We start from the raw sequence: 54127 nt of genomic DNA, 5'->3' as shown, positions 1-54127 counted from the left end.
ACACCCAGCACGCCCGACCACGCGTGCTCGATCCCGACCGGTCCCGCGGCCGGGAAGAAGCGCAGCAGGATCGCGCGCAGCGCCTCGACCGTCTCCGGCCGGGTGCGCCCGTCGTTGTCGGTGCGCGACCCGAATCGGTACGGCACCCCCCGGCCGCCGAGGGCGATCCGGTCGTCGGCCGTGCGCTGCGCGTACATATAGGCGTGCGCCATGTCGCCCAGGGTCTCGCGGCCCTCCCAGCCGATGGTGTCCCACACCTCGGCGGGCAGCGGCTCGGTCACCACCATCGAGGAGTTCATCGGCAGCCAGGACCGCTTGTGGCCCTTGATCGCCGCCGTGAAGCCCTCCGTGCAGCGCAGCACATAGGGGGCGCGCACGCTGCCGTACGGGGTCAGCGCGTGTTTGGGCCTGATCTCCGTCACCGGGGTCGACTCGTGGATCACCACGCCGAGCGCCTCCACCGCCCGCGCCAGGCCCTGCACCAGCTTCGCCGGGTGGATCCGGGCGCCGTGCGGCGTCCATGTGCCGCCCGCCGTGCCCGCGACGCGCACGCGCCGGGCGGACTCGGCGGCGCCCAGCAGCAGCCGGTCCTTCTCGCCGTAGGCGGCCTCCGCCTCGTGGAAGGCCCGCAGGCGGGCGAGCTGGGCGGGGGAGCGGGCGACCTCCAGGACGCCTCCCTTGTGGACGTCGGCGTCGATGCCCTCCTCCGCGGCGACCCGGACCACCTCGTCCACCGTCTCGTTCATCGCCCGCTGCAGAGCGATCGCGGAGTCCCGCCCGTGCAGGGCGGCGTAGCGGTCGCGGCCGGCGATGCCGTTGTAGAGCCAGCCGCCGTTGCGCCCGGAGGCGCCGTAGCCGCAGAAGCGCTGCTCCAGGACGACGATCCGCAGGAAGGGCACGGCTTTCTTCAGGTAGTACGCGGTCCACAGGCCGGTGTATCCGCCGCCGACGATGCACACGTCGGCGGTCGCGTCGCCCGGCAGCGGCTCGCGCGGCACGGGGACGCCGGACTTCGCGTACCAGAAGGAGATGCCGCCGTTGACGGTGCTCATGGTGCCCCTGCAATTCGTGAGGGTGATCGGTCTGACGGTGTGCCGGGACGCTACTGTGCCCCGGGAGCGCGCGGCAACGCCCAACCTGTCAGGATCAGCGCCCGGAGGTGGCACGGATGTCGGTGCAGGACACGGTGGGCAAGGCCTGGTCGGAGCTCGTGGACACGGCCCGCCGCTCGGTCGCCGACGGGCTGGTGGTCGGTACGTCCGGCAATGTCTCGGTCCGGGTGGGCGGTGACCTCGTCCTCGTCACACCCAGCGGTGTGCCCTACCACCGGCTCGGCCCCGACGACACCGTCGGCGTCGACCTGGAGGGCCGGCAGGTGCTCGGCACCCTGCGGCCGACCAGCGAACTGAGCATGCATCTGGCGATCTACCGCAACACCGACGCCGGCGCCGTCGTCCACACCCACGCCGTGCACGCCACCGCCGTCTCCACCCTGCTCTACGAACTGCCCGCCATCCACTACATGGCCGCCGCGCTCGGCGGGCGCATCCGCGTCGCCGACTACGCCACCTACGGCAGCGAGGAACTGGCCGCCAACGTGCTGCGCGCCCTTCGCGACCGCACCGGCTGCCTGCTGCGCAACCACGGCACCATCGTGTACGGCGACGACCTGGAGCAGGCCTACGACCGCACCGCGCAGCTGGAGTGGATGTGCCAGGTCTGGCTCGCCGCCCGCTCCGTCGCGGGTTTCTCGCCCTCCCTGCTGTCGAAGATCGAGCTCGCCAGGGTCGCCGAGAAGCTGCGCCAGTACGGGCAGCCCGGCGCCGGGGACGAGCCGTCCGGCGTCGGGGACGGCGCGGAGTAGCTCCCCGGACGGAGCCCAGCGCTGGCCGCCCCGCGCACCCGCCCCGACACTGGAACGGATGCGCCTGACGACCGCCGCGGCCCTGGCCGCCACGACAGCGTTCGGTGCCGGCGCGGCCGCGGTGGCGGCCGGACGGCATGTATCGGAGCTTGCCCTGAAGCCGCGCACCGACGGCCCCGACCCGGAGTCGCTGACGGTGCACTCGGCGACCGACCGCGAGGTCACCCTCACCCGGACCCTCGGCGCCGGCCGGCGCGGGATCCACGGCATCACGGGCCCCGGCGTGCACGCCACCGTCGGGGACGTGCTGTCCACCGCCCCCGGCTCGGTGACCCGGCGCCTGCTGCGCGTCGGGCAGGGCACCCTGGCCGCCGGGCAGCGGGTCCGGCTCACCCCGCAGGTGTACGACGGCGACCCCGCCTCGGCGCTCGGCCTGGCCTACCGGGACGTCGAGATCCCCGGCGAACTAGGCCGGATGCCCGCGTGGTTCGTCGACGGCGCCCGCGACACCTGGGTCGTCCTCGCGCACGGTCTCGGCACCACCCGCGAGCACGCCATGGTCGTGCTGCCCGCGCTGCACGCGCTGCGGCTGCCCGCGCTGCTCCTCGCCTACCGCAACGACCAGGGGGCGCCGCGGTCCCCGGACGGCATCGGGCACCTCGGCGACTCCGAGTGGCGCGACCTGGACGCGGCCATGCGCTACGCGGTCCGGCACGGCGCGCGCCGCCTGGTGCTCTACGGCTGGTCCGCCGGCGCCACGATGGCGCTCCGGGCGGCGTGCGCCTCCCCGCTGCGCGCCCTGGTCGCGGGCATGGTGCTGGACTCCCCGGTGCTGAACTGGCAGCGCACGGTACGCGCCGCCGCGGCCGCCCGGGGCACGCCGCGCGTCCTGCTGCCGCTCGGCGTACGCGCCACGGAGGGCCGCACCGGCCTGCACGCGGAACGCATCGCCGAGGCCGCCGCACCCGGCCGGCTGGGCGTGCCGACGCTCATCTTCCACGGCCCGGGCGACACGCTCGCGCCCTGGGGCCCGTCCCGCGAACTCGCCCGTCTCCGGCCGGATCTGGTCATCCTGCACCCGGTGAAGGACGCCTCGCACGCGGCGATGTGGAACGCGGACCCGCAACCCTACGAGGAGGCCGTCCGGCGCTTCCTCACCCCCCTCCTCTGATCCCCCTCGCCTTCTCTCGCGTTCTCTCCTGCGGGAGTGGATAAACCGGTATATCTTCTGGCAAATCGCGTGCCACCGGGTGGCGGGGAGGGACGCTCGTTTGGGTTTCCGGGTGCTCACCCGCAAGACTGCTCCCGTGACGTCCCGTATCCCGCGAGACACTCCGCTGCGTCTCGTCCCGCGCAGGCCCCTGGCCGCCGCGCGCCGTGTCGCCGCGACGCGCCGAAACCGCCCGCCGAGGCCGCCGGAAGGAATCCCTGCGCTGCCGGAGCTGGCCAGGAAAGCACGTACCGAACTCGCCGACGCGGTCCGTCTGGCCCACTGGGCCGACCCCGCCGCCGGTGCCGCCCCCGGCACGGCCGGGATACTGCGGGACGCCGACGTCCGCCGGGCCGTCGCCGCACTCTCCTTGACGGCCCATCAGGTCCGTGCCGCCTGGGACAGGGCCCGGCTGGCCGGTCTCATCGAACTCCACAAGGGCGGCACCGCGCGCCCGGGTTGGCGGCTGCGCGCCTGGGACCGCGACGACACCGCCGTGCTGCGCGGCTGGGTCGCGCTCTTCGACGCCTGGTCGCTGGCGCATCCCGCGGCACTCGACCCGGCGTGCGCCGGCGCCGACCCCGCACTCGTCGCCGAAGTCGTCGAGGCCGCCCCCCAGTTGCTCTCCCTCCTGCACCTCTCCTCCGGGCCGGTCGCGGTGTCGGCCCTGCTCGATCTGCTCCGCCAGCGGGTCGACGAGCTACGCGCGGAGCGCCACGAGCCCCCGGCCGGCGGCGGCCGTGACGACCTGCCCCCTCTCCTGGACTGGACGCTGGACGCGCTGGCCCGCGTCGGCGCCCTGGAGCCCCGCGACCCGGCCCGCCCCGGCGAGGTCACCATCACCCCGCTCGGCAGCTGGGCGGTCTGGGTCAAGCTGGAGCAGATCTGCGTCGCCGCCCAGGGCCCGGCCGGGCACTTCGAGCACTCCGCCGAGGAGATGCTCAAGGCGTGCATCGGCATGGCCCCGGGCGCGGCCCGCGACGAGTACAAGGCGTGGCTCGCCGCCCGCCCGGTCGCCCAGGCCGTCGCGGAGTTCCTGGACGTGGCGCGCGGTGACGACGCCCTGCTGCGCGGGCTCGCCTTCGAGGCGCTGCGCGTCGTCGGCGGCGCCGCCGAGCCCGCCGTGCGGCATGTCGTGGACGAGCCGGGACTGCGCCCCTACGCCTTGATGTGGCTCGCCGAGCACGAGGGCGACGACCCCGAGGACGTCGCGGCCCTGCTCACCCGCGAGGAGGCCACCTGGCTGTGGGTGGACACCGCGGCGGCCGTCGCCGACCACGGCGAGAGCCACCTGCTGGTGGGGCACCTCGATTCCGCCCTCCAGGGCTCGGTGTCCCGTCTGCTCGACGAGCTCCGCGTGGCCGGGCACCCGCGCACCGTCCAAGTGCTCGTCGCCCTCGCCGCCGCCCACCCGGACCCCGCGCTCGCCAAGGCGATGCGCCGGGCCGCCTTCCAGGTGCACACCGGCGGGGAGTGACACCCGCCGCGCCGGCCCCGGTTACGCCTGGGCCGGTATCCGCGGCGCGTACGTGCCGAAGGACCAGAGGTTGCCCTCCGGGTCGCGGGCGGTGTAGTCCCGCGACCCGTAGTCCTGGTCGGTGAGCGGCAGCACGATCTCCGCGCCCGCCGCGACCGCCCGTGCGTGGTGGGCGTCGGTGTCGGTGACGACCACGTACACCGAGACGGCGCCGAGGTCCCCGGCGACCCGGCTGAACGGGGTGCCGGACTGCCGGCTGCCCAGCATCACCAGGCCGTTGCCGTAGGCGAGTTCGGCGTGCTGCACCGTGCCGTCGGCGCCCTCGTGGACGGCGACCTCCGTGAAGCCGAAGGCATCCTTCAGGAAGGCGATGGCGGCCTTCGCGTCCTTGTAGCGCAGCGTCGGGTAGACCGTGGGCGCGGCTCCGTTGCCTGCCATGGTGATCACCCTCCCCTTCCGGAGACGTTCGCACCGATGTGATGTGGATCTCAGTGTGGCAGGGGGGTCCGACAACGCCCCTCGCGCACGCGTCGCCGCAGGTCGGGCGGGTCGCCCCGGCGGAACGCCGGCCCACCACCCGCCGACAGCACCGGTCTCGCCGGTCGCCCGGCCCCGGAGGTGCCGAGCGGCGCGTCGTCGTCGTCGAACCGCGTGTCCCCCATTGCCTGCAGCGCTCCCGCGCGGCGCAGGGGTGCGCCCTCCGGCCCCGGCGGCCGAAAACCGTTTGCGGGGCCACCACGGCGCCCCCGGTAGACTGGACGCATGGCAGTACTCCACGCGCATTAGACGGCCGTCGCCGACCGCGACCCCTCCGCCCGCACGTCGCCCGCCACCCACCACCCACGACGCGCTGGCGCGGCAGTCCCGATAGCCGTCCGCCACGCCCAGGAGCCCTTTCCGTGATCACTGCCACTGGCATCGAGCTGCGCGCCGGTGCCCGCGTCCTCATCGAGTCCGCCTCCTTCCGCATCGCCCGCGGCGACCGCGTCGGCCTGGTCGGCCGCAACGGCGCCGGCAAGACCACCCTCACCAAGGTGCTCGCCGGCGAGGGCATGCCCGCCGGCGGCACCGTCACCCGCGCCGGTGAGGTCGGCTACCTGCCGCAGGACCCGCGCACCGGAGACCTGGACGTCCTCGCCCGCGACCGCATCCTGTCCGCCCGCGGCCTGGACTCGGTCCTGCGCAAGATGCGCGAGAACGAGGAGCGGATGGCCAGCGGCAAGGGCGCCACCCGCGACAACGCGATGAAGAAGTACGCGCGCCTGGAGACCGAGTTCCTCACCAAGGGCGGCTACGCCGCCGAAGCCGAGGCCGCCACCATCGCCGCCGCCCTGAGCCTGCCCGACCGGGTGCTCGCCCAGCCGCTGCACACCCTCTCCGGCGGTCAGCGGCGCCGCGTGGAGCTGGCCCGCATCCTCTTCTCCGACGCCGACACCCTGCTGCTCGACGAGCCGACCAACCACCTGGACGCCGACTCGATCCTGTGGCTGCGGGACTTCCTCAAGACCTACCGCGGCGGCTTCGTCGTGATCTCCCACGACATCAACCTGGTCGAGACGGTCGTCAACAAGGTCTTCTACCTGGACGCCAACCGCTCCCAGATCGACGTCTACAACATGGGCTGGAAGCAGTACCTCACCCAGCGCGAGGCCGACGAGAAGCGCCGCAAGCGCGAGCGCGCCAACGCCGAGAAGAAGGCCGCGACCCTCAACGCGCAGGCCGACAAGATGCGCGCCAAGGCGACCAAGACCGTCGCCGCCCAGAACATGGCGCGCCGCGCCGACAAGCTGCTGTCCGGGCTGGAGGCGGTCCGCCAGTCCGACAAGGTCGCCAAGCTGCGCTTCCCGGACCCCGCGCCCTGCGGCAAGACCCCGCTCACGGCCACCGGCCTGTCGAAGTCGTACGGCTCGCTGGAGATCTTCACCGACGTCGACCTGGCCATCGACAGGGGCTCCCGGGTCGTCATCCTCGGCCTCAACGGCGCCGGCAAGACCACCTTGCTGCGGCTGCTGGCGGGCACCGAGCAGCCCGACACCGGCGAGGTCGTCCCCGGCCACGGCCTGAAGCTCGGCTACTACGCCCAGGAGCACGAGACCCTCGACCCGGACCGGACCGTGCTGGAGAACATGCGCTCCGCCGCGCCCGACATGGACCTGGTCGCCGTCCGCAAGATCCTCGGCTCGTTCCTCTTCTCCGGCGACGACGCCGACAAGCCCGCGGGCGTCCTGTCCGGCGGCGAGAAGACCCGTCTCGCGCTCGCCACCCTCGTCGTCTCCAGCGCCAACGTGCTGCTGCTCGACGAGCCCACCAACAACCTCGACCCGGCCAGCCGCGAGGAGATCCTCGGCGCGCTGCGCACCTTCGCCGGTGCCGTCGTCCTCGTCACCCACGACGAGGGCGCGGTGGAGGCGCTCCAGCCGGAGCGGATCATCCTGCTGCCCGACGGCGTCGAGGACCTGTGGGGCAAGGACTACGTGGACCTCGTCTCGCTCGCCTGACCCTCCGGCGCGGCTCCAGGGGAGCCGTCCGGGGGCCCGTCGACCCGCGGCCGATCATCCGTGTGGATCAATCCCCTGGATCATTCGGCCGACGGGTGATCCTTCAATGGTGTGAGGCCGGCTCGTACTCCGGCGCGCCAACGTGCGATCCACCGAACGGCGGAGTCGATCAGCCGCGTCACATGGGGAAACTCCTTACCGACCTTGGTGACCTGCCCTTTCTCGGGCGGGTTCGGAAGGGTCGCGCGGACAGTGCGGCGGAATGCCCGATTTCGCCTCCAGCGGCGCCCGGCCTCCACGTCAACAGGGGTCCGAATGTTGTTGCACGGACCTTGCCGAATGGGTGGCCAGGAAGTCTCCTAGGGGTGATCATGAGAGTCACAGAGCGCACTTCCCTAGAGGAGGCACGGGTGGCCGAGACTCTGAAGAAGGGCAGCCGGGTGACCGGCGCCGCGCGCGAGAAGCTCGCGGCAGACCTCAAGAAGAAGTACGACGGCGGGGCAAGCATCCGGGCGCTGGCCGAGGAAACCGGTCGCTCCTATGGCTTCGTCCACCGCATGCTCAGTGAGTCCGGCGTGACCCTGCGTGGTCGCGGCGGAGCCACACGGGGCAAGAAGGTTTCCACGGCCTGACGGGTGTCGGCGCCTGGCACGGCGGTATGCAGTGGTCCGAAGACATGACAGGGCCACCCGGTCGCGGAAATGACCGACCGGGTGGTTACTCTTCGGTAATCAAGTCTGCGGATCGCTCGGAGGTGCCCGATGTCTGACCCCACAGTGCTGCTTGAGCGTGACGGTGTACGGCTCTCGGCGGACGACAGTGTCGCCACCGTGACGTTGTGCAACCCGGCCAAGCGGAACGCCCAGTCTCCCGCGTTGTGGCGGGCGCTGGAGGAAGCGGGCCGGCTTCTGCCGGGCAGTGTGCGGGTGGTCGTGCTCCGCGCGGAGGGCGTGTCCTTCTCCGCCGGACTCGACCGGCAGGCCTTCACACCGGAGGGATTCGACGGCGAGCCGTCGTTCATCGATCTCGCCCGCGGGTCCGAGGGCGAACTCGATGCCACGATCGCCGAGTACCAGTCGGCGTTCACCTGGTGGCGGCGCAATGACATCGTCACGATCGCCGTCGTCCAGGGGCATGCGATCGGTGCCGGCTTCCAGTTGGCTCTCGCGTGCGATCTGCGCGTCGTCGCCGACGACGTGCAGTTCGCGATGCGCGAGACCGGTCTGGGCCTGGTCCCCGACCTGGCCGGCACCAAGCCGCTGACCGAACTGGTCGGCTACGCGCGGGCGCTGGAGATCTGCGCCACCGGTCGCTTCGTCCATGCCGAGGAAGCCGTGCGCACCGGCCTGGCCAACATCGCCGTCCCGGCCGGCGCGCTCGACGCCACCGTCAAGGACCTCGCCGCCGCACTGCTGGCGGCGCCCCGCGACGCCGTGATCGAGACCAAGGCGCTGCTCCGCGAGGCCTCCGGCCGTACGTACGAGGAGCAGCGCACGGCCGAACGGGCCGCGCAGGGCCGCCGACTGCGCGACCTCGCGGGCGTCGGGGAGTAGCGGCCCGGCCGGTCGCGTCCACGCCCCGGCTGTCCTCAGCCGGGGGCGATGTCGGTGACCACGACGGTCGTGACGTTCCCTGTCACGGCCGTCACCGCCATGGCGACCGCGCGGGCGACGTCGTCTGCGCGGTGTCCCGCGTCGACCGCGATCTGCAGCCTGGCGGGGTGGGCGTGCCCGCCCAGCCGCGCGGTGAGCCGGGCGACCCCGGGCACCGCCACGGCCGCGGCTCGCGCCGTGGCGCTTCCCGGTGCGGTGCCGTCTGCGTCTTCTGCGACTTTCACGTCTTCCGCTTCGGCAGGGAACGCGGCAGGTAGCCCCGACAGCGCGTCCAGCGCGGGCGGTTCGGCGCCGTCGGTGTCCAGCAGTCCGGTGACGGCCAGGTCGACCGCCGCCGGTTCCAGCCCCACGCCGTACGCCGCGGCGTCCCACAGTGCGTCACGCAATCGCCGCGCCGAGTCCGGCAGCGGCAGCGCGGGCGTGGCCTCGAAGGCGGCCTCGATCCGCAGCGGCAGCCGGGCGAGCGCACCCGGGGGCGCCGACTCCGGTACGGGCGGGGCGGTTTGGGCCGGGACTCGATCCGGCCCCGCGGCACCGATGCGCAGCCGTCCGAGCCGTACCCCCGGCACCCGCGCGGCGGCCGCCCGCAGCACCGCCGTCGCCGCGCTCTCGGTGACCCACAGCGTGTCCCCTGCGTTCCCCAGCGGCAGGACCCGGCCGAGCCCGAGTTGCCTGCGTACCGCCTGCGTCAACCGGTCCGAGGTCATCGGCCCTCACCTCCCTCCACCCCAGGGCGTACGCACGTGCGCAGCCGTCCTCGCCCGGTCGCCGCATCCTCACGGCGCGAGCGGGCATGCCCACATAGTGTGGTGCACGGAGCAGCCCGAACAGCTCCCGCCATCGGAAGGTCGAAGGGACGAGGTGGGATGACCGAGACCGTGCAGCAGGGCGAGGGCAGGGGCCGGACGCTGGAGAAGGGCACCAGCCCGGGCACTCCGGCGAACGGCCGCAGGGTGCCGCTCGGCGACCCCGTGACCCGCGGCCGCACCACGATCGCCGACGGGGTGGTGGAGAAGATCGCCGGACTCGCGGCGCGCGACGTGGAGGGAGTGCACGCCCTCGGCGCGGGGATCCCACGTGGCTTCGGCGCGGTGCGCGACCGGGTGCCCGGCGGGAAATCGGGCACTCGCGGCGTGCGGGCCGAGGTCGGCGAGGTGCAGGCCGCGCTCGACCTCGACATCGTCGTCGACTACGGCGTGTCCATCGTGGCCGTCGCCCACGCCGTCCGGGAGAACGTGATCGTCGCCGTCGAGCGGATGACCGGCCTGGAGGTCGTCGAGGTCAACATCGCCGTCGGGGACGTCAAACTGCCCGACGACACGGACGACGAAGACCAGGAGCAGCGGGTCCAGTGACATCTGCACCGGACCCCGGGCGCAGGACAGGGAGCGGACCATGAGCATGGCCCTGATCGGACTGATCGTCGGGATGGCCCTCGGCTTCGCCGGGTACTTCGGCGGCTTCGCCGCCTTCCTGCTGGTGGCGGCGCTCGGTGCCGTCGGGTTCCTGGTCGGCCGGTACTTCGACGGCGACCTGGAGCCCGGGGAGTTCTTCCGCACCCGCGACCGGCGGCGGTGAGGCGGCCCGATGACGACCGCGGAGCCGGCCCGGAATTCCGCTGTTCCGCTCCTCGCCCCCGCCGAACGCGGCTCGCTGCGCATCGCCGACCGCGTCCCGGCGAAGATCGCCGCGCAGGCCGCGCGTGAGGCGCTGGCCGGCGCGCCCGGCCAGGAGCACGTGCCGCGCGGCGCGTTCCCGCGGGCAAGCGTCGCCGTCCACCGCGACCGGATGCACGTGCGGCTGTCCGTCGAACTCGGCTACCCGGTCGACATCGCGGTGGTGAGCCGTGTGGTGCGGCGGCATGTCGCCGAACGCGTGGAGGAGTTGACCGGGATCGTGGTGCAGGGGGTGATCGTGGAGGTGGAACGGCTGCACTCGCAGACCTCGCACGCGGCCGAGGAGGGGAGGGTGCGATGAGCGGCCCCCTGCGGACCCGCGAACCGGAGGCGGTCGTGGCGGCGGCCCCCCGGGTACGGCGCTTCTGGTCCCCGCGCCGCGTTCCCGCCGCCGTGACCGCGTTCGTGGTGCTGGCGCTCGCCGGTCCGCTGCTCTACGACGTCGCCGCGGTCCGCGCCGGACGGTCCGCCATGGCCTGGCGCGCATGGCTCGCGGACGACCTCGCCGCCCGCCCCGTCGACGATCCCTGGGTGCTCGCCGCGGGGTCGGTCGCCGTCCTGCTCGGACTCTGGCTGCTGGTGCTCGCGGCGACGCCCGGGATGCGCGACGTCCTGCCGATGCGGACCGGAACGGCAGGCGTCCGGGCCGGACTCGACCGGCACGCGGCCGAACTCGCCCTGCGGGACCGGGCGGTGGAAGTGCCCGGGGTGCGTTTCGCCCAGGTCGCCGTGGGCCGCCGGGCGGCCGTGGTCCGGGTTGAAGTGGCCTTCCGGGAGACCGCGGAGGTGCGGGCCGACCTCGAAACGGCCCTTGCCGCGGGCCTGGACGAGCTGGGGCTGCACCGGCCGCTCGCGCTGTCGCTGTACGTACGCCGCATGGAAACGGGGTGAGCGCGATGCGCTCCACGGTCAACCGCGTCCTGCTCGCCCTCGCGGGCCTGGTGCTGATCCTGGTGGGCGTCGCCGTGCTGTGCGCCGCGACGGGCCTGCTGCACCGGCCCTGGACGGGGCCTCACGACGTCCTGCTCGCCTCGGGCGACCGCACCCGGTACTCGGACACCTCCTGGTGGTGGCCGGCCGTCCTGACGGCCCTGGCGCTGATCGTGCTCGCCGCCCTGTGGTGGCTGCTGGCTCGGCCGCGGGAGCGACGGCTGCGCCGGTTCGCCGTCGACGCCGACGACAACGGCGGGGCGGTCCTGCGCGGCCGCGCCCTGGAGGAGGTCATCGCCGCGGACGCCGCCGGGCTGCCCGGTGTCGACCACGCCGCCGCCACTCTCGCCGGAACCCCCACCGCCCCGACGGCCCGTCTCCTTCTCGCGCTCGCCCCCCATGCCGTCCCCGGCACCGTGCTGGCCGAGCTCGACGGCGCGGTCCTGCGGCGGGCCCGCTCCTCGGCCGGGCTGCCGGCCCTTCCCGCCGAGGCCCGGCTGCGCGCGGTGAGCCACCGTGCCACGCGGGTGACCTGACGGCGCTGGGCCATGAGGTACCAGGCGGCGGCGCGGCTGCGAGCGAGCCGTCTCGCCATGTGTCGCGTCTGTCGGCCGAGGCCCGGCTGCGCGCCGTCAGCCACCGCGCCACCCGGGTGACCTGACGGCCCGGGGGCCGTGCCGTACGAGCGACGGTGCGGCCGGAGTTGTTGGGACCGTGGCGGCAAAGGGGCGTGGTCGTCTCAGCGAGCCGTCTCGCGGGGTGCCGGGCCTGCCTTCCGGAGCCCGGCTGCGGGCTGTGGCTCAGTACTCGCTGCGGGCACCTCCGTCGACCGGCACCATCAGCCCCGTGAGGTACGAGGCGGCGGGTGACAGCAGGAAGGCGGCCGTGCGGCCGAACTCCTCGGGGGCGCCGTAGCGGCGCAGGGGGATGCGCTCGACGTGGCGCGCGCGTGCGGCGTCGGGGTCGCCGGTGTGGGCGTCGAGTTCGCGGACCCGGTCGGTCTCGATGCGGGCGGGGAGCAGCCCGAGGACGCGGATGCCGCGCGGGCCGAGCTGGTTGGCGAGGTCCTTGACATGGCCCGCCAGGCCCGGCCGCAGGCCGTTGGAGATCGCCAGCCCCGGGATCGGCTCGTACACGGAACCGGAGAGCACGAAGCCGATCACCCCGCCCTCGCCCAATTCCTCCGCTGCGGCGCGCGACAGCCGCACCGCGCCCAGGAAGACCGACTCGAAGGCCGCCCGCCACTGGTCGTCGCCGATGACGTCCGCGGTGCCCACGGGCGGCCCGCCGACGCTGATCAGCATCCCGTCCAGCCGCCCGAAGTCGCGCCGCGCGGCCGCGATCAGCCGCTCCGGCGCCTGCGGGTCGGCGTTGTCGGCGACGACGCCGACAGCGCTCGCGGGGCCGCCCAGTTCCGCGACGGCATCGGCCACCGGCTTCTCACTGCGCCCGCTGACGACCACCTTGGCGCCGTCCGCCACCAGTTCGCGTGCCGCGGCGAAGCCCAGCCCGCGGGTGGCGCCGGTGGCGATGTACACCCGATCCCTCAATTTCAGGTCCATGACGTCATCGTGCACCTTCCGTGCCGGAGAGCGTGAGTGCGGTGTTGACGAGCCCGATGTGGCTGAAGGCCTGCGGGAAGTTCCCCAGTTGGCGCCGCTCCACCGGGTCCCACTCCTCCGCGAGCAGGCCGACGTCGCTGCGCAGCCCCAGCAGCCGCTCGAAGAGCGCACGGGCCTCGGTGCGGCGGCCCGTGCGATGCAGGGCGTCCGCGAGCCAGAACGAGCAGGCCAGGAAGGCACCTTCACTGCCGGGCAGACCGTCCACGCTGCTGTCCTCCAGGGTGTAGCGGCGGACGAAGCCGCCGTGGTCCAGCTCCGTACGCACGGCCTCGACGGTGCCGATCACCCGGTGGTCGGTCACCGGCAGGAAACCCACCTGGGGGATGAGCAGGGTCGCCGCGTCCAGCTCCTTGGAGCCGTAGTACTGGGTGAAGGTGTTGCGCTCCCTGTCGAAGCCCCTGCGGCACACCTCCCGGTGCACCTCGTCGCGCATCGCGCGCCAGGCCGCGACATCGCCGGACAGGTGCGGCCGGGCCTCCAGGGTGCGGACCGCACGGTCGGCGGCCACCCAGGCCATCACCTTGGAGTGCACGAAGTGCTGCCGCTCGCCCCGCACCTCCCACAGGCCCTCGTCGGGCCGGCGCCACGCCGACTCCAGGAAGTCCATCAGCGAACGCTGCACCGCCCAGGCGTGCGGCTCGTCCCGCATGCCGCGGGTGCGGGCGAGGAAGAGCGAGTCCAGGACCTCGCCGTACACGTCCAGTTGGAGCTGTGTCGCGGCGGCGTTGCCGACGCGCACCGGCAGCGACGCCTCGTAGCCCTCCAGCCACCCCAGCTCCTGCTCGGGCAGCCGTCGCTCGCCCGCGATCCCGTACATGATCTGGAGGTCGGCGGGGTCGCCGGCGACCGCGCGCAGCAGCCAGTCGCGCCAGCGGTACGCCTCCTTGAGGTAGCCGGTGGCGACCAGCACGTTGAGCGTCAGCGTCGCGTCGCGCAGCCAGCAGAAGCGGTAGTCCCAGTTGCGCACGCCCCGGATCTCCTCGGGCAGCGAGGTCGTGGCGGCCGCGACGATGCCGCCGCTGGGCGCGTACGTCAGCGCCTTGAGGGTGATCAGCGAGCGCAGTACGGCGTCCCGCCAGGGGCCGTCGTAGCGGCACTGGGCCGACCAGGTCTCCCAGTCCCGCACGCTCTGCCGCAGCGCCTCGTAGGGGTCGATCGCCCGGGGCCGCCGCTGGTGCGAGGGGTGCCAGGTGAGGGTGAAGGCGATCCGCTCGCCCTTGGCGACGGCGAAGTCCGCGTGGGTCGTCCAGTCCCTGCCGTACATGTGGACGGGCGGTTCGCTGCGCAGCCACACCGAGTCGGGCCCGGCGATGGCGACCCGGTGCCCTTCGCTGCGGCGCATCCACGGCACGACGTGCCCGTAGTCGAAGCGCAGTCGCAGCTCACTGGCCATGGGGACGCTGCCGGACACACCCTCGACGATGCGGATCACATCGGGCGCGTGGTCCCGCTGCGGCATGAAGTCGATCACCTTGGCGGTGCCGGAAGGGGTCTCCCAGACGCTTTCGAGCACCAAGGTGTCGCCTTGGTACGCGCGGCGCGTGCAGGGCTCACCGGAGGGCGCCGACGCGGGGGCGATGCGCCAGTTGCCGTTGTCGTGGCCGCCGAGGAGCGCGGCGAAGCAGGCGCCGGAGTCGAAGCGGGGCAGGCAGAGCCAGTCGATGGAGCCGTTCCTGCCGACCAGGGCGACGGTCTGCAGGTCGCCGATGATCGCGTAGTTCTCGATGGGTCCCGCCACGGTGCCGCCTCCGCGCTCGGCCCCCCTTAGAGGGTGCCCCGCGGCCTACGAGGACGCGACCGCAGCGACGGCCTGCCCGGGAGCGTCCCCTCCCGCGGAGCCGCTGCCGGACTCTCTGTCGGACTCCCCGGCGGAGTCACTGCCGGCGTCCCCGCCGGGCGTCTCCCCGGGCCCGCCCGCGGTCTCCTGGGCGGTCTCCTTGGCCGCGAGCCGCTCCTTGAGCTCCCGGCGCACCAGGATGACCCAGCCGACCGGCACCATGGCGGTGAACAGCCACCACTGGATGGCGTAGCCCATGTGCATGCCGATGCTGCTGTGGTCCGGCTCGGGGATCAGCTCCGGCTGGTGCCCCGCGGGCTTCGGCGAGGTGGCGGACAGCTCCATGTAGCCGCCGACCGGCTTCTCGCCGGCCGGCAGGTCCTTGGCGACCATTTCGCTGTTGATCAGCATGATCATGCGGTCGGGAAGTCCGCCCTTGTTCCTGATCCCGGTCTCGGCGGTGGTCTCGTCGGGGCGCAGCCGCCCGGTGACGGTGACCTCGCCGGAGGGCGCGGCCGGGACCTTCGGGAACTTCGTGAGGTTGTCGCCGGCCGCGATCCAGCCCCGGTTGACCAGCACCGCGCGGCCGTCGGCCATGACCAGGGGGGTGATGACGTGGTAGCCGATGCTGTCCCCGTCAGCGGCGGTGCGCTGGCGGGCGACGACCTCGTGTGCGGTGTCGTAGCGGCCGGTCGCGGTGACTGTCCGGTAGACCTCCTTGGCCGGGACGACCGCGCCCGGGCCGGTCAGCGACTCCACGGGGAGCGGCGTCGCCTTGAGGTTGTCCGAGATCAGGTGATTGTTCGCCACCCGGCGCTCGTGCCGGTGCAACTGCCAGAAGCCCAGCCGCACCATGGTGGGCATCATCAGCAGTCCGACGAGGGTGAGGATCACCCACTGGCGGGACAACAGGAAGCGGTACACCCCATGACCGTACAACTCGGTCGCTGGGCGCTTTCGGCAGGGGTCGGACGCGGTGGGGCCGGGGGCCGTCAGTTCCGGGACGCCGCGGACCCGACGCGATCGACGATGCCGGTGCGGCCCTCGGCCTTGGCGCAGTGCCCGCCGCAGTACCAGTGCCCGTCGACCTCGACGCCGTGGCCGACGATCCGGACACGGCAGTGCTCGCAGATGGGGGCCATCCGGTGGATGGCGCACTCGAAGCTGTCGAAGACGTGCACGGCCCCCTGGGCGTGCACCTCGAAGCTCATGACGTAGTCGTTGCCGCAGACTTCACATCGGGCCATGAAGCACAGCGTGCGGGCCGCGCGGGGGAGCGGCAATCGGACGGCGGGTGCGTCGCCCGCGCACCACCCGAACGGCTGCCGCGGGCCGCCTCAGCCGTGTACGTCGGGCGCCGGGGCGACGGCCTTGAGCAGCTCGGCGAAGCGCCGTTCGTCGATGACGGGGGTGCCCATCTGCCGGGCCCGCACCGTCTTGCCGGTGAGGGAGCCCGGGTCGTTGGTGACCAGCAGGCTGGTGAGCCGGCTGACGCCGGACGACACGTGCAGACCCGCTTCGGTCGCGCGGTCCTCCAGCAGTTCGCGGTCGACGTTCGTGTCGCCCGAAAAGGCGACCCGCATCCCCTGGATCAGCGGCCCGTCCTGCTCCAGCCGCCCGGGATTGGGGTAGGGGCAGGCGGGCCGCTTCCGGCTGGGCCGCCAGCTCATGGGCCGGTACGTGGAGCGGTAGCCGCCGGCCACCGACCGCGGTTCGGCGGCGGTGTCGATCCACTCCGTGAGCGGGCGGCAGGCGTGCAGCGGCAGCCGCATGCCCCCGGCCGCCGCCTGGTGGAGGCTGGGGCGGAAGACCTCCGCCAGGACGCGGGCGTCGTCCAGGGCGTGGTGGGCGCGTTGTTGCACGACGCCGTAGTGCGCGGCCAGCGACCCCAGTTTGTGGTTCGGCAGCGGCAGGCCCAGCTCCTTGGACAGCACAATGGTGCACAGCCGGTGCTCCACCGCCGTGATGGTCCGGGCCCGGGCGAACTCCCGTGACAGCATCGACCAGTCGAAGACCGCGTTGTGCGCGACGAAGACGCGCCCCGCCAGCCGCGCGGCCAGTTCCTCCGCGATCTCGCCGAACAGCGGGGCGTCGGCCAGCATGTCGGCGGTGAGGCCGTGGATCCAGACCGGTCCGGGGTCCCGTTGCGGGTTGACGGGGGAGTACCAGTGGTCCTGCACCTCGCCGTGCGCGTCCAGCCGGTACACGGCGGCGGACACTATCCGGTCGTCGCGGCCGAGCCCGGTGGTCTCGACGTCCACGACGGCGTACCCGTCGGGGTAGGCCTCGGGCCACGGTGGCTGCGGGAGCTGGGACGCGTGCATGGTGGAACACAATACGGGCGGCCACCGACAGTCCGGACCGGCCCCCGTCCGGCTCCGCCCCGGTCAATGCCGTTTAAGACGGGCCGGAAGCGGGCCCTCCGGCGAAGGCCGTCAGGGTGCCCGCCGCAGGGCCCGCGGCCGTGCGGGAGCGGCCCGCCCATGGCGCCGGCAATCCGTCAGATCGCCTGGGTCGGCCGGGTCCGCCGTCCCTGCCCGGCGGAACCGCCCCGGCCCGTGCGGGCACACAATCCCCGTACGTGGCGGGCCTGATGAGGCCCGTCGGCCTACCCAGAGGAAATACCGATCGGTAACGACATCTGTTCGCCGGGCTCCACGCGCCCTATGGTTCCGCCATGCCGCAACTGCCCGATGCCGTGATGTGGTCGATACCCGCATTCGTGCTGCTCACCGTTGTGGAGGTGATCAGCTACCGGATCCACCCGGACGAGGACTCCGCCGGGTACGGAGCCAAGGACACCGCGACCAGCCTGTCGATGGGACTCGGCAGTCTCTTCTTCGACTTCCTGTGGAAGTTCCCGATCGTCGCGATCTACACAGGGGTGTACGCCCTCACCCCGCTCCGCGTGCCCGTCACCTGGTGGACGATTCCGCTGATGCTGCTGGCGCAGGACTTCTTCTACTACTGGCAGCACCGCGGGCACCATGTGATCCGCGTCCTGTGGGCATGCCACGTCATCCACCACTCCAGCCGGAAGTTCAATCTCTCCACCGCGCTGCGCCAGCCCTGGACGAGCCTGACGTCATGGCCGTTCTACCTGCCGCTGATCGCCCTCGGCGTGCACCCGGCGGCGCTCGCCTTCTGCTCCTCCCTCAACCTCGTCTACCAGTTCGGCATCCACACCGAGCGCGTCGGGAAGCTGCCGCGCCCCGTCGAGTACGTCTTCAACACCCCGTCCCACCACCGGGTGCACCACGCCTCGCAGGGCGGCTACCTGGACCGCAACTTCGGCGGCATCCTCATCCTGTGGGACCGGTTCTTCGGGTCCTTCGCCGCCGAGGCCGAGCGGCCGGTGTACGGCCTGACGAAGAACATCGCCACCTTCAACCCGCTGCGCGTGGCCACCCACGAGTACGCCGCCATCGCCCGCGACGTCGCCGCCGCCCGCACCTGGCGCGACCGGGCCGGCCACCTGCTGCGCGGCCCCGGCTGGTCCCCGCGGCCCGAGGGCCCGGCGGCGTGAGCGCGCACCAGGAGGCCGTACGGGCCCCAGGGCCCGCCGTTCCGCCCGCGTGGCCCTCGCGTCGTTCGCGGCCGTCGCCGTCGCGCACCTGGCGACGCTGTCGGTGGTGCCGGCGCTGTCGGTGTCGGCGGTGTCCTCGGAGGGGGCGGGCACCGCGGAGGACGTCACCAAGGCGCCGCTGATGCCCACGCTGGCTGCCTGGGCGGCGCTGCGGGGCGGCCCCCCTGTGCTGCTCGCGGCGCTGCTGCTGGGCTGGGCCGGGGACGTACTCCTGCAGTTCGGCGGGGACGCGGCGTTCCTCGGCGGGACGCGGTGGGCCACGGCCGGATACGCCCTCGTGTGGCTTGCCGCGATCACCGTGCTGTGGCCCGGTCTGCCGTCCGGCCTGAGTGTCCCGGTCGCCCTCTACAGCCTGCTGCTGACGGCGGTCGCCGCCGGCGGGGCGGGACTCGGCACTCCGGCCACGGCGGTCGGCGGCGGGCTGTTCCTGCTCTCCGACACCCTCATCGCGACCCGGCCGGCCGGTCTGCCGCAGCTGCCCGCGGCCGGTTTCTGGATCATGCTCACGTACATCGCCGCCCAATTCCTTCTCGCGGCGGGGCTGTACGGTGGTACGTCCCCACTCGTACGAACAGCTAGGACGATTTCCGTATGCGCGCCACCGTGATCCACGCCCCCCACGACGTCCGGGTGGAGGAGGTGCCCGACCCGGTCGTCCGGCAGCCCACGGACGCCGTGGTGCGTGTGGTGCTGGCCTGCATCTGCGGCAGCGACCTGTGGGCGTACCGCGGCGTCGCGTCGCGGCAGCCGGGGCAGCGCATCGGGCACGAGTTCCTCGGCGTGGTGGAGGAGACCGGCTCCGAGGTGTCCGGGCTGAAGCGGGGCGACCTGGTCGTCTCCCCGTTCGTCTGGTCCGACGGCGTCTGCGCGTACTGCGCGGACGGCCTCACCACCTCGTGCACCGAGGGCGGCTTCTGGGGCCAGGTCGGCTCCGACGGCGGCCAGGGCGAGGCCGTGCGGGTGCCGTTCGCGGACGCCACCTTGGTTCGGCTGCCCGCGGAGGCGCTGTCCGACGAGCGCCTGCTGGCCGCTCTGCTGACCCTCTCCGACGTGCTGGGCACCGGGCACCACGCGGCGGTGGGCGCGGGCGTGCGGCCCGGCTCCACCGTCGCGGTCGTCGGCGACGGCGCGGTGGGCCTGTGCGGCGTGCTGGCCGCGCGGCGGCTCGGCGCCGAGCGGATCATCGCGCTCGGCCGGCACGAGGCGCGCACCGCCATAGCCCGCGCCTTCGGCGCCACCGATGTGGTCGCCGAGCGCGGCGAGGCGGCGGTCGCCGCGGTCCGCGAGCTGACCGGCGGTCAGGGCGCCCACGCGGTGATCGAGGCCGTCGGCACCGAGCAGTCCATGCGCACCGCGGTCGCCGTCACGCGCGACGGCGGCGCCATCGGCTACGTCGGCGTGCCCCACGGCAGCGGCACCGGCCTGGACCTGAGCGACATGTTCGACCGCAACATCGCCCTGCGCGGCGGGGTCGCCCCCGTCCGCACCTACATCCCCGAGCTGCTGCCGGACGTGCTGGACGGGACGATCGACCCGTCCCCGGTCTTCGACCTGACGATCGGTCTGGACGGCGTCCCCGGCGGCTACAAGGCCATGGACGAACGCACCGCCCTCAAGGCCCTTGTGAAGGCCTGAGAGCGGTGCGCCGCGCCTGGTGCGCCGTCGTCACCTGGTGACGGCGTCCAGGGCGTCCACGATGCCGTAGCCGTAGAAGCTGTTCACGTGCTGCCCGCCGGTGCAGGTGGCGTCCTGCACGCCGTTGCCGTCGGGGTCGTACAGGCCCGTCGGGCAACCGGGGTTGTCGGCCTGCGCCTTGAGCATCCACTGCAGCTGCTCGGGTGAGGCGTGCCGGTGGGTGCTCTTCAGGAGCGCGGCCACGCCGGCCACGTGCGGCGAGGCCATCGACGTGCCCTGCAGGTAGCCGTAGGTGTTGCCGGGCAGCGTCGACAGGATGCGGCCGTTCCCGGACGGGGTGCCCGGGATCTGGTAGCGGTCGCCACCGGGGGCGGCGACGTCGACCACACCGAGGCCGTAGCTGGAGTAGTACGACTTCAGCTTCTGCACGCCGGTCGCGGAGACGGTGACGACGCCCGGCAACTGGGTCGGGATGTCCCAGCAGACGTGCGGGTCGATGGTCCGGCTGACCGGGGTCGTGTCGTCGGGGCTGGTGGTGTCCACGATCGCGTCGGAGTCGAGGTCGTGGTTGGAGTTGCCCGCCGAGGCGATGTTCAGCACGCCCTTGTCGTGGGAGTACTGGGCGGCCCGGTCGACCGCGTCGACGATGGCCCGCTGGTCGGGGTCGTCGAGGCAGTTGTAGAGCCACGGGTCGATGTAATAGCTGTTGTTGGTGATCTCGACGCTGTTCTCGGCGGCGAAGACGAAGGCGCAGACCACGCTCTCCGGGAAGAAGAGCTGCGTGACGGGGTCGGCCACCTTGATGGAGGCGACCCGCACGCCCGGAGCCACGCCCGCGACGCCGACGCCGTTGCGCGCGGCCGCGATCTCGCCCGCCACGTGGGTGCCGTGGTAGGCGTCGGCGCTGTACGGCCGCCAGGCGCCGGGGCTGGTGTCGGCCACGCCGCCCACGCAGTTGGCGGACTGCTTGGCCGAGAAGTTGGCCGTCAGGTCGGGGTGGGTGTCATCGACGCCGGTGTCGATGACGGCGACGGTGACGTGCCGGTCGCCCGGGTCGATCTTCGCCGCCTTGTCGGCGCCGATGGCCGCCAGGTCCCACTGGTCCGCCTCCAGCGGCTCCTGACCGGGGGTGGCCTTGGACTTGGCCGCGGCGGCCTCGGCCGCCGTGATCTTCTCCGGGGCGCCCAGTTCGGTCGTGGAGGCGGTGGAGAGCGCCGCCGTGCGGGTGGCGCCCGCCGACTCCACGCCGCGCACCTCGCGCATCGCGGTGGCGAAGGCGGGGTTCGCCGAGTGGACGACGATCACGCCGATCTTCTTGTACGTCGCGACGATGTCACCGCCGTTGCGGTCCACCGCGCGCTGGACGTCCTTGATGGTTCCGCTGTTGGTCCGGGTGGTGTTGACCACGTACGACAGCAACGGGCCGTCGGCGGCGGCGGTGGTGGTGCCGTTGCCCGAGGCGGTGCCGGCCGTGGCGGCCGAGGCGGCGTTCGGCAGGAACGCGAGAGCACCCGCCAGCACCATGCCGATGGGTATCGCGAGAGCGCGGCGCCGTCTTGGCAGGGGAGCCATGGGATCTCCAATCGTCCAACTACTCGTCGTCACGGCAGGGTTGCCGTTGGACGGGTACATGACGATGGAACCTAGCGCCGCCGCGAGGGCCCCTTCAATGCGTTCGTGAAGAAAGCTCGGATTCCGGTTGGTAAGGACCTGACAATTTTCAATCACCGCCCCCTGTCGAAGCCCATGGCCACGCCTTTACCATGCGCGGGTCCGATCTTTGCGTGACGTAGCTCACGTTCGGCTCGCGTCGCGTGCTCGTGCCCGCTCAGCTCCGCCCCACAGGAGGCATCGTGGATTCCGCACGACAGTCGGCTACCTCCGGTCCGCCGTCACCGGCCTCGTACGCCGAGGTGCAGGCGAGCGCGGAGTTCGCCCAACTGCGCCGCTCCCACCGCTCGTTCGCCTTCCCGCTCACCGTCGCGTTCATCACCTGGTATCTGCTGTACGTCCTGCTGTCGAACTACGCCGGCGGCTTCATGGACACCAAGGTGGTGGGCCACATCAACGTCGCCCTCGTCTTCGGGCTCGCCCAGTTCGCCAGCACCTTCGGTATCGCCGTGTGGTACTCGCGCCACGCGAACGCCAAGCTCGACCCGCACTCCGACGCCATCAGGGCGCGTATGGAGGGCACCCAGCCGACCGGTGAGACCGAGAGCACGGAGGCCTCCGCATGACCGCGCCGCACACCATGGCAACCCAGGTCCTCGCGGCCGGGGCGAGTGACCACCGGACACTGATCATCAGCCTTTTCTCGGTGTTCGTCGCGGCGACCCTCGCCATCACCGTCTGGGCCGGCCGCCAGACCAAGGACGCCACCGACTTCTATGCCGGCGGCCGCTCCTTCAGCGGCTTCCAGAACGGCCTCGCCATCTCCGGCGACTACATGTCGGCCGCCTCGTTCCTCGGCATCGCCGGCTCCATAGCCCTCGTCGGCTACGACGGCTTCCTCTACTCGATCGGCTTCCTCGTCGCCTGGCTGGTGGCGCTGCTGCTGGTCGCCGAACCGCTGCGCAACTCCGGCCGGTTCACCATGGCCGACGCCCTGGCGTTCCGGCTCCGGCAGCGTCCCGTGCGCACCGCCGCGGGCATCTCGACCATCGTCGTCAGCATCTTCTACCTGCTGGCGCAGATGGTCGGCGCCGGCGCCCTGGTGGCCCTGCTGCTCGGCGTCACCGGTGAGGGCCCGCGGCGGCTGATCGTCGTCCTCGTCGGCGTCGTCATGGTGCTGTACGTGACGATCGGCGGCATGAAGGGCACCACCTGGGTGCAGATGGTCAAGGCCGTCCTCCTGATCGGCGGCACCCTGCTCATCACCATCCTGGTCTTCGCCAAGTTCCACTGGAACCTGTCCTCGCTCCTCGGCGCGGCCGCGGAGAAGAGCGGCAAGGGAGCGGCCTTCCTGGAACCGGGCCTGAAGTACGGCGTCAGCGCGACCTCGAAGATCGACTTCATCTCGCTGGGCCTGGCCCTCGTCCTCGGCACCGCCGGACTGCCGCACATACTGATCCGCTTCTACACCGTCCCCACGGCCCGGGCCGCCCGCACGTCGGTCAACTGGGCGATCGGCATCATCGGCTGCTTCTACCTGATGACGATCGCGCTGGGCTTCGGTGCCGCCGCCGTGCTCAGCCCGGAGACCATCACCACCTCCAACGCGGCGGGCAACACCGCGGCCCCGCTGCTGGCCCAGGAGATCGGCGGCGGCGCCGGCTCCACGGGCGGCGCCATCCTCCTCGCGGTGATCTCGGCGGTCGCCTTCGCCACCATCCTGGCCGTGGTCGCGGGACTCACGCTCGCCTCCTCGTCCTCCTTCGCGCACGACCTGTACGCCAACGTCATCCGCAAGGGGACGGCGAGCGAGAAGGAGGAGGTCGCCGCGGCCAAGATCGCGGCGGTCGCCATCGGAGCCGTCGCCATCCTGCTCGGCATCTTCGCGGGCAAGCTCAACATCGCCTTCCTGGTCGCCCTGGCCTTCGCCGTCGCGGCCTCCGCGAACCTGCCGACGCTGCTCTACAGCCTGTTCTGGAAGCGTTTCAACACCAGCGGCGCGCTGTGGAGCATCTACGGCGGCCTGATCACCTCCGTGGTCCTGGTGGTCTTCTCGCCGGTCGTGTCCGGCAAGGCGACCTCGATGTTCCCCGGTGAGGACTTCCACTGGTTCCCGCTGGAGAACCCGGGCATCGTCTCCATCCCCGTGGGTTTCCTGTTCGGCATCCTGGGCACGCTCCTGTCCAAGCCCGAACCTGACGCCGACCGCAAGTACGCGGAGCTGGAGGTCCGCTCCCTCACCGGAGCCGGAGCACACTAGACCCGGAGTGCGCAAGTCGGAGTGTCGAACGTCAGTGCCGTCCCGTAGGCTGCGAAGTAACGGGACGGCACTGTCGTGGTGCCGACGACCCGACCGCAGGAGGGAAAGCGCGCCGTGCTGCTCGACACGTATGGCCGGACCGCTACTGACTTGCGGGTTTCCCTGACCGACCGGTGCAATCTGCGCTGCACCTACTGCATGCCCGAGGAAGGGCTCCAGTGGCTCGGGAAGCCCGAGCTGCTCACCGACGACGAGATCGTCCGGCTGGTGCGCATCGCCGTCACGCAGCTGGGCGTCAAGGACGTCCGCTTCACCGGTGGCGAGCCACTGCTGCGCCCCGGGCTCGTCGGCATCGTGGAGCGCTGCGCGGCTCTGGAGCCCCGCCCCAGGCTCTCCCTCACGACCAACGGTGTCGGCCTGGAGCGCACGGCCGCCGCCCTGCACGCCGCCGGCCTGAACCGGGTCAACGTCTCCCTCGACACCCTGCGCCCCGAGGTCTTCCAGGCACTGACCCGCCGCAAGCGGCACCATGACGTCCTGCGCGGCCTGGAGGCCGCCCGGGACGCGGGGCTGGCGCCCGTCAAGATCAACACCGTGCTGATGCGGGGCGTCAACGACGACGAGGCCCCCGATCTCCTCGCCTGGGCTCTTGAGAACGACTACGAGCTGCGCTTCATCGAGCAGATGCCGCTCGACGCCCAGCACGGCTGGCAGCGCAGTGACATGATCACCGCCGAGGAGATCCTGGAGAGCCTGGCCACCCGCTTCACCCTCACCCCCGAGCCTGACGAGGCACGCGGGCACGCCCCCGCGGAACGGTGGCTGGTCGACGGCGGTCCCGCCCGGGTCGGCGTGATCGCCTCCGTCACCCGCCCCTTCTGCCGGGCCTGCGACCGCACCCGTCTCACCGCCGACGGCCAGATACGCAACTGCCTGTTCGCCCGCGAGGAGTCGGACCTGCGCGGCGCACTGCGCTCCGGCGGCTCCGACGAGGAGATCGCCGAGTTGTGGAAGGTCGCGATGTGGGGCAAGAAAGCCGGCTCCGGCCTCGACGACCCCTCGTTCCTGCAGCCGGAGCGCCCGATGTCAGCGATCGGCGGCTGAGTCCCGCCCGGCCGCTTCCTCCCACTCCTGCAAGCGCACGACGTCCTTGAGGAACCCCCGCACGCCCAGGAACGACGACAACTGCTCGCGGTGCTCCTCGCACGCCAGCCAGGTCTTGCGGCGTTCCGGAGTGTGGAGTTTGGGGTTGTTCCAGGCGAGCACCCAGACGGCGGGGGCGCGGCACCCCTTGGCGGAGCAGATCGGCGATTCGTTGGTCACGAACCCCATCCAAACATGGCGACGCCGGGCAGCCACGGGGGGAGCCGCCCGGCGTCGGTCCGTCGCTCCGACGGGGGATGCGGAGCGCGTACGCAGTATGCCACGCGGAAAGGCCCCCAGTGGAGTGGATCCCCGTGATTGATCTGAGCTTTTCCTGAGCTTCCGGGGGCTGTGAACGGCTCAGCCACGACCGGAGGAATGGCCTCCGTCGGCTTCCGTCTCGGCCTCCGCGGGAAGCCGCTCCCGCCCGGGCCCCAGAGCCGGCCGGACGACCGGCGGGAGGTGTGAGGAGGGCAGGTTGCGGGCGTTCTCACGGCCCGCGTTGGCGAGCACCACGGCGATGTACGGCAGCACCAGCCCGGCGGCGAGCGCCACCCACGCCAGCGGGGTCCACACGTGCCACAGCGCGACGGCCAGGATGAACGAAAGCGTGCGCACCGACATCGAGATGATGTAGCGGCGCTGCCGGCCCCGGACGTCCTCGGTGAGTCCCGCCGCCGTCCCGGTGATCCGGTAGACCCCGGGATCGCTGTGCTTCCGCATCACGTTCCACCGCCTGCTCGAATTGCCGGAAGCTCCCGGTCCCGGCCCCTCCCACGTTACGCCGCGGGTCCGCCGCATTCGAGAGCGGGGGACGGCCTCCGGGTGACGCCGCGGGACCGCTGTACGGCGTATGGCGGTATCCCGCATGCGACGTACCGTGGCCACGCACAGACTGACGGCATGAACTGGGTCTGGGCGATCATCGTCGGCATCGTGCTCGGCTTCCTCGCGAAGCTCCTCCTGCCGGGCAGGCAGGACATCCCCTGGTGGCTCACCATCATCTGCGGCATCCTCGGCGCGTTCCTGGGGAACGCGGTCGCCGGCTGGCTGGGCGTCAAGCACACCGCGGGCATCGACTGGATCAGGCACGTGCTGCAGATCCTGGGCGCCATCCTCGTGGTGGCCGTGGTGACGCCGCTGTGGGGTTCGATCCGCGGCAGACGGCATCGCACGGCCGTCTGACCCCCGGCCGCGTCAGGGGCGGTGCTGCCGCAGGAAGGCGGGCGGCACCCGGTCGGTGAGCCACACGCCGTTGGCGCTCACCCGGAAGACGTGGCCCGTGGCGGCCAGCCCCGCGGCGTCCACCACGAGCACCACCGGACGGCCGTGTCGCGTGCCCACGCGCACGGCCGTCTCCACGTCCGCCGACAGGTGCACGTCCTGACGGGTCATCGGGCGCAGCCCCTCGGCCAGCACGATCGGCAGGGTCGTGCTCGCGGTGCCGTGGTAGAGGACGGCCGGCGGCTCGGCGGCGGCCAGACCGAGGTCGACCTCCACCGAGTGGCCCTGGCTGGCCCGGATCCGCCGGCCGTCCTCCGAGTACGCGTACCGCTTCTTGTTGTTGCTCGCCACGACGTGGTCCAGGTCGGCTCGCGAGAAACGCCTGCCCGCCCGGGCGCACGCGGCCATCAGCACGTCCACGTCCACCCAGCCGCCCTCGTCGAGGGCGATCCCGATGGAATCGGGGTCGTGCCGCAGCACGCGCGCCAGGAACTTCGAGATCCTGACGGTCTGTTTCTCGTCCATCGAGCCACCCCTCGCCGCGGTCAGACCCCCTGGCTGACCGAACTCATGTTGAAGTCCGGGATCCGCATCGCCGGGAACGCGGCCCGCGTGAACCAGTCGCCCCACTCGCGCGGCAGCGTCCGCTCGGTGCGGCCCACCTCGGTGACCCGGCCCAGCAGGTCCACCGGCGACTCGTTGAACCGGAAGTTGTTCACCACGCCGGTCACCTCGCCGCCCTCCACCAGGTAGACGCCGTCGCGGGTCAGCCCGGTCAGCAGCAGGGTGGCCGGATCCACCTCGCGGATGTACCACAGGCAGGTCAGCAGCAGCCCCCGCTCGGTGTCCGCGACCAGCTCCTCCAGGGAGCGCTTGCCGCCGCCGTCGAGGATCAGATTGCCCCCGACCGGCGCCGCGGGGAGGCCCGTCAGCTCCGCGCTGTGCCGGGTGGTGAACAGCCGGCGCAGCACGCCGTCGCGCAGCCAGTCGGTCGGCTCGACCGGCAGGCCGTTGTCGAAGACCGACGAGTCGTCACCCGACGCGTGCGCGATGACGAACGGCGCCGACTCCAGGCCGGGTTCGTGCGGATCGCTGCGCAGCGTCAGCGGCAGCTCGGACAGCCGCTCGCCGACCCGTGTGCCGCCGCCGGGCTTGCTGAAGACCGTACGGCCCTCCGCCGCGTCCCGGGCCGCGGCGCTCCACTGCTGGTAGATCACCAGGTCCGCCACCGCCGACGGCGGCAGCAGCGTCTCGTACCGCCCGGCTGGCAGGTCGATCCGGCGCTCGGCCCAGGCCAGTCGCTGCGCCAGTTCGGCGTCGAGTGCCGCCGGGTCGACGTCGGTGAAGTCGCGGGTGGCCGCGCCCGCCCACGCCGAGCGGGACATATCCGGTGACTTGGCGTTGAGTTCGAGCGTGCCGCTGGGCTGGTCGTGACGCAGCCGCAGCCCCGTCGAGGTGCCCAGGTAGGTGGAGGTGACGCTGTGCTGGGCGAAGCCGTACAGTCGCCGGCCGCCGGCCCGGGCGACGGCGAAGGACTCGCCGAGCGCCGGCGCGAAGGCCGCGAAGACCTGCGAGGTGGTCTCGGCGGGCGGCTCGGTGAAGCCGGCGCTCGCGGGGACGCCTTCGACCAGCGGCTGGGCGTCCTCGGCGGGTCCCGCGTCCCGTGCGGCCGCCTCGGCGGCCCGCACCAGCGGCTCAAGGTCGTCGGCGGTGACCGCGGCCCGCGACACCACGCCCGAGGCGGTGCCCTGCGCGCCGTTCACGGTCGCGATCACCGTGAGCGTCCGGCCGCGGGTGACGCCGTTGGTGGTCAGGGCATTGCCCGCCCAGCGCAGGTTGGCCGAGGAGTCCTCGTCGGCGATGACCACGCAGCCGTCCGCGCGGGACAGCTCCAGGGCGCGCTCGACGATCTCATGGGGCTTGGAGAGGGTGCTCATCGACCGGCCTCCTGCGTGGTGTTGAGGATGTTCACGCCGCGGAAGAGCGCGGACGGGCAGCCGTGCGAGACGGCGGCGACCTGGCCGGGCTGGGCCTTGCCGCAGTTGAAGGCGCCGCCGAGGACGTAGGTCTGCGGACCGCCGACGGCCTCCATGGAGCCCCAGAAGTCGGTGGTGGTCGCCTGGTAGGCGACGTCGCGCAGCTGGCCGGCCAGCTCGCCGTTCTCGATCCTGAAGAAGCGCTGCCCGGTGAACTGGAAGTTGTAGCGCTGCATGTCGATGGACCACGAGCGGTCGCCGACGATGTAGATGCCGCGCTCCACGCCGCCGATCAGCTCCTGCGTCGACGGGCCGTCCGGCGCGGGCCGCAGCGACACGTTCGCCATCCGCTGCACCGGCACATGGCCGGGGGAGTCGGCGTAGGCGCAGCCGTTGGAGCGCTCGAAGCCGGTCAGCCGCGCGATGCGGCGGTCCAGTTGGTAGCCGACCAGGACGCCGTCCTTGACGAGGTCCCAGGACTGGCCGGCGACGCCCTCGTCGTCGTAGCCGACGGTCGCCAGGCCGTGCTCGGCGGTGCGGTCGCCGGTCACGTTCATGTGCTCGGAGCCGTACCGGAGCGTGCCCAGCTGGTCGAAGGTGGCGAAGGAGGTGCCGGCGTAGGCGGCCTCGTAGCCCAGCGCGCGGTCCAGCTCGGTGGCGTGGCCAATCGACTCGTGGATGGTCAGCCAGAGGTTGGACGGGTCGACCACCACGTCGTACGCGCCCGCCTCCACCGAGGGGGCCGCCATCTTCTCGGCGAGCAGTTCCGGGATCTGCGCGAGCTCGGTGTCCCAGTCCCAGCCGGTGCCGGTCAGGTACTCCCAGCCGCGGCCGGCCGGCGGGGCCAGGGTGCGCATGGAGTCGAACTCACCGGAGGCCGGGTCCACCGCGACGGCGGTCAGCTGGGGGTGCACCCGCACCCGCTGCTGGGTCGTCGTCGTGCCCGATGTGTCGGCGTAGAACTTGTTCTCGTGGACGGACATGAGCGAGGCGTCCACGTGCGACACGCCCGGGGCGGCGAGCAGCCGCCCGCTCCACTCGGCCAGCAGAGCGGTCTTGTCGGCATCGGGCACATCGAAGGGGTCGACGTCGTACGCCGAGACCCAGACCTTGTCCGCGTGCACCGGCTCCGGCGCGAGCTCCACGCGCTCGTCCGAGCCCGCCGCGGCGATCACCTTCGCGGACAGCTTCGCCATGGCGACCGCCTGGCCGGCCACCCGCGCCGCCGCGTCCATCGTCAGGTCCACCCCGGAGGCGAAGCCCCAGGCCCCGCCGTGCACCACGCGGACCGCGTAGCCCATGTCCGTCGTGTCCGAGGAACCGGAAGGTCTGCCGTCGCGCAGCCGCCAGGCCGCGCCGCGCACCCGCTCGAAGCGGAAGTCGGCGTGCTCGGCGCCCAGCGCGCGGGCCCGTGCCAGCGCGGCGTCGGCCAGCGCCCTCAGCGGCAGCGCCAGAAATGACTGATCGACCTCATGGGGCACGACGGCCTCCCCTTCTGCCCGATGCGTCAACGTCGGTGTGCGTCATGTGCTCCGCAGTGAATCATGCCGCTCGGACACCGCCCCCGCCTGCCGTTTTCTGTAGGGACTCGACAGCGACGCGCACAGGCCCCTGTCGGGGGTCGATTCTCCGTACCGCCGCGTAGGCAGATAGTTTTCGGTGTACAAGACCACTATGGAAAGGGTGATCCGTTGAGCCGCTCGGTTCTCGTCACCGGAGGAAACCGGGGCATCGGCCTCGCCATCGCCCAGGCCTTCGCCGACGCCGGTGACCAAGTCGCCATCACCTACCGCTCGGGCGAGCCGCCGGCCGGCTTCCTTGCCGTCCGCTGCGACATCACGGATCCCGAGCAGGTCGAGCAGGCCTACAAGGAGATCGAGGAGAAGCAGGGTCCCGTCCAGGTGCTGGTGGCCAACGCCGGCGTCACCCGCGACCAGCTCCTGCTGCGCATGTCGGAGGAGGACTTCACCTCCGTCATCGACACCAACCTCACCGGCACCTTCCGCATGGTCAAGCGTGCCTCGAAGGCGATGCTGCGGGCCCGCAAGGGCCGTGTCGTGCTGATCTCCTCCGTGGTGGGCCTGACGGGCCAGGCGGGACAGGCGAACTACGCCGCGTCCAAGGCCGGCCTGGTCGGCTTCGCCCGCTCCCTCGCCCGCGAGCTCGGCTCGCGCAACATCACCGTCAACGTCGTCGCTCCCGGCTTCGTCGACACCGACATGACCCGCGTGCTCACCGACGAGCAGCGCAAGGCCATCGTCAGCCAGGTCCCCGCGGGCCGGTACGCGCAGCCCGAGGAGATCGCCGCCTCGGTCCGCTTCCTCGCCTCCGACGAGGCCGCATACATCACTGGAGCCGTCATTCCCGTGGACGGCGGATTGGGCATGGGTCACTGAGCATGAGCGGAATCCTCGCCGGCAAGCGCGTCCTCATCACGGGCGTGCTGATGGAGTCGTCCATCGCCTTCCACACCGCCAGGCTCGCCCAGGAGCAGGGCGCCGAGATCATCCTCACGGCGTTCCCGCGGCCCACGCTCACCGAGCGCATCGCCAAGAAGCTGCCCAGGCCCGTCAAGGTCATCGAGCTGGACGTCACCAACGGCGAGCACCTGGGCTCCCTGGCCGACGTGGTGCGCGAGGAGCTCGGCGGTCTGGACGGCGTCGTCCACTCCATCGGTTTCGCGCCGCAGGACGCGCTCGGCGGCAACTTCCTCAACACCCCGTTCGAGTCCGTCGCCACCGCCATGCACGTCTCCGCGTACTCGCTGAAGGCGCTCACCATGGCGTGCCTGCCGCTGATGCAGGAGGGCGGCTCGGTCGTCGGCCTCACCTTCGACGCGCAGTACGCCTGGCCGCAGTACGACTGGATGGGCCCGGCGAAGGCCGCCCTGGAGGCCACGTCGCGCTACATCGCCCGCGACCTGGGCAAGCAGAACATCCGCTGCAACCTGATCTCGGCCGGCCCGATCGGCTCCATGGCCGCGAAGTCCATCCCGGGCTTCAGCGAGCTCGCGGACGTCTGGAACCACCGTTCCCCCCTGGAGTGGGACGTGGCCGACCCCGAGCCGGCCGGCCGCGGTGTGGTGGCGCTGCTCAGCGACTGGTTCCCCAAGACCACGGGCGAGATCGTGCACGTCGACGGCGGCCTGCACGCGATCGGCGCCTGACGCGACCGCGTCTGCGCCTCGTCGTCGGTCGTTCCGCGTACGGCCCCGGTGCCGCCTTCGGGCGGGCCGGGGCCGTACGCGCGTTCGGGACCGATGTCCCCCGTTCGGCCCAGCAGACCGGGTGGGGCCCGGTCCGCGCCGCCACCATGGGGTGCGGGGCGAGCCGGGGGACGCAGGGGCACACAGGGGAACACAGAGGGAGGCTGCATCGTGCGTGCGCGCTTCTACCCGGTGGCGGTCGCCGCGGCGGTCGCGGTGGTCTCGGGCCCGGCCGCGGCGGCGGCCAAGGCGGCTTCCGGGGCACCCGAGGAAGCCGAGTGCCACACCTCGGTGCAGGGCAGTGAGGGCGTGGCCGTGTGCTTCAACCCCGATCCGGACCTCGACCATGTGCAGCTGCACATCGAGTGCCTCCAGTGGTGGGACCCGGACGTGGACGGTCCCCAGGTCCCGGTCGGCCCGGCGGAGACGGTGACATTGAGCGACCGCTGCTGGGAGGAGATATCGAGCGTCTGGGTCACCCGTCTGCCGGACGGAAGCGGCAGCTGAAGGCATGGCCCGCGGCCTCCTCCGAAGCCGCCATCGGGTCCCCCTGCCGGATCGCCTCGACCAGCCGGGAGTGGTCCACGTACGTCTCGGCGCTCAGCTCCTCGCCGATGTCGGCGCGGAGGAACTCGCGCAGCACCTCGCCCAGATCGGCGTAGAGCTCGGCGATGACCTCGTTGTGCGAGGCGGCCACGACCGACAGGTGCAGGGCCGCGTCGGCGTCCACGAAGACGTCGGCACGACCGGCGTGCCAGGCCCGTTCGCGCCGTGCGAGGGCCGCGTCCAGCTGCCTGAGATCCCGCTCGGTGCGCCGTGAGGCGGCCAGCGACGCCGCGGAGGCCTCCAGCGCGCTGCGCAGTTCGGCGACGTGACGGGGATCGGCGTCGGCGAAGCGGCGGTGCATGACGCCGGCCATCTCGCTCGTCGCCAGCACATAGGTGCCCGATCCCTGGCGGATGTCGAGCAGGCCGTTGTGCGCCAGGGCGCGGACGGCCTCACGCACGGTGTTGCGGGCCACCCCGAGCTGCTCCACCAGCTGCGTCTCGGTGGGGATGCGCGACCCCACCGGCCACTCACCGGAGGTGATCTGGGCGCGCAGTTGCGTGATCACCTGGTCGGCGAGCACGGACCGCCGGGGTGAGGTCAAGGGCATGGACCCTCCTCAATATTCATCCCATCATTCTATGATGGCGTGCATGCGCGACGACGAAGCCACAATGATCGACCCTGCCACGGCAGGACCCTCCCTGCCCGTACAGACGTCCCCCGCTCCTCGGAGCATGACGCATGCCGCCACCCGCACTCGCGTCTTCGTCGCCGTCGCGCTGGTCCTCGCCGCCCTCAACCTGCGGCCCGCCATCACGAGCCTCGGCGCGCTCCTGGAGGAGGTCCGCGACGGCCTCGGCATGAGCGGCACCGTCGCCGGGCTGCTCACCTCGGTGCCGGCCCTGTGCTTCGCCCTCTTCGGCGTCGCCGCGCCGCGCCTGGCCCGCCGCCGCGGTCCCGGTGCCGTCGTCTGCGGGGGACTGGCCGCCATCGCGCTCGGCCTCGCCCTGCGCCCGTTCGCCGGAGGTACGGCCGTCTTCCTCGCCGCCAGCGCCCTGGCGCTGGGCGGCATAGCCGTCGGCAACGTTCTGATGCCCGTGGTCGTCAAGCGCTACTTCCCCGACCGCGTGGGCACCATGACCGGTCTGTACTCCATGGCGCTCTCCCTTGGCACCGCCCTGGCCGCCGCGGCCACCGTCCCCACCACCCGCGCCCTGGGCGGCGACTGGCGCGCCGGCCTCGGTGTCTGGGCGGTGCTCGCGGTCGTGGCCGTCGTGCCCTGGCTCGCCCTGGTGCGCGACCGCAGTGGCGCCGGCGCCGTTCCCGCACCTGTCGCGGAAGCGCCCGCCGCGTCCGGCCGCATCACGCGCAGCCGTACCGCATGGGCGCTGGCCGTGTACTTCGGGCTCCAGGCCACTGGCGCGTACATCACCATGGGCTGGCTGCCGCAGATCTTCCGTGACGCGGGGATCTCGGCCTCCACCGCCGGCGTGCTGCTCGCCGTCACCATGGTGATGGGTGTGCCGCTGTCCTTCGTGCTGCCCGCGCTCGCGGGGCGAATGCGGCACCAGGGCGGACTGGCCGTGGGCCTCGGCCTGTTCGGGTTCGCCGGCTACGCGGGTCTGTGGCTCGCACCCGCCGCCGCGCCCTGGGTGTGGGCGCTGCTGCTCGGGATCTCCAACTGCTCCTTCCCGCTCGCCCTCACCATGATCGGGATGCGCTCGCGCACCGGCGCGGGAGTGGTGCGGCTGTCGGCCTTCGCACAGTGCACCGGCTACCTGATCTCCATCCCCGGCCCGATCCTGGTCGGGACCCTCTACCAGCACAGCGGCGGCTGGGACCTGCCCGTCGCCTTCATGCTCGCCCTCCTGGTGCCGCAGATCGCCGCGGGCGTGGTCGCCGGACGCGACCGGTCGGTGGAGGACGAACTCTGACAGGCCCGGCGTTCCCGGGCGACCCCGATGCGGGCCGGCCGAGGGCCGGTGCGAGACTGAGGCCATGCCCGTGCTCGAGCCCAACCCCCCGCAGCCGCAGAAGAAGCTCCTGCTCATCTTCGGCCTCATGCTCGCCGTCCCCGCCCTCGTCGCGGTGATCGCCATCATCGGCTCCAAGTTCGGCTGACCGCACCCCCGGTCAGGACCCGGGGGCGGGGGTGGGGACAACCCCACCTCCCCTAGGGGGCCAGGGTCAGGGTCAAGTGGGTGGGCCACCCGATGGGCCCGCGGTCCGCGGTTCCGTAGCGTCGTGGTGCAAGGTCGATCCAGAACCCCGCACCTCGGAGGCGGTCCCGTGTCCACGCAGGCTGTTCCCTCGCGCGCCCCGCGCCCCCGCACCGCCCGTGCCGCGGCCGGCGGCGCCGCGCAGACGCGCCTGCCGTGGTGGGCGGTCGTGCTGCCCGCTCTGGCCTTCGCCGCGCTGCTCGCGTTCGTCGCCGGCCCCGGTGCCGCGGACGCCTCGGCCGCCGAACCCGCCGCACGCCTGTTCACCCGGCTTGCCGAGGTGCTCCCGGCGTTGCCGCGACACCTGCTGTAACCTCCGCGCGCCGTCCGCGATCCGGGCCGCTCCCGCGCCTGGCGGGCGGTTTTCTGGAAAGCTGAGGGTCATGAGCGCAGCTGCATCGCCCCGCCGGATCGTCCTGCTCCGGCACGCCAAGGCCGATTGGCCCGCCGTTCCCGACCACGAGCGGCCGCTGGCCGATCGTGGACGCAAGGAGGCGCCGGTCGCCGGCCGCAGGCTCATGGAGCTGGACATCCCGTTCGATCTGACCCTCTGCTCCTCGGCTGTTCGCACCCGCGAGACCTGGAAGCTCGTCGCCCACGAACTCCCCCACCGCCCCAGGACCGTCTACGAGGAGCGCATGTACGACGCCACCCTGGGAGACCTGCTCGCGCTGCTCAACGAGACCCCCGAGGACGTCGACGACCTGCTGCTGGTGGGCCACAACCCGGGTATCCACGCTCTCGCCGACGCCCTTGCCGGCACCAGCGAGGGGGACGCCCTGGCGCGGGTCGACCGCACAGGCTTCCCCACCGCCGCGATCGCCGTGATCACCTTCACCGGTCCCTGGAAGACGGTCGAGCACGGCGTGGGGCGCCTGGTCGAGTTCTGGTCCCCGCACGACTGACCGGGCCACCGGCGCCCGCGACGGGCCCGGGGCGGCGCGCACGCGCTGCGGGGCCCGCCGCGTGCCACGTGCCGCGCCGATGGTGCGTCAGGACTGCCGCTGCGCCTCGACCGCACCGTCCAGCGCGTCGGCCGCCTCGACCTCTTCACGCGTGATGCCCAGCAGATAGAGCACGGTGTCCAGGAACGGCACATTGACCGCGGCGTCGGCGGCCTCCCGGACCACCGGCTTGGCGTTGAAGGCCACCCCGAGCCCGGCGGCGTTGAGCATGTCCAGGTCGTTCGCCCCGTCGCCGATCGCGACGGTCTGGTCGAGCGGTACCCCGGCCTCTGCCGCGAAGCGCCGCAGCAGCCGCGCCTTGCCCGCGCGGTCCACGATCTCCCCGACCACCCGGCCGGTGAGCCTGCCGTCGACGATCTCCAGGGTGTTGGCGGCGGCGAAGTCCAGCCCCAGCCGCTCCTTGAGGTCGTCGGTGACCTGGGTGAAGCCGCCCGAGACGACACCCACCCGGTAGCCCAGGCGCTTGAGCGTGCGGATGAGGGTGCGGGCGCCGGCCGTCAGCCGGACCTCCTGGCGCACCTTGTCCACCACGGACGCGTCCAGCCCCGCCAGCAGCGCCACCCGGGCGTGCAGCGACTGCTCGAAGTCCAGCTCGCCCCGCATCGCCCGTGCCGTCACCTCGGCGACCTCCTCCTCGCAGCCGGCGTGCGCCGCGAAGAGCTCGATCACCTCGTCCTGGATGACGGTGGAGTCCACGTCCATGACCACCAGCCGCCGCGCCCTGCGGAGCAGTCCCGACGACACCACGGCCACGTCCACCCCGCGCTGGTGCGCCTCCAGGGCGAGGACCGGGCGCAGCGCGTCCGTCGCGACCCCGGACACGGCGAATTCCACGGCCGTCACCGGGTACTTCGCGAGGCGGAAGATGCGGTCGATGTTGCCGCCCACCTCGGTGATGCGGGTCGCTATGGCCGCCGTCGACTCGGCGGTGAGCGGGTGCCCGAGCACGGTCACATGGGAGCGGCCCTCGCCGCGCGGCCGGTTGTCGCCGATGCCGGAGATGATCTCGGCCTGCAGTCGCACCGACTCCGCCCAGGAGTGCACCGTCGCCCGCAGCGTGCCCTCCACGCCACGTCCGGTGGGCGCGGTGACCAGCGCACAGAGCACGATGCGGCCACGCGTGACGACCTGCTCGATGTCGACGACGTCCACCTGGAAGCCGGCCAGCGTCTCGAAGAGCCCGGCGGTGAGGCCCGGCCGGTCCTTGCCGAAGATCTTGACCAAGAGGGTCGGCACGTTGACGGCGGGGGTGGTGGTCGCCTGTGATGCGTCGTTCATGGTGAGACCACCGTATCGGGCGGCCGGACCCGTGCGGAGACGCGTTCCGCCTGCCGGACAGTGCCCGTGGTCAGCGGCTCCGTCCCGGCGCGCCGGGCGGCGGCGGATTCTGCGGGGGCGGCCCCGGGGGCCGGCCCGGCGGTGGCCCGGGCGGCGGCGGCAGCGGCATCCCGGTGACGGTCCGCGCCGAGTGCGGGGCGTCGGAGGGGGGCGGGGGAGCCGGGGGATGCGCCGACTGCTTGTAGGGGTTGGGCTCCCCCTCGTGGGGCTGGTAGCCGGGACTGGGGAGGTAGGGGCCGGGCTCGTACGCGATGCCCGGATAGGTGCGCCCGGAGTCCTGCGGGACCACGGGCCCGGGAGCCGCCACGTACGGCGGCACCTGGTGCGGCCCCGCCGCGACCGCACCTGTGGGCCCCGCGGACGCCGTCGGCACGTACGGTGACACCCTGCGTCCGGCCGTGCCCGTCGCCAGGGCGAGCAGGGCCCCCGCCCCGCCCGCCGCCGCGCCCCAGGCGGCGCCCAGCAGCAGCGCGAGCGGCATGCTGCCGTGCAGATCGATCCCGGCCCCCACGGCGTCGAAGCCGAACACCGACAGCCCCGCGTCCACCTTGACGCCGGTGAGCTGCACCAGCAGGGGGAAGGCAAGGGCGGTGACCGCCCCGAGGCTCAGCGCGCACCGCCCGGCGTACCCGGCCCGCGAGGCGCCCCGCAGCGGTGTGCGGGCCGCGGCCAGTGCCCCGGCCGCCAGCATCATCAGCGCGACGGCCACCGTCAGCAGCCAGACCCGGTTATCGAGTTCGGCAAGCCGCCCCATGGTCACCGGCTCCTGCGCCTTCCCCGTCAGCAACCGGTCGAGGGGGTCGGGCAGCACCTTGGCGAGCTCACCGGTGGCCGTGCCCTTCCATGAGACGAACAGCCCGAGCGGCACCGCCAGCCAGACCCCGTTGGGCGCCCCCAGGAGCGCCGCGCCGGCGATCCGCTTCGGCTCGTCCCCGGTGGCGGCCGCGTACCCGGCCGCCGCGTACCCCGCGACCACGGCCAGCAGCAGCACCCAGCGCAGCGCCGAGGCGGCCGGGCGGACCGCCGTGTGGACCGCCTCCAGGCCGGGCGGCAGCGGCGTGCGCCGCGAGGCCAGCAGCGCCAGCAGCAGCACGGCCAGCACCCACAGCAGACCGCCCAGCAGCGAGCGGCCGGTGTCCACGTGGAAGCTCACCGAGGCCTTGGCGTCGATCAGGTCCTGCAGCCCGTCGCCCAGTCCGCCGCCGATGTCGCCGATCCCCGGCAACTGGTCGATCAGGCCGCCCCCGCCGCCGCTCTTGCCGGCGCCCAGCGCGGCGCCGTCGATGGCGATCGTGTCCTCACCGGCCCAGCCCAGGACACCCAGGAGCGCCACGAAAAGGACCGTCACCGACCCGGCACGCGCCGCGAGTTCGCCGGCCGGGATCGTCACGCCCGCTCCACGCAGTGAGCGCAGGAAGATCCAGGCCAGGAGCAGCGCCCCGACCAGACCCACCCCCAGCGGCATGATGTCGATCGCGCCCGCCGCGCCCGCCCCGTCGAGCCCGAACACCGCGACGTCCCCGGACGGGCTCACCTTGCCGCCCACCGCCATGGCCACCACGGCGGCGGTCATGGGCCCGAGGGAGCCCGCGGTGTCCGCCCCGAGCAGATGGAGCCCGAGCGCCGCCACGCCCACCATCGCCAGGTACGCCCAGCTGACGGCCGCGATCGCGGACAGCAGCACGCCGCCCCAGGGGATCGCCCGCGGCGCGTGCGGGGGCGCGGCGGATGGTGGTGTGGAGGTGTACGTCGTCATGCCCGCCCCCGAGGTGTCGCGTCCGGACCGCCTGTGATGCCTGCGCTGCTCATGCCCCGGTCCGTCATGATCCGCACGGATCCCGGGCGGTTACCACTCTCCGGTGGTGTTTCGGCGCCGTCAACGGATTCCCGGCAGCCCGTCCACATCGTTCCGGCCGGCCGGGTTCTGCTTCTGCCGGACGGTCGTGCCTGGAATAGTTCCTCCCGGTGTTCGCAATCCCTAGACTCCCCCCAAGGGGGACAACCCGGGGGACAACTTTGTGGGGCTTGGGGTGCCTGAACTCGTACTGGAACTGAACGGTCGCACCTGGACACTGGATCCGTCCCGGTCGTACAGCCTCGGCCGGGACCCGCAGTCGGACGTGGTCCTCGACGACGCCAGGGTCTCCTGGCGGCACGCCACCATCCGGCGCGGTGAGCGGGGTTGGGTCCTGGAGGACCTCGGCAGCACCAACGGCACCTATGTGCAGGGGCAGCGCGTCCATGCTCACGAGGTCGCCGCAGGTGCCACCGTCAACCTCGGCAACGCCAACGACGGCCCGCAACTGGTCTTCAGCGGCGACCGGTCCGCGGGGGGAGACATCTACAGCGCCGAGACCGCGCTCGCCCAGCCGCAGCAGGCCCGTCAGTCGGGTCCGGCCGTGCAGCAGGCACCGGCCTGGGGCGCGCCGCCGCAGAACGGCTGGAACGGCAACGGCTCGCAGCCGCACGTCCCGCAGCCCGCACAGGGCGGCCAGGGTCCGCAGCCGCGCATCCCGGCCCCGCAGGGCCCCTCCGGCGGTATGGGCTCCGCACCGCCCGTCTACGGCGACCGCAGCCCGACCACCTTCCACCACCTCGTGCTCGGCCGCGTGATGAAGATCGGCCGCGCCCTGGAGAACGACCTCGTCGTCTCCGACCTCCAGGTCTCCCGGTTCCACGCGGAGTTCCGCGCCCACCCGGACGGCCGCTACGAGATCGTCGACCTCGGCAGCCACAACGGCACCTATGTCAACGGCCAGCCGATCCAGCGTCATCTGCTGGGCCCCAACGACATCGTGGGCGTCGGCCACTCCACCTTCCGGCTCGTCGGCGACCAGCTCGAGGAGTTCGTCGACACCGGCGAGATCTCCTTCTCCGCCCGCCGGCTCACCGTGACCGTCCCTCAGGGCAACGGCACCAAGAAGATCCTCAACGACGTCTCCTTCGGCGTCCCCGAGAAGTCGCTGGTCGCCGTCATCGGCCCGTCGGGCTCCGGCAAGTCGACGCTGCTGCGCGCCCTGACCGGCTACCGGCCGGCCGACGAGGGGGAGGTGCTCTACGACAGCCGCAACCTCTACAAGCAGTTCGCCGAGCTGCGGCAGCGCATCGGGCTGGTGCCGCAGGACGACATCCTGCACAAGGAGCTGACGATCCGCAAAGCCCTGCGCTATGCGGCCAAGCTCCGCTTCCCCGGCGACACCAAGGCCGCCGAGCGCGAGGCCCGCATCGACGAGGTACTGCGCGAGCTCAAGCTCGACGTGCACGCCGACAAGCGCGTCACGTCGCTGTCCGGCGGCCAGCGCAAGCGCGTCTCCGTCGCCCTGGAGCTGCTCACCAAGCCCTCGCTGATCTTCCTGGACGAGCCCACCTCCGGACTCGACCCGGGCATGGACCGCGACGTGATGAAGCTGCTGCGCGGCCTGGCCGACGACGGCCGCACGGTGCTCGTGGTCACCCACTCCGTGGCCGAACTGGCCCTGTGCGACAAGTTGCTGGTGATGGCGCCGGGCGGCGCCGTGGCGTACTTCGGGCCGCCCGAGGAGGCGCTGAACTTCTTCGGCTACGAAACCTGGGCCGACGTCTTCTCCGCCTTCGAGAACTACCGCGACTACGACTGGTCCGGTCGCTGGCGCGGCTCCCAGCACTACCAGATGTACGCCGCCGACCTGGACGCCGTCGCGCCGCAGTCCGTAGCCGTGGCCCCGCAGCAGACGAAGCCGCCCAAGCCGCAGAGCTGGGGATCGCAGTTCGTCACCCTGGTGCGGCGCTACATGTCGGTGATCGCCTCCGACAAGGGCTTCATGGGCCTGATGGTGATCCTGCCGGCGGTCCTCGGCCTGGTGAGCGTGGTCATCCCGGCGGACTTCGGTCTGACGGCCGCCGACCAGCCGGGCAAGTTCAATCCCGACGCCGGCACCATCCTGCTGATCCTCGCCGTGGGCGCCTGCTTCTCCGGCGCCGCCAACTCGGTGCGCGAACTGATCAAGGAGCGGGTCATCTACGAACGCGAACGGGCCACCGGTCTGTCCCGTTCGGCGTACCTGTTCTCCAAGGTGTTCGTCCTCGGCCTGATCAGCGCCCTCCAGGGCGTCATCATCTGCGCGATCGGCCTGTCGGTCCGCAAGCTCCCCGACGAGGGCCTGATCGTCAAGGGCTTCCCGGCCGCCGAGATCACCTTGGTGATCATCGGACTGGGCTTCACCTCGATGATGTTCGGCCTGGTCATCTCCTCGCTGGTGAAGACGGCGGAGAAGACCATGCCGCTGCTGGTCATGTTCGCCATCGTCCAGGTCGTCTTCACCGGCGTGCTCTTCCAGATCTTCGGCACCGTCGGCCTGGAGCAGGTCGCCTGGCTGATGCCGTCCCGCTGGGCGGTCGGCGCCGCCGGCGCCACTCTCGACCTGGGCCACATCATGCCGCCCTGGGACCCGGCCAAGCCGGACAACGTCGATCCCCTGTGGGAGCACTCGGCCGCACAATGGGGCACGGACATGGGCATCCTGCTCGGCATCGGCCTGGTCTGCGGCTTCCTCGTACTGAGACTGCTGCGGCGCCACGAGCCCGAGGTCATGCGCAAGTAAGGCGCGTGGAGTCCCCCCGGACCTCCCCGGCACGCACAAGGGCGGCGGTTTCCCCGATCGGGAACCCGCCGCCCTTGTGCTGTCCGGTGCCTGCCCCGCGGGATCAGTACCAGTTGTGCGCCTGCCAGAACGACCACGCGCCGCAGGGGCTGCCGTAGCGCTCGTTCATGTAGCTCAGACCCCACTTGATCTGCGTGGCCGCATTGGTGCGCCAGTCGGCACCTGCGGAGGCCATCTTCGAGCCGGGCAGGGCCTGGACCAGGCCGTAGGCGCCGGAAGAAGGGTTGACCGCCTGCGGGTTCCAGCCGCTCTCGCGGGTCACGATGTTGGAGAAGCACTGGAACTGGGCGTCGCCGACCATCTGGCGCGCCATTTCCTGCGGGCTGCCGCTCGGCGCCGCGGCAGTGGGCATGCTCTCCTCGGCGGCACGCGGGGCGGCCTGCTTCTGCTGGGGTATGAGCGCGCGGCGCTCGTGGCTGCGGTTGGCGGCCTGCTGGTCCGCGCGGCGCTGCTGGGCCTCGGCGGCGACCTGCGCGACGTGCCGGGCGTGCGCCTTGCGCAGGGCGGCGGCATGGGCGACGTGCCGGGCGTGCGCCTTCGTCTTGGCGGTGACCTGGGCGACGTGCTGAGCGTGCTTCTTGCGCACCACGGCCTGGTGGGCGACGTGGGCGGCGTGCATCTGGGCCACGGCGTTCACGTGGGCCACGTGCGAGGCGTGCGCGGCCTTCGCAGCCTTGGCGGCCTTGGTGGCCGCGGCCTGCTCGGCCTGGGCCGTACCGGCACTCCCGGTCACGCCGGTGATCGCCAGGACGCCCACACCGGCCGCGGCGATACCGGCGGCGGAGTACTTGTGGGCCTTGGTCAGACGGTCGAGAGACGGGATCGTCGGGAGCTGCATGGGGGAGTTACCTCTTCCATTCGGCTGCGCTCCGCTCTGCACACGCAAAGAGAAGCGCCACGTGTCGAACGCGGCGCGGAGCGACCTGAGCATTCTTAGCCCTCCGGAAATTCCCGGGCAAAGCTCGCCATTACTACCCCAAGTAGTAGTCGGGCTGTCGCCCGGCGGTGGCACATGCGCTCCTTCCGGGTGGTCCGGCGGCTCATGGGCCTACTACCTTCCTTCGTACGTGACGTACGTCCTATGTGGTGCTTCACAGGCGTGTGACGGTGAGTGGCGAACCGGACGCCGTGCGTACGTCGTTCTCCCGCCGTTTCCCCGGCGTTCCGCTCGTTCCGGTCCGCGGGGGACTCCAGCGCCCGCGCACGGCGGCCGAAAGGGCATTTGGGCCTAGGTCCGCGGGACCGGGCCGCCCGGTCCCGCGGCCGATCCCGGACGCCGTACCCCGCCGGTACGGTGAAGCCATGCACAGCCGGTCATCCCGTCGCGGCGTCGAGGCGGTGAGCGCGGCCGTACTCGCCATGAGCAGGCACCTGGAGGTTCGCGAGGTCCTGCAGACCATCGTCGCCTCCGCGCGTGAACTGCTCGACGCCGAGTACGCGGCGCTCGGCGTGCCCGACGACCACGGCGGTTTCGCGCAGTTCGTCGTCGACGGCGTCAGCGACGAGCAGTGGCGGGAGATCGGCCCGCTGCCCCGCCAGCACGGCGTCCTCGCCGCGATGCTCCACGAGGCCACCCCGCAGCGGCTCGCCGACGTGCGCGCCGATCCGCGGTTCGGGGGCTGGCCCGCCGCCCACCCCGAGATGACCGACTTCCTCGGCATTCCGGTGATCGACGGCGACGAGATCCTCGGCGCCCTCTTCCTCGCCAACAAGCGCGGCCCGCGGCCCGCCGGCGTCGGATGCGCCTTCACAGGAGAGGACGAGGAACTGCTGCGCACCCTGGCCGCGCACGCCGCCATCGCCCTCACCAACGCGCGCCTGTACGAGCGCAGCCGCGAGCTGACCCTCGCCGGCGAACGCGCCCGCATCGCCCACGAGTTGCACGACGCCGTCTCGCAGAAGCTCTTCTCGCTGCGGCTCACCGCCCAGGCCGCCGCCGCGCTGGTGGACCGCGACCCGGTCCGCGCCCGCGAGGAGTTGCGGCAGGTCGCCGCGCTCGCCGCCGAAGCCGCCGACGAACTGCGCGCGGTCGTGGTCGAGCTGCGCCCCGCCGCCCTGGACGAGGACGGGCTCCTGGCCACCCTGCGCACCCAGGCCCAGGTCCTCGGCCGGGCGCACACGGCGCGGGTCTCCTTCAGCCACGGCAAGGTGCGGGCCCTGCCCGCCGCCCAGGAGGAGGCGGTGCTGCGCGTCGCCCAGGAGGCCATGCACAATGCGCTGCGCCACGCCGACGCGAGCACGGTGACCGTGCGCCTGGAGACCCGCGGCAAGGGCGCTGTGCTGCGGATCACCGACGACGGCCGGGGCTTCGACCCCTCGGCGGTACGGCGCGCCGGACGCCACCTCGGCCTGGTCTCGATGCGCGACCGGGCCGACGGGGTCGGCGGCGCCCTGACGGTGGAGTCGGCGCCCGGTGAGGGCACCGTGATCGAGATGGAGGTGCCCGGTGGGTGACCCGGAGAGCGACGGCCCGGAGGGCTTCGCGGAAGGCGTGGGCGCGGGGGAGGGGCGGGCGATCCGCGTCCTGGTGGTCGACGACCACCAGGTCGTACGGCGGGGCCTGCGGACCTTCCTCGAGGTGCAGCCGGACATCGAGGTGGTCGGCGAGGCGGCGGACGGGGACGAGGGCGTCAGGCGCGCCGAGGAACTCGCGCCCGACGTGATCCTGATGGACATCAGGATGCCCGGCACCGACGGCATCGAGGCGCTGCGCCGTCTCCGCGAGGCCGGCAGCAGGGCACGGGTGCTGGTGGTCACCAGCTTCACCGAGCAGCGCACGGTCGTCCCGGCCCTGCGGGCCGGCGCGGCCGGCTACGTCTACAAGGACGTGGACCCCGACGCGCTGGCGGGCGCCATCCGCTCCGTGTACGCGGGGCACGTACTGCTGCAGCCGGAGGTCGCCGACGTGCTGCTCTCCCAGGAGGAGCCGGCCTCCGGACAGGGACGCGGCGGCACGCTCACCGAGCGGGAGCGCGAGGTGCTGTCACTGATCGCCGAGGGCCGCTCCAACCGGGAGATCGCCCGCGCCCTGGTGCTGTCGGAGAAGACGGTCAAGACCCACGTCTCCAACATCCTGATGAAGCTCGACCTGTCCGACCGCACCCAGGCGGCCCTGTGGGCCGTGCGGCACGGCATCGGGACCTGAGCGGCGGTGTCCGGCACCGGGGACGGCCCCGTGGGGCGGCACCGCCGTAGCGGTAGGACAAGCCGATCGTCGCCGTCCGGACTGAGATTCATACCGTCGGGTGTATGTCGCCCGGATGGCGCAACCTGGACGCATCTGCCCCGTTCTTCATGGCGTGCTGCGGCGACTGCCGCGGCACCACATGCAAGGAGGGTCAAGAACGTGAAGAGCCTGCACAAGGTCGCCGCCGTCACCATGGTCGCCGGAAGCATCGCCCTGGTCGGAGCCGGTGCCGCCTCCGCTCACAGCGGTGGTGGCGCGCACGCCGACGGTGTCGCGAAGCACTCCCCCGGCGTGGTCTCGGGCAACACGATCCAGGTGCCGGTGCACATCCCCGTCAACGTCTGTGGCAACACCATCAGCGTGATCGGCGTGCTGAACCCGGCCATCGGGAACTTCTGCCTGAACAAGTGACCGTGCGACCGCGGCCCCGCCGCGGTCCGGCAGTGACCGCCGGCCCTGGAGGACCACCTCCGGGGCCGGTCCCCTTTTACCGCCTTTTCCCGCTTTCCCGATTTCCCCGTTCGTTCTCGTTCGTTCCTGCCCGTTCCCGCTCACGAGTTCCGCCGTACGGAGGTTTCCGGCGCCGGGCCCGTGTCACCGCCCCGGTAACGGCGTTCCCACAGTGCGGCCCCGCGACCTGGGACCGCGTCATCACAGGAGGAACAGCTCTCATGAACAGCGCCAAGAAGGCCGCCCTCGTCATCGCCGCCGCCGGTACGGCCGCCGCCGGCACGGCCGGCACCGCGTTCGCCGGCTCCCACGCGGGCGGCGCGGCCGTCGGCTCGCCCGGCGTGCTGTCCGGCAACGTGATCCAGGTGCCGGTGAACATCCCGGTCAACATCTGCGGCAACACCATCAACATCATCGGGCTCCTGAACCCGACGATCGGGAACGTCTGCTTCAACGACTGATGGTGCGAGGGCCCCGTGGACGACATCGTCCACGGGGCCCTTTTGCCGTACCCGCTCCGTATGGCCCCGGCGGGTCCGCGGCCGGGGCCGCGCCTCAGCCGCGCCGTCGTTCGCTCTCCTCCACGTACGCGTTGTAGGCCGCCACCTGCGCCCGCCGCGCCGTGCGCTCCACCGGCCGCAGCAGCTCCGCCCGCGCCGCGATCTCCGAGGCGCTCACCGCTCCGCCGTGCTCCAACTGCGCGCCCGTGGCGATGGCCACCAGCGCGCCGACCCGCTGCGCCAGCTCCAGCACCCGTACCGCCCGCGGCGGATAGCCCGGCGCCAGCACCTCACGCCCGCGCTCGGCACGCGCCCGGTAGGCCTCCAGCGCCGCCTGGGCCGCCGGACCGGCCCCTGCGACGTCCAGCCGGGCCAGCGCCGCCGTGGCGTCCCGCAGGGCCTCCGCGAGCTCCCTCTCGGCCTCCCCGAGGGAGGGGACGTCCGCCGGGGGCGCGTCCCGCACCTCCAGGCACTGCCACTCCACCCCCACGTGCACGTCCCCGCGCGGGCCGACCTCCGTGACCTCCGGCACGAAGCCGATCGAGGGGCCGCCCACCGCGACGACCGCCTCGCCGGCCGCCATCGCGCGGGCGTTGAACTCCGGGGGCCCGCTCAGCCCCAGCGGGTGGCCCGGTACCGGCAGCGCGACACGCAGCCCGGTCACCCCCAGGGCGCGCAGCCGTCCGAGGCCGAGAGTGAGCCCCACCGGGGCGGACTCCCCGGGCAGCCCGGCCATCCGGTGGGCCGAATCGCCCGCGATCACTTCCTGAGCGGCGTCGTCCGGTGCGGCAAGTCCGGCAATCAGGGCATTCCCCCAAGCCGCCAACCGTCCTGAGCGAGGTTCATCGAGCATCCCCCCAGCCTAAGGACTGGGGCAGCTCGGCCGTGGCGTAGATTTCCCTGGGGGCGGTGGCTACAAGCGCCCGCGACGGCAGACATGCGATCGGGAATTGGGAGACAACGCGCTCATGAGCGATGTTCTGGAGCTGGTGGACGTATCCGTGGTCCGAGACGGCCGGGCTCTGGTGGACCAGGTCTCCTGGTCGGTCGCCGAGGGCGAGCGCTGGGTCATCCTCGGCCCGAACGGCGCCGGCAAGACGACCCTGCTGAACATCGCGTCGAGCTACCTCTTCCCGACCTCCGGCACCGTCCAGATCCTCGGCGAGAAGATGGGCGGCGTCGACGTCTTCGAGCTGCGGCCCCGCATCGGCATCGCGGGCGTCGCCCTGGCCGAGAAGCTGCCCCGCAGGCAGACCGTCCTGGAGACCGTGCTCACCGCCGCCTACGGCATGACCGCCCACTGGCAGGAGAGCTACGAGCAGGTCGACGAGGACCGGGCCCGCGCCTTCCTGGACCGCCTCGGCATGAGCGACTACCTCGACCGCAGGTTCGGCACCCTTTCGGAGGGCGAGCGCAAGCGGACCCTGATCGCCCGCGCCATGATGACCGACCCCGAGCTGCTGCTGCTGGACGAGCCGGCCGCCGGTCTCGACCTGGGCGGCCGCGAGGACCTCGTGCGCCGGCTCGGCCGGCTCGCGCGCGACCCGATCGCCCCCTCCATGATCATGGTCACCCACCATGTCGAGGAGATCGCCCCCGGGTTCACCCACGTCCTGATGATCCGTCAGGGCAAGGTCGTGGCGGCAGGCCCCATGGAGACGGAGCTGAACTCCCGCAACCTGTCCCTCTGCTTCGGCCTGCCGCTCGTCGTGGAGCGCCGCGGCGACCGCTGGACCGCCAACGGCCTGCCGCTGAAGTAGGACCGGGTTCGGGGGAGAGCCGTCGCACCCTGTCACAGATCCACTCCGGCCCCTACGATGGACGTGTGGACGACTGGTTGTGGTGGCTGATCGCCGCCGTGGGGCTGGGTATTCCGCTCGTGGTGACCGCGATGCCCGAATTCGGGATGTTCGCGGTCGGCGCCGTAGCCGCCGCCATCGCGGCGGGGCTCGGCATGAGCATCACACCGCAGGTGCTGATCTTCGTGATCGTCTCGGTCGCGGGGATCGCGGTCGTGCGTCCACTCGCCAACCGCAGCCGCGCGCAACGACCGGAGTTGCGCAGCGGCATCGACGCGCTCAGGGGCCGGCAGGCCGTCGTCCTCGAAAGAGTCGACGGACAGGGCGGCCGGATCAAGCTCAACGGCGAGGTCTGGTCCGCCCGGGCCCTGGACTCCGGCCGTCACTTCGATCCGGGCGAGAGTGTGGACGTCGTCGAGATCGAGGGCGCGACGGCCGTAGTGATCTGATCCGGCCCGAGCCCCGCACCGGATCCGGAACGGGAATTCGCCGAACCCGGCCCGCCTCCCGCGGGGGTCTGCCAGACTTGATCATGTCCTCGTACTGACAGTCAGCAGCAAACGGCGTGGGAGTGGACGTGCAGCCGATCATCATCGTCCTGATCATCCTGGTGGTGCTCGTCTTCATCGCGCTCATCAAGACGGTCCAGGTCATCCCGCAGGCCAGTGCCGCGATCGTCGAGCGCTTCGGGCGCTACACCCGGACGCTGAGCGCCGGCCTCAACATCGTGGTGCCGTTCATCGACACCATCCGCAACCGCATCGACCTCCGCGAACAGGTCGTGCCCTTCCCGCCGCAGCCGGTGATCACCCAGGACAACCTGGTCGTCAACATCGACACGGTCATCTACTACCAGGTGACCGACGCGCGGGCCGCCACCTACGAGGTCGCCAGCTACATCCAGGCCATCGAGCAGCTCACCGTCACCACGCTGCGGAACATCATCGGCGGCATGGACCTGGAGCGGACCCTGACCTCGCGCGAGGAGATCAACGCGGCCCTGCGCGGCGTCCTGGACGAGGCGACCGGCAAGTGGGGCATCCGCGTCAACCGCGTCGAGCTGAAGGCGATCGAGCCGCCCACCTCCATCCAGGACTCGATGGAGAAGCAGATGCGCGCCGACCGCGACAAGCGCGCCGCGATCCTCACCGCCGAGGGCATCCGGCAGTCCCAGATCCTGACCGCCGAGGGCGAGAAGCAGTCCGCGATCCTGCGCGCGGAAGGCGAGTCCAAGGCCGCGGCCCTGCGCGCGGAAGGCGAGGCCCAGGCCATCCGCACGGTCTTCGAGTCGATCCACGAGGGCGACCCGGACCAGAAGCTGCTGGCCTATCAGTACCTGCAGATGCTCCCCAAGATCGCCGAAGGCGAGTCCAACAAGCTCTGGATCATCCCCAGCGAGCTCAACGACGCGCTCAAGGGCCTCGGCGGCATCGTCAACCTCCCCGGCGCCCCCGGAGCCGGCGGCGGTCCCAACGGCGAGAGCGGCCCCCGCCGCGAGACCCCTCGCATCGAGAAGGACTGAAGGGCCCTCCGGCGCGCCGCCCCGCCTGTGACATGATCCGTGCGCTCTCCTCGACCTCGACGGCGGGGAGGAGCCGCACCGATCATGGAGGCCGCACATGTCGCTCTGGGAAGCACTGGCCGTCCTCGTGGCAGGCGTCGCCGCCGGCACGATCAACACCGTCGTGGGATCGGGAACGCTGATCACCTTCCCGGTCCTGCTCGCCGTCGGCCTGCCACCCGTCACCGCCAACGTGTCCAACACCCTGGGCCTGGTCCCCGGCTCCCTCAGCGGCGCGATCGGCTACCGGCGCGAGCTGCGCGGCCAGCGGGGCCGCCTGGTCCGCTTCGGCGCCGCCGCCCTGTGCGGCGGACTGACCGGGGCCGTGCTGCTGCTGGCCCTGCCCACAGCGGCCTTCGACACCATCGTGCCGATCCTCATCGGCGTGGCCCTGGTGCTCGTCGTCGTGCAGCCCCGGCTCTCCCGCGCCCTCCAGGCCCGCAGGGCCGGCAACGGCACCCACGCCCCCGAGTACGGCGGCGTCCTGCTCCCGCTGAGCCTGCTCCTCGCCAGTGTCTACGGGGGCTACTTCGGCGCCGCGCAGGGCGTCATATACCTGTCCCTCATGGGCGTCCTGCTCGACGACAGCTGGCAGCGCATCAACGCGGCCAAGAACGTCCTCGCGCTGATCGTTAACGGCGTCGCAGCCGTCTTCTTCCTCTTCGTCGCCGACTTCGACTGGTCCGCGGTCGGCCTCATCGCGGCCGGCGCCGCCCTCGGCGGTGTCATCGGCGCCCGCATCGGCCGCCGGTTGCCGCCGGTCGCGCTGCGCGCCGTCATCGTCGTCGTCGGCATCGCGGCGATCGTCCAGCTGCTCGTCACATAGCCGGACGACCGCCGCGCACGTCGGTCAGGCCGGGAGTGCCAGCCACTCCGGTACGTTTTCACGGTCCTTCAGGCCCAGCGCCAGCAGAAGCGCGTCCGCCGGCGTTGGCTCGAACGGCTGCGTCAGCAGCCGCATCCCCGCCTGCTCCGGCGTACGGTCGGCCTTGTGGTGGTTGTCCTCGGCGCAGGACGCCACCGTGTTGAGCCATGTGTCCCCGCCCCCGCGCGAACGCGGCAGGACGTGGTCCACCGTCGTCGCCCGCCGGCCGCAGTAGGCGCACCGGTGACGGTCCCGCACCAGCACCCCCCGCCGCGACCAGGCGGCCCGTTGTCGGAAGGGCACCCGTACGTACCGGCAGAGCCTGATCACCTGCGGCACCGGTACGTCGACGGCCGCCGCACGGATGCGCAGACCGGGGTGGGCCTGCTCGACCACGGCCTTGTCCTGCATCACGAGCACCACCGCACGCCGCAGCGACACCGTCGACAGCGGCTCGAAAGTCGCGTTCAGTACCAGCGTCTCCCGCATATCGCCCACCCCTCTGGTCCGTCCTCGCCGTGTGGCGAAGTGGCTCCACTGTGACCGGGCCATACCCGTGCGGACAACGCAATTTCCGCACGTGAAAGCGAACAGGAGGAAACGGGAAACGGAACGGACACCTGCGCGCCACCCCGTGGCGCCCGCCCCCGAAGGGAACGCGGGCGCCCGGGGCGCGGCAGTCGGCGCGGACGCCCGGGCGCATGACCGGGCTCCGGCGAACAGCAGGCATGTCGCGCGGCGAGAACCGCACAGCGCAACGCCCCGCCGCCCCCGCCACTGCGGTGCCGACCCCCGGTGACGGTTGGGTCACCAGGCAGACACCACTGTGCGTGCGGGAGCGCCGGGGCGCAACGGAATTACCGGCCGCGGGAGGCTACGCCCCCGGGTTCTCGTACTCGCCGATCACATGGGCGCGGGCCAGTGCGTGGAAGCGCAGGTTGAAACCGACGACCGCGGGCGACACGTCGGCGTCCGGGCCCAGCTTCTCCTGGTCCACCGCGTACACCGTGAACACATAACGGTGCGACCCGTCCCCGGGCGGCGGGGCGGCACCGCCGAAGTCCCGGGTGCCGTAGTCGTTGCGGACGTGCACCGCGCCCTCGGGCAGCCCCTTGAAGCCGTCGCCGCCGGCGCCGGCGGGCAACTCCGTGACGGACGCCGGGATGTCGAAGAGCACCCAGTGCCAGAAGCCACTGCCGGTGGGCGCGTCCGGGTCGTAGCAGGTCACCGCGAAGCTGCGGGTCGCCTCGGGGAAGCCCTCCCACCGCAGGTGCGGCGAGACGTTCCCCTTGGCGTGGACCTGGTCGTCCTTCAGAGTGCCACCGGGCTCGATGTCGTCGCTCACGACCGTGAACGACGGCACCGCCGGGTGAAATTCATGCGGGAGCGGCCGCCGCTTCTGCTCGGTCACCACGGATACCTCCTGTATCGCGAAAAGCGCCTTACCGGCCGATCCTAGAACCAGTTCCGCTTCCCGCCGACCTCGGCCAGCCACTGGTTGAGGTACGCCGCCCAGTCGGTGGCCTGGAAGTTGTCGAGGTTCACCGTGAACGAGCGGTACGCGTCGCTGCCCTCGCTGAACAGGCCCGGCTTCTTGTCCATCTCCAAGATGACGTCCATCTCGTGGCCGTCGGCGACGAAGCTCAGCTCCACCTGGCTCATCCCGCGGTACTGCTGCGGCGCGAAGAACTCGATCTCCTGGTAGAACGGCAGCCGCTGCCGCGTGCCGCGGATGTGGCCCCGCTCCAGGTCCGCGTTCTTGAAGGAGAAGCCCAGCCGGCCGAACGCGTCCAGGAGCGCCTGCTGCGCGGGGATCGGGTGGACGTTGATCGGGTCGAGGTCGCCGGAGTCCACCGCGCGGGCGATCGCCAGCTCCGTCGTCACACCGACGTTCATCCCCGTCAGGTGACGCCCGAGGAAGGTCGTGATGGGGGTCTCCCACGGGATCTCCAGCCCGAACGGCACCACGTGCACCGCACCCGGCTGCACCTCGAACGCGCCGCCCAGCTGCTGCCGGTGGAACTCGATGTCCTGCTTGTACTCGGCGTCCTGGCCCTCGACCTCGACCCGGGCCTGGAGGCCCACCGACAGCCCCTCGATCCGCTGCGGGACCGAGCCCCCCTGGATGCGCACCTCGCCCTGGACCACACCGCCAGGCACCACATTCGGCTCGCTCAGCACCGTCTCGACCGACGCGCCCCCGGCACCCAAGCTCGCAAGCAGCTTCTTGAAGCCCACGATGTCCCTCTCCCTTTACTGGCGGTTGCCTCGCTCATTACGAACGCGGCCCCACCCCGAACGGTTCCATTACTCTCGTACCGCATGATCGCGGCTCCCGAAAGCATCCCCCTGCACCGGGCCTTCTTCGACCGCCCGGTGCTGGAGGTCGCCCCCGAGCTCCTGGGGCGAATCCTGGTACGCACGACGGATGACGGTCCCATCGCCCTGCGGCTCACCGAGGTCGAGGCCTACGCCGGTCCCGCCGACCCCGGTTCCCACGCCTACCGGGGACGTACCGACCGCAACGCCGTGATGTTCGGACCGCCCGGCTACGCGTACGTCTACTTCACCTACGGCATGTGGCACTGCCTGAACATCGTCTGCGGCCCCGGCGGCAATCCCAGCGGGATCCTGCTGCGCGGCGGAGAGATCGTCGAGGGAGCCGACCTCGCCCGCACCCGCCGGGTCAGCTCCCGGCGCCCCCACGACCTCGCCCAGGGCCCCGCACGCCTGGCCACCGCCCTGGACGTCGACCGCGCCCTCAACGGCGCCGACGTCTGCCCGGACGACCCCGCGGACTCCCCTTTCCGTGTCCTCGCCGGCACCCCTGTCGACCGCGCGGCCGTCCGCTCCGGCCCGCGCACCGGAGTCGGGGGCGAAGGAGCGGCCCACCCCTGGCGCTTCTACATCGACGGGGACCCCACGGTCAGCCCCTACCGCGCCCACACACCGCGCCGCCGCGCCCAGGGAGGCGCAAAAGGAGTCGAGCGGAACGCGTAGTCTCGGTAAGACTCCGTACGCAACGGGTACGGGACACCGACCGACTCCAAGGAGACACGAGAACCGTGACGGACATCGTCGACGAGCTGCGGTGGCGAGGGCTGATCGCCGTTTCCACCGACGAGGACGCACTGCGCAAGGCGTTCGCGGACGGCCCTGTCACGGTCTATTGCGGCTTCGACCCGACGGCGCCCAGTCTCCACCTCGGCAATCTGGTGCAGATCCTCACCATCCGGCGGCTCCAGCTCGCCGGCAACCGGCCGCTCGCCCTCGTCGGCGGCGCCACCGGTCTCATCGGTGACCCCAAGCCCACCGCCGAACGGACGCTGAACGACGCGGACGTGGTCGCCGGATGGGTCGAGCGGATCCGCGCCCAGATCGAGCCCTTCCTGTCCTTCGAGGGCCCGAACGCCGCCGTGATGGTGAACAACCTCGACTGGACCGCGGGCCTGTCGGCCATCGAGTTCCTGCGCGATGTGGGCAAGTACTTCCGGGTCAACAAGATGATCGCCAAGGAGGCGGTCGCCCGCCGGCTCAACTCCGAGGCCGGCATCAGCTACACCGAGTTCAGCTACCAGATCCTGCAGGGCATGGACTTCCTGGAGCTCCACCGCCGGTACGGCTGCACCCTGCAGACCGGCGGCAGCGACCAGTGGGGCAACCTCACGGCCGGCATCGATCTGATCGGCCGCGTCGAGGGCACCTCCGTGCACGCCCTCGCCACGCCGCTGATCACCAAGGCCGACGGCACCAAGTTCGGCAAGACGGAGTCGGGCACGGTCTGGCTCGACCCCGACATGACGACGCCGTACGCCTTCTACCAGTTCTGGCTCAACGCCGACGACCGTGACGTGTCGAAGTTCCTGCGCATCTTCAGCTTCAGGACGCAGGACGAGATCGAGGAGCTGGAGCGGCAGACCGAGGAGCGCCCGCAGGCCCGCGCCGCCCAGCGCGCCCTCGCCGAGGAACTCACCACCCTCGTCCACGGCGCCGATCAGTGCGCCGCCGTCATCGCCGCTTCCAAGGCTCTTTTCGGCCAAGGCGAACTCGGCGAACTCGACGAGCGCACGCTGGCCGCCGCACTCGGCGAACTGCCCCAAGCCACCGTGTCCGAGCTGGCCCCGGTCGCCGACCTCTTCGCCGAAGTCGAGCTCGTCGCCAGCAAGTCCGCGGCCCGGCGCACCATCCGCGAGGGCGGCGCCTACGTGAACAACGCCAAGGTGACCGACGAGGACGCGGCCCCCGCCGCTGGCGATCTGCTGCACGGACGCTGGCTCGTGCTGCGCCGCGGCAAGAAGAGCCTCGCGGCGGTCGAGGTCGTCGCCGGCTGACGTCGCGTCGGCCGGATTTCCGGTTTTCGACGTTTGAGCGGCGGTGGAGCTTGACTCTGCCGCCGCTCCTGCGTAACGTAGCCCAAGCCGCTTGAAACGGTGCGTCCGGTTCGTCCGGATCCTGCGATCGGCGGCCACTCACTACGACGATCCCTCTCCGAAGATTCGGATGCATTTTTGTGCGCCCGAATCCGGGGAATCGGATGAATTCGCAAAGCGCGAAGGAATCCGCTAACGTAGTGAATGCGCCGGGGCGGAAACGCCAAGGCGAAACCCCCTCCAGAGGGTGGCAGAGAAGGAAATCGGATCTGCTAAGCTGGAGACAACGAAGGGAAAGCCCGGAGGGGCCGGTGAAACGGTCTCGAAGGAAGCTTCCGTTCCTTGAGAACTCAACAGCGTGCCAAAAGTCAACGCCA

General features: G+C 72.1%; 58 protein-coding genes (1 of these 58 cut by a window edge). 36 read left to right on the top strand and 22 right to left on the bottom strand.

The genetic code is table 11. From position 1 onward, the window contains the following. A protein-coding gene (locus ACFWVC_RS15190; RefSeq protein ID WP_384284575.1) for an NAD(P)/FAD-dependent oxidoreductase crosses the window boundary here: on the bottom strand, positions 1–1052 show its 5' portion. 340 nt of this gene lie to the left of the window's left edge; the window shows 1052 of its 1392 coding nt (coding positions 1–1052); its start codon is at positions 1050–1052; its stop codon lies beyond the left edge, outside the window. 116 nt (positions 1053–1168) lie between these two features. Here ACFWVC_RS15190 and ACFWVC_RS15185 point away from each other — a divergent pair, with 116 nt between their 5' ends. The 3 genes from ACFWVC_RS15185 to ACFWVC_RS15175 all read left to right on the top strand — a co-directional run bounded on the left by ACFWVC_RS15185 (position 1169) and on the right by ACFWVC_RS15175 (position 4551). Continuing rightward, positions 1169–1864 (top strand): class II aldolase/adducin family protein, encoded by a 696-nt coding sequence (locus ACFWVC_RS15185; protein WP_384284573.1) that lies wholly within the window; start codon positions 1169–1171, stop codon positions 1862–1864. 58 nt (positions 1865–1922) lie between these two features. Beyond that, positions 1923–3035, top strand: coding sequence for an alpha/beta hydrolase family protein (locus ACFWVC_RS15180; protein WP_384284570.1), 1113 nt, complete (start codon positions 1923–1925; stop codon positions 3033–3035). Between the two features lie 136 nt (positions 3036–3171). Further along, positions 3172–4551 (top strand): hypothetical protein, encoded by a 1380-nt coding sequence (locus ACFWVC_RS15175; protein ID WP_384284568.1) that lies wholly within the window; start codon positions 3172–3174, stop codon positions 4549–4551. A gap of 21 nt (positions 4552–4572) precedes the next feature. On the opposite strand, the gene ACFWVC_RS15170 is transcribed toward ACFWVC_RS15175, so the two are convergent. Next, positions 4573–4989 carry a VOC family protein gene (locus tag ACFWVC_RS15170; protein WP_384284565.1) on the bottom strand — a complete coding sequence of 139 codons (417 nt, stop codon included), beginning with the start codon at positions 4987–4989 and terminating at the stop codon, positions 4573–4575. Between the two features lie 461 nt (positions 4990–5450). Between ACFWVC_RS15170 and ACFWVC_RS15165 the strand changes: the two genes are divergently transcribed. The 3 genes from ACFWVC_RS15165 (at position 5451) to ACFWVC_RS15155 (ending at position 8602) form a co-directional block, all read left to right on the top strand. Further along, entirely contained in the window at positions 5451–7049 is a 1599-nt protein-coding gene (locus ACFWVC_RS15165; RefSeq protein ID WP_384284562.1) for an ABC-F family ATP-binding cassette domain-containing protein, read from the top strand. Between the two features lie 410 nt (positions 7050–7459). Next, the gene (locus tag ACFWVC_RS15160; protein ID WP_018560612.1) at positions 7460–7681 is read left to right on the top strand and encodes a helix-turn-helix domain-containing protein; all 222 of its coding nucleotides are present in this window, start codon (positions 7460–7462) and stop codon (positions 7679–7681) included. 129 nt (positions 7682–7810) lie between these two features. Next, on the top strand, positions 7811–8602 hold the full coding sequence (locus ACFWVC_RS15155; RefSeq protein WP_384284557.1) for an enoyl-CoA hydratase/isomerase family protein: 792 nt from the start codon (positions 7811–7813) through the stop codon (positions 8600–8602). Positions 8603–8637: 35 nt separating this feature from the next. Here ACFWVC_RS15155 and ACFWVC_RS15150 read toward each other — a convergent pair whose 3' ends face one another. Continuing rightward, complete coding sequence (locus ACFWVC_RS15150) at positions 8638–9369, bottom strand: hypothetical protein (protein WP_384284553.1); 732 nt, start codon at positions 9367–9369, stop codon at positions 8638–8640. 159 nt (positions 9370–9528) lie between these two features. Here ACFWVC_RS15150 and ACFWVC_RS15145 point away from each other — a divergent pair, with 159 nt between their 5' ends. From ACFWVC_RS15145 to ACFWVC_RS15125, 5 genes are read left to right on the top strand one after another with little or no spacing between them, the layout of a single operon-like run. Continuing rightward, on the top strand, positions 9529–10017 hold the full coding sequence (locus ACFWVC_RS15145) for an Asp23/Gls24 family envelope stress response protein (protein ID WP_384284549.1): 489 nt from the start codon (positions 9529–9531) through the stop codon (positions 10015–10017). A gap of 40 nt (positions 10018–10057) precedes the next feature. After that, entirely contained in the window at positions 10058–10240 is a 183-nt protein-coding gene (locus ACFWVC_RS15140; protein ID WP_319661257.1) for a hypothetical protein, read from the top strand. A 9-nt stretch (positions 10241–10249) separates the two neighbouring features. Continuing rightward, on the top strand, positions 10250–10639 hold the full coding sequence (locus ACFWVC_RS15135) for an Asp23/Gls24 family envelope stress response protein (protein ID WP_384284544.1): 390 nt from the start codon (positions 10250–10252) through the stop codon (positions 10637–10639). Beyond that, positions 10636–11229 carry a DUF6286 domain-containing protein gene (locus ACFWVC_RS15130; protein ID WP_384284541.1) on the top strand — a complete coding sequence of 198 codons (594 nt, stop codon included), beginning with the start codon at positions 10636–10638 and terminating at the stop codon, positions 11227–11229. Before ACFWVC_RS15135 ends, ACFWVC_RS15130 begins: the two co-directional genes overlap by 4 nt. Beyond that, positions 11226–11804 (top strand): alkaline shock response membrane anchor protein AmaP, encoded by a 579-nt coding sequence (locus ACFWVC_RS15125; protein WP_384284537.1) that lies wholly within the window; start codon positions 11226–11228, stop codon positions 11802–11804. Before ACFWVC_RS15130 ends, ACFWVC_RS15125 begins: the two co-directional genes overlap by 4 nt. A gap of 264 nt (positions 11805–12068) precedes the next feature. On the opposite strand, the gene ACFWVC_RS15120 is transcribed toward ACFWVC_RS15125, so the two are convergent. The 5 genes from ACFWVC_RS15120 to ACFWVC_RS15100 form a co-directional block, all read right to left on the bottom strand. Continuing rightward, positions 12069–12830, bottom strand: a complete 762-nt coding sequence (locus ACFWVC_RS15120; RefSeq protein WP_384284534.1) for an SDR family oxidoreductase — start codon at positions 12828–12830, stop codon at positions 12069–12071. Positions 12831–12834: 4 nt separating this feature from the next. Beyond that, the gene (locus tag ACFWVC_RS15115; RefSeq protein WP_384284531.1) at positions 12835–14628 is read right to left on the bottom strand and encodes a glycoside hydrolase family 15 protein; all 1794 of its coding nucleotides are present in this window, start codon (positions 14626–14628) and stop codon (positions 12835–12837) included. A 45-nt stretch (positions 14629–14673) separates the two neighbouring features. After that, positions 14674–15591 (bottom strand): SURF1 family protein, encoded by a 918-nt coding sequence (locus tag ACFWVC_RS15110; RefSeq protein ID WP_384284528.1) that lies wholly within the window; start codon positions 15589–15591, stop codon positions 14674–14676. A gap of 68 nt (positions 15592–15659) precedes the next feature. Beyond that, the gene (locus tag ACFWVC_RS15105; RefSeq protein ID WP_384284525.1) at positions 15660–15914 is read right to left on the bottom strand and encodes a hypothetical protein; all 255 of its coding nucleotides are present in this window, start codon (positions 15912–15914) and stop codon (positions 15660–15662) included. A gap of 90 nt (positions 15915–16004) precedes the next feature. Continuing rightward, positions 16005–16991, bottom strand: a complete 987-nt coding sequence (locus tag ACFWVC_RS15100; protein WP_384284523.1) for a DEDDh family exonuclease — start codon at positions 16989–16991, stop codon at positions 16005–16007. Positions 16992–17344: 353 nt separating this feature from the next. Here ACFWVC_RS15100 and ACFWVC_RS15095 point away from each other — a divergent pair, with 353 nt between their 5' ends. From ACFWVC_RS15095 to ACFWVC_RS15085, 3 genes are read left to right on the top strand one after another with little or no spacing between them, the layout of a single operon-like run. Further along, complete coding sequence (locus tag ACFWVC_RS15095; RefSeq protein WP_384284520.1) at positions 17345–18193, top strand: sterol desaturase family protein; 849 nt, start codon at positions 17345–17347, stop codon at positions 18191–18193. 49 nt (positions 18194–18242) lie between these two features. Further along, entirely contained in the window at positions 18243–18860 is a 618-nt protein-coding gene (locus ACFWVC_RS15090; protein ID WP_384284516.1) for a lysoplasmalogenase family protein, read from the top strand. Next, positions 18845–19888 carry a zinc-dependent alcohol dehydrogenase family protein gene (locus tag ACFWVC_RS15085; RefSeq protein WP_384284514.1) on the top strand — a complete coding sequence of 348 codons (1044 nt, stop codon included), beginning with the start codon at positions 18845–18847 and terminating at the stop codon, positions 19886–19888. Before ACFWVC_RS15090 ends, ACFWVC_RS15085 begins: the two co-directional genes overlap by 16 nt. Before the next feature lie 30 nt (positions 19889–19918). Here the strand turns inward: ACFWVC_RS15085 and ACFWVC_RS15080 are convergent, their stop codons facing one another. Further along, the gene (locus tag ACFWVC_RS15080) at positions 19919–21460 is read right to left on the bottom strand and encodes a S8 family serine peptidase (RefSeq protein WP_384284509.1); all 1542 of its coding nucleotides are present in this window, start codon (positions 21458–21460) and stop codon (positions 19919–19921) included. Between the two features lie 281 nt (positions 21461–21741). On the opposite strand from ACFWVC_RS15080, the gene ACFWVC_RS15075 reads away from it, so the two are divergent. The 3 genes from ACFWVC_RS15075 (at position 21742) to moaA (ending at position 24863) form a co-directional block, all read left to right on the top strand. Then, complete coding sequence (locus ACFWVC_RS15075) at positions 21742–22125, top strand: DUF485 domain-containing protein (RefSeq protein WP_384284505.1); 384 nt, start codon at positions 21742–21744, stop codon at positions 22123–22125. Beyond that, positions 22122–23759: a cation acetate symporter gene (locus ACFWVC_RS15070; RefSeq protein ID WP_384284502.1), complete on the top strand. Its 1638-nt coding sequence runs from the start codon at positions 22122–22124 to the stop codon at positions 23757–23759. Before ACFWVC_RS15075 ends, ACFWVC_RS15070 begins: the two co-directional genes overlap by 4 nt. A 114-nt stretch (positions 23760–23873) precedes the next feature. Next, positions 23874–24863 carry a GTP 3',8-cyclase MoaA gene (moaA, locus tag ACFWVC_RS15065; protein WP_384284773.1) on the top strand — a complete coding sequence of 330 codons (990 nt, stop codon included), beginning with the start codon at positions 23874–23876 and terminating at the stop codon, positions 24861–24863. Here moaA and ACFWVC_RS15060 read toward each other — a convergent pair. Together ACFWVC_RS15060 and ACFWVC_RS15055 are read right to left on the bottom strand one after the other, a co-directional pair. Beyond that, entirely contained in the window at positions 24846–25091 is a 246-nt protein-coding gene (locus tag ACFWVC_RS15060; protein WP_384284498.1) for a hypothetical protein, read from the bottom strand. The two genes, moaA and ACFWVC_RS15060, sit on opposite strands and share 18 nt — an antisense overlap. A 171-nt stretch (positions 25092–25262) precedes the next feature. Next, complete coding sequence (locus tag ACFWVC_RS15055; RefSeq protein WP_384284493.1) at positions 25263–25625, bottom strand: DUF3099 domain-containing protein; 363 nt, start codon at positions 25623–25625, stop codon at positions 25263–25265. A 180-nt stretch (positions 25626–25805) separates the two neighbouring features. On the opposite strand from ACFWVC_RS15055, the gene ACFWVC_RS15050 reads away from it, so the two are divergent. Continuing rightward, on the top strand, positions 25806–26087 hold the full coding sequence (locus tag ACFWVC_RS15050; protein ID WP_384284491.1) for a GlsB/YeaQ/YmgE family stress response membrane protein: 282 nt from the start codon (positions 25806–25808) through the stop codon (positions 26085–26087). 12 nt (positions 26088–26099) lie between these two features. On the opposite strand, the gene ACFWVC_RS15045 is transcribed toward ACFWVC_RS15050, so the two are convergent. From ACFWVC_RS15045 to ACFWVC_RS15035, 3 genes are read right to left on the bottom strand one after another with little or no spacing between them, the layout of a single operon-like run. Further along, entirely contained in the window at positions 26100–26651 is a 552-nt protein-coding gene (locus ACFWVC_RS15045; protein WP_384284488.1) for an RNA 2'-phosphotransferase, read from the bottom strand. A gap of 20 nt (positions 26652–26671) precedes the next feature. Further along, entirely contained in the window at positions 26672–28063 is a 1392-nt protein-coding gene (locus ACFWVC_RS15040; protein WP_384284484.1) for a metallopeptidase TldD-related protein, read from the bottom strand. After that, positions 28060–29583 (bottom strand): TldD/PmbA family protein, encoded by a 1524-nt coding sequence (locus tag ACFWVC_RS15035; protein ID WP_384284479.1) that lies wholly within the window; start codon positions 29581–29583, stop codon positions 28060–28062. Before ACFWVC_RS15035 ends, ACFWVC_RS15040 begins: the two co-directional genes overlap by 4 nt. A 210-nt stretch (positions 29584–29793) precedes the next feature. Between ACFWVC_RS15035 and fabG the strand changes: the two genes are divergently transcribed. From fabG to ACFWVC_RS15020, 3 genes are all read left to right on the top strand, one after another. Continuing rightward, positions 29794–30498 (top strand): 3-oxoacyl-[acyl-carrier-protein] reductase, encoded by a 705-nt coding sequence (fabG, locus tag ACFWVC_RS15030; RefSeq protein ID WP_384284475.1) that lies wholly within the window; start codon positions 29794–29796, stop codon positions 30496–30498. 2 nt (positions 30499–30500) lie between these two features. Beyond that, entirely contained in the window at positions 30501–31268 is a 768-nt protein-coding gene (gene fabI, locus ACFWVC_RS15025; protein WP_384284471.1) for an enoyl-ACP reductase FabI, read from the top strand. Positions 31269–31478: 210 nt separating this feature from the next. Beyond that, positions 31479–31814 carry a hypothetical protein gene (locus tag ACFWVC_RS15020; protein ID WP_384284467.1) on the top strand — a complete coding sequence of 112 codons (336 nt, stop codon included), beginning with the start codon at positions 31479–31481 and terminating at the stop codon, positions 31812–31814. Here ACFWVC_RS15020 and ACFWVC_RS15015 read toward each other — a convergent pair. Next, the gene (locus ACFWVC_RS15015) at positions 31783–32463 is read right to left on the bottom strand and encodes a FadR/GntR family transcriptional regulator (RefSeq protein WP_384284463.1); all 681 of its coding nucleotides are present in this window, start codon (positions 32461–32463) and stop codon (positions 31783–31785) included. The two genes, ACFWVC_RS15020 and ACFWVC_RS15015, sit on opposite strands and share 32 nt — an antisense overlap. A 43-nt stretch (positions 32464–32506) precedes the next feature. On the opposite strand from ACFWVC_RS15015, the gene ACFWVC_RS15010 reads away from it, so the two are divergent. From ACFWVC_RS15010 to ACFWVC_RS14995, 4 genes are all read left to right on the top strand, one after another. Beyond that, positions 32507–33790: a CynX/NimT family MFS transporter gene (locus ACFWVC_RS15010; protein WP_384284461.1), complete on the top strand. Its 1284-nt coding sequence runs from the start codon at positions 32507–32509 to the stop codon at positions 33788–33790. A 64-nt stretch (positions 33791–33854) separates the two neighbouring features. Continuing rightward, a complete protein-coding gene (locus ACFWVC_RS15005; protein WP_384284458.1) occupies positions 33855–33977 on the top strand; it encodes an SGM_5486 family transporter-associated protein in 123 nt (40 codons plus the stop codon). A gap of 168 nt (positions 33978–34145) precedes the next feature. Next, the gene (locus tag ACFWVC_RS15000) at positions 34146–34388 is read left to right on the top strand and encodes a hypothetical protein (RefSeq protein ID WP_384284454.1); all 243 of its coding nucleotides are present in this window, start codon (positions 34146–34148) and stop codon (positions 34386–34388) included. Between the two features lie 70 nt (positions 34389–34458). Then, on the top strand, positions 34459–34980 hold the full coding sequence (locus ACFWVC_RS14995) for a SixA phosphatase family protein (RefSeq protein WP_384284451.1): 522 nt from the start codon (positions 34459–34461) through the stop codon (positions 34978–34980). Between the two features lie 87 nt (positions 34981–35067). On the opposite strand, the gene serB is transcribed toward ACFWVC_RS14995, so the two are convergent. Both serB and ACFWVC_RS14985 read right to left on the bottom strand, forming a co-directional pair. Beyond that, positions 35068–36318 (bottom strand): phosphoserine phosphatase SerB, encoded by a 1251-nt coding sequence (serB, locus tag ACFWVC_RS14990; RefSeq protein ID WP_384284449.1) that lies wholly within the window; start codon positions 36316–36318, stop codon positions 35068–35070. Between the two features lie 70 nt (positions 36319–36388). Continuing rightward, complete coding sequence (locus ACFWVC_RS14985; RefSeq protein ID WP_384284447.1) at positions 36389–38134, bottom strand: streptophobe family protein; 1746 nt, start codon at positions 38132–38134, stop codon at positions 36389–36391. A 274-nt stretch (positions 38135–38408) separates the two neighbouring features. Here ACFWVC_RS14985 and ACFWVC_RS14980 point away from each other — a divergent pair, with 274 nt between their 5' ends. Continuing rightward, the gene (locus tag ACFWVC_RS14980; RefSeq protein ID WP_384284444.1) at positions 38409–40958 is read left to right on the top strand and encodes an FHA domain-containing protein; all 2550 of its coding nucleotides are present in this window, start codon (positions 38409–38411) and stop codon (positions 40956–40958) included. A 103-nt stretch (positions 40959–41061) separates the two neighbouring features. Here the strand turns inward: ACFWVC_RS14980 and ACFWVC_RS14975 are convergent, their stop codons facing one another. After that, positions 41062–41856, bottom strand: a complete 795-nt coding sequence (locus tag ACFWVC_RS14975) for a transglycosylase SLT domain-containing protein (RefSeq protein WP_384284441.1) — start codon at positions 41854–41856, stop codon at positions 41062–41064. Between the two features lie 464 nt (positions 41857–42320). Here ACFWVC_RS14975 and ACFWVC_RS14970 point away from each other — a divergent pair, with 464 nt between their 5' ends. The 4 genes from ACFWVC_RS14970 (at position 42321) to ACFWVC_RS14955 (ending at position 45116) form a co-directional block, all read left to right on the top strand. Continuing rightward, positions 42321–43472 carry a GAF domain-containing sensor histidine kinase gene (locus tag ACFWVC_RS14970; RefSeq protein ID WP_384284437.1) on the top strand — a complete coding sequence of 384 codons (1152 nt, stop codon included), beginning with the start codon at positions 42321–42323 and terminating at the stop codon, positions 43470–43472. A gap of 37 nt (positions 43473–43509) precedes the next feature. Then, entirely contained in the window at positions 43510–44163 is a 654-nt protein-coding gene (locus tag ACFWVC_RS14965) for a response regulator (protein WP_384284770.1), read from the top strand. 201 nt (positions 44164–44364) lie between these two features. Next, positions 44365–44616, top strand: a complete 252-nt coding sequence (locus ACFWVC_RS14960; protein ID WP_384284434.1) for a chaplin — start codon at positions 44365–44367, stop codon at positions 44614–44616. A 260-nt stretch (positions 44617–44876) separates the two neighbouring features. Next, entirely contained in the window at positions 44877–45116 is a 240-nt protein-coding gene (locus ACFWVC_RS14955; protein WP_384284430.1) for a chaplin, read from the top strand. A gap of 94 nt (positions 45117–45210) precedes the next feature. Here the strand turns inward: ACFWVC_RS14955 and ACFWVC_RS14950 are convergent, their stop codons facing one another. After that, positions 45211–46008, bottom strand: a complete 798-nt coding sequence (locus ACFWVC_RS14950; RefSeq protein ID WP_384284427.1) for a hypothetical protein — start codon at positions 46006–46008, stop codon at positions 45211–45213. A 115-nt stretch (positions 46009–46123) separates the two neighbouring features. On the opposite strand from ACFWVC_RS14950, the gene ACFWVC_RS14945 reads away from it, so the two are divergent. From ACFWVC_RS14945 to ACFWVC_RS14930, 4 genes are all read left to right on the top strand, one after another. Continuing rightward, the gene (locus ACFWVC_RS14945) at positions 46124–46915 is read left to right on the top strand and encodes an ABC transporter ATP-binding protein (RefSeq protein ID WP_384284424.1); all 792 of its coding nucleotides are present in this window, start codon (positions 46124–46126) and stop codon (positions 46913–46915) included. A gap of 77 nt (positions 46916–46992) precedes the next feature. Beyond that, positions 46993–47403, top strand: coding sequence for an NfeD family protein (locus ACFWVC_RS14940; protein WP_384284767.1), 411 nt, complete (start codon positions 46993–46995; stop codon positions 47401–47403). Between the two features lie 128 nt (positions 47404–47531). Beyond that, positions 47532–48476 (top strand): SPFH domain-containing protein, encoded by a 945-nt coding sequence (locus ACFWVC_RS14935; RefSeq protein ID WP_384284421.1) that lies wholly within the window; start codon positions 47532–47534, stop codon positions 48474–48476. A 97-nt stretch (positions 48477–48573) separates the two neighbouring features. Next, positions 48574–49341: a sulfite exporter TauE/SafE family protein gene (locus tag ACFWVC_RS14930; RefSeq protein ID WP_384284420.1), complete on the top strand. Its 768-nt coding sequence runs from the start codon at positions 48574–48576 to the stop codon at positions 49339–49341. 24 nt (positions 49342–49365) lie between these two features. On the opposite strand, the gene ACFWVC_RS14925 is transcribed toward ACFWVC_RS14930, so the two are convergent. The 3 genes from ACFWVC_RS14925 to ACFWVC_RS14915 all read right to left on the bottom strand — a co-directional run bounded on the left by ACFWVC_RS14925 (position 49366) and on the right by ACFWVC_RS14915 (position 51618). Further along, positions 49366–49869 carry an HNH endonuclease gene (locus ACFWVC_RS14925; RefSeq protein ID WP_384284418.1) on the bottom strand — a complete coding sequence of 168 codons (504 nt, stop codon included), beginning with the start codon at positions 49867–49869 and terminating at the stop codon, positions 49366–49368. 385 nt (positions 49870–50254) lie between these two features. After that, positions 50255–50791 carry a YbhB/YbcL family Raf kinase inhibitor-like protein gene (locus tag ACFWVC_RS14920; protein ID WP_384284764.1) on the bottom strand — a complete coding sequence of 179 codons (537 nt, stop codon included), beginning with the start codon at positions 50789–50791 and terminating at the stop codon, positions 50255–50257. 44 nt (positions 50792–50835) lie between these two features. After that, complete coding sequence (locus ACFWVC_RS14915; protein WP_384284416.1) at positions 50836–51618, bottom strand: sporulation protein; 783 nt, start codon at positions 51616–51618, stop codon at positions 50836–50838. 84 nt (positions 51619–51702) lie between these two features. Between ACFWVC_RS14915 and ACFWVC_RS14910 the strand changes: the two genes are divergently transcribed. Next, positions 51703–52380: a DNA-3-methyladenine glycosylase gene (locus ACFWVC_RS14910; protein ID WP_384284414.1), complete on the top strand. Its 678-nt coding sequence runs from the start codon at positions 51703–51705 to the stop codon at positions 52378–52380. Positions 52381–52445: 65 nt separating this feature from the next. Next, on the top strand, positions 52446–53711 hold the full coding sequence (gene tyrS / locus ACFWVC_RS14905) for a tyrosine--tRNA ligase (protein WP_384284412.1): 1266 nt from the start codon (positions 52446–52448) through the stop codon (positions 53709–53711). The last annotated feature ends 416 nt before the right edge of the window (positions 53712–54127 follow it).

Source organism: Streptomyces sp. NPDC058691 (genome assembly GCF_042714775.1).
In the GTDB taxonomy this organism is placed as follows: domain Bacteria; phylum Actinomycetota; class Actinomycetes; order Streptomycetales; family Streptomycetaceae; genus Actinacidiphila.
This window is presented reverse-complemented; position numbering and strand designations above follow the sequence as displayed.

What these genes read in the sequence shown, in the direction of transcription:
- ACFWVC_RS15180 (WP_384284570.1), top strand. Translation starts at nt 1,923, where the DNA reads ATGCGCCTGACGACCGCCGCGGCCCTGGCCGCCACGACAGCGTTCGGT.
- ACFWVC_RS14970 (WP_384284437.1), top strand. Translation starts at nt 42,321, where the DNA reads ATGCACAGCCGGTCATCCCGTCGCGGCGTCGAGGCGGTGAGCGCGGCC.
- ACFWVC_RS15055 (WP_384284493.1), bottom strand. Translation starts at nt 25,625, where the DNA reads ATGCGGAAGCACAGCGATCCCGGGGTCTACCGGATCACCGGGACGGCG.
- ACFWVC_RS15145 (WP_384284549.1), top strand. Translation starts at nt 9,529, where the DNA reads ATGACCGAGACCGTGCAGCAGGGCGAGGGCAGGGGCCGGACGCTGGAG.
- ACFWVC_RS14910 (WP_384284414.1), top strand. Translation starts at nt 51,703, where the DNA reads ATGATCGCGGCTCCCGAAAGCATCCCCCTGCACCGGGCCTTCTTCGAC.
- ACFWVC_RS14975 (WP_384284441.1), bottom strand. Translation starts at nt 41,856, where the DNA reads ATGCAGCTCCCGACGATCCCGTCTCTCGACCGTCTGACCAAGGCCCAC.
- ACFWVC_RS15010 (WP_384284461.1), top strand. Translation starts at nt 32,507, where the DNA reads ATGCGCGACGACGAAGCCACAATGATCGACCCTGCCACGGCAGGACCC.
- ACFWVC_RS15050 (WP_384284491.1), top strand. Translation starts at nt 25,806, where the DNA reads ATGAACTGGGTCTGGGCGATCATCGTCGGCATCGTGCTCGGCTTCCTC.
- ACFWVC_RS15060 (WP_384284498.1), bottom strand. Translation starts at nt 25,091, where the DNA reads ATGGGGTTCGTGACCAACGAATCGCCGATCTGCTCCGCCAAGGGGTGC.
- ACFWVC_RS15135 (WP_384284544.1), top strand. Translation starts at nt 10,250, where the DNA reads ATGACGACCGCGGAGCCGGCCCGGAATTCCGCTGTTCCGCTCCTCGCC.
- ACFWVC_RS15040 (WP_384284484.1), bottom strand. Translation starts at nt 28,063, where the DNA reads ATGAGCACCCTCTCCAAGCCCCATGAGATCGTCGAGCGCGCCCTGGAG.
- ACFWVC_RS15140 (WP_319661257.1), top strand. Translation starts at nt 10,058, where the DNA reads ATGAGCATGGCCCTGATCGGACTGATCGTCGGGATGGCCCTCGGCTTC.
- ACFWVC_RS15150 (WP_384284553.1), bottom strand. Translation starts at nt 9,369, where the DNA reads ATGACCTCGGACCGGTTGACGCAGGCGGTACGCAGGCAACTCGGGCTC.
- ACFWVC_RS15080 (WP_384284509.1), bottom strand. Translation starts at nt 21,460, where the DNA reads ATGGCTCCCCTGCCAAGACGGCGCCGCGCTCTCGCGATACCCATCGGC.
- ACFWVC_RS15120 (WP_384284534.1), bottom strand. Translation starts at nt 12,830, where the DNA reads ATGGACCTGAAATTGAGGGATCGGGTGTACATCGCCACCGGCGCCACC.
- ACFWVC_RS15045 (WP_384284488.1), bottom strand. Translation starts at nt 26,651, where the DNA reads ATGGACGAGAAACAGACCGTCAGGATCTCGAAGTTCCTGGCGCGCGTG.
- ACFWVC_RS14925 (WP_384284418.1), bottom strand. Translation starts at nt 49,869, where the DNA reads ATGCGGGAGACGCTGGTACTGAACGCGACTTTCGAGCCGCTGTCGACG.
- ACFWVC_RS15185 (WP_384284573.1), top strand. Translation starts at nt 1,169, where the DNA reads ATGTCGGTGCAGGACACGGTGGGCAAGGCCTGGTCGGAGCTCGTGGAC.
- ACFWVC_RS15085 (WP_384284514.1), top strand. Translation starts at nt 18,845, where the DNA reads ATGCGCGCCACCGTGATCCACGCCCCCCACGACGTCCGGGTGGAGGAG.
- ACFWVC_RS15095 (WP_384284520.1), top strand. Translation starts at nt 17,345, where the DNA reads ATGCCGCAACTGCCCGATGCCGTGATGTGGTCGATACCCGCATTCGTG.
- ACFWVC_RS14930 (WP_384284420.1), top strand. Translation starts at nt 48,574, where the DNA reads ATGTCGCTCTGGGAAGCACTGGCCGTCCTCGTGGCAGGCGTCGCCGCC.
- ACFWVC_RS15005 (WP_384284458.1), top strand. Translation starts at nt 33,855, where the DNA reads ATGCCCGTGCTCGAGCCCAACCCCCCGCAGCCGCAGAAGAAGCTCCTG.
- ACFWVC_RS15105 (WP_384284525.1), bottom strand. Translation starts at nt 15,914, where the DNA reads ATGGCCCGATGTGAAGTCTGCGGCAACGACTACGTCATGAGCTTCGAG.
- ACFWVC_RS15015 (WP_384284463.1), bottom strand. Translation starts at nt 32,463, where the DNA reads ATGCCCTTGACCTCACCCCGGCGGTCCGTGCTCGCCGACCAGGTGATC.
- ACFWVC_RS14945 (WP_384284424.1), top strand. Translation starts at nt 46,124, where the DNA reads ATGAGCGATGTTCTGGAGCTGGTGGACGTATCCGTGGTCCGAGACGGC.
- ACFWVC_RS14950 (WP_384284427.1), bottom strand. Translation starts at nt 46,008, where the DNA reads ATGCTCGATGAACCTCGCTCAGGACGGTTGGCGGCTTGGGGGAATGCC.
- ACFWVC_RS14995 (WP_384284451.1), top strand. Translation starts at nt 34,459, where the DNA reads ATGAGCGCAGCTGCATCGCCCCGCCGGATCGTCCTGCTCCGGCACGCC.
- ACFWVC_RS14985 (WP_384284447.1), bottom strand. Translation starts at nt 38,134, where the DNA reads ATGACGACGTACACCTCCACACCACCATCCGCCGCGCCCCCGCACGCG.
- ACFWVC_RS14955 (WP_384284430.1), top strand. Translation starts at nt 44,877, where the DNA reads ATGAACAGCGCCAAGAAGGCCGCCCTCGTCATCGCCGCCGCCGGTACG.
- serB (WP_384284449.1), bottom strand. Translation starts at nt 36,318, where the DNA reads ATGAACGACGCATCACAGGCGACCACCACCCCCGCCGTCAACGTGCCG.
- ACFWVC_RS15130 (WP_384284541.1), top strand. Translation starts at nt 10,636, where the DNA reads ATGAGCGGCCCCCTGCGGACCCGCGAACCGGAGGCGGTCGTGGCGGCG.
- ACFWVC_RS15155 (WP_384284557.1), top strand. Translation starts at nt 7,811, where the DNA reads ATGTCTGACCCCACAGTGCTGCTTGAGCGTGACGGTGTACGGCTCTCG.
- ACFWVC_RS15070 (WP_384284502.1), top strand. Translation starts at nt 22,122, where the DNA reads ATGACCGCGCCGCACACCATGGCAACCCAGGTCCTCGCGGCCGGGGCG.
- ACFWVC_RS15170 (WP_384284565.1), bottom strand. Translation starts at nt 4,989, where the DNA reads ATGGCAGGCAACGGAGCCGCGCCCACGGTCTACCCGACGCTGCGCTAC.
- fabI (WP_384284471.1), top strand. Translation starts at nt 30,501, where the DNA reads ATGAGCGGAATCCTCGCCGGCAAGCGCGTCCTCATCACGGGCGTGCTG.
- ACFWVC_RS15100 (WP_384284523.1), bottom strand. Translation starts at nt 16,991, where the DNA reads ATGCACGCGTCCCAGCTCCCGCAGCCACCGTGGCCCGAGGCCTACCCC.